General features: G+C 61.4%; 61 protein-coding genes (1 of these 61 running past the window's edge). 14 read left to right on the plus strand and 47 right to left on the minus strand.

All coding sequences use genetic code 11. From position 1 onward, the window contains the following. The 8 genes from ACIP8I_RS14785 to ACIP8I_RS14820 form a co-directional block, all read left to right on the plus strand. The coding region (locus ACIP8I_RS14785) for a thiamine pyrophosphate-dependent enzyme (RefSeq protein ID WP_400762039.1) at positions 1–392 on the plus strand (392 nt) is incomplete at its 5' end. Positions 393–568: 176 nt separating this feature from the next. Then, the gene (gene hyi / locus ACIP8I_RS14790; RefSeq protein WP_007961652.1) at positions 569–1351 is read left to right on the plus strand and encodes a hydroxypyruvate isomerase; all 783 of its coding nucleotides are present in this window, start codon (positions 569–571) and stop codon (positions 1349–1351) included. 201 nt (positions 1352–1552) lie between these two features. After that, the gene (locus ACIP8I_RS14795; protein WP_329699247.1) at positions 1553–2446 is read left to right on the plus strand and encodes a 2-hydroxy-3-oxopropionate reductase; all 894 of its coding nucleotides are present in this window, start codon (positions 1553–1555) and stop codon (positions 2444–2446) included. Positions 2447–2616: 170 nt separating this feature from the next. Beyond that, on the plus strand, positions 2617–3891 hold the full coding sequence (locus tag ACIP8I_RS14800) for a glycerate kinase (RefSeq protein ID WP_145592999.1): 1275 nt from the start codon (positions 2617–2619) through the stop codon (positions 3889–3891). Further along, positions 3888–5303, plus strand: a complete 1416-nt coding sequence (pyk, locus tag ACIP8I_RS14805) for a pyruvate kinase (protein WP_095667159.1) — start codon at positions 3888–3890, stop codon at positions 5301–5303. The genes ACIP8I_RS14800 and pyk overlap by 4 nt, the downstream gene beginning before the upstream one ends. 212 nt (positions 5304–5515) lie before the next feature. Continuing rightward, a complete protein-coding gene (locus tag ACIP8I_RS14810) occupies positions 5516–6430 on the plus strand; it encodes an urea transporter (protein ID WP_400762042.1) in 915 nt (304 codons plus the stop codon). Positions 6431–6451: 21 nt separating this feature from the next. Continuing rightward, positions 6452–7276 (plus strand): ion transporter, encoded by an 825-nt coding sequence (locus ACIP8I_RS14815; protein WP_047292605.1) that lies wholly within the window; start codon positions 6452–6454, stop codon positions 7274–7276. Positions 7277–7457: 181 nt separating this feature from the next. Next, a complete protein-coding gene (locus ACIP8I_RS14820; protein WP_007961659.1) occupies positions 7458–8453 on the plus strand; it encodes a sulfate ABC transporter substrate-binding protein in 996 nt (331 codons plus the stop codon). Between the two features lie 238 nt (positions 8454–8691). Here the strand turns inward: ACIP8I_RS14820 and ACIP8I_RS14825 are convergent, their stop codons facing one another. After that, the gene (locus ACIP8I_RS14825; RefSeq protein WP_400762045.1) at positions 8692–9312 is read right to left on the minus strand and encodes a hypothetical protein; all 621 of its coding nucleotides are present in this window, start codon (positions 9310–9312) and stop codon (positions 8692–8694) included. 243 nt (positions 9313–9555) lie between these two features. Here ACIP8I_RS14825 and ACIP8I_RS14830 point away from each other — a divergent pair, with 243 nt between their 5' ends. Further along, a complete protein-coding gene (locus ACIP8I_RS14830; protein ID WP_400762046.1) occupies positions 9556–10743 on the plus strand; it encodes an MFS transporter in 1188 nt (395 codons plus the stop codon). 63 nt (positions 10744–10806) lie between these two features. Here the strand turns inward: ACIP8I_RS14830 and ACIP8I_RS14835 are convergent, their stop codons facing one another. Together ACIP8I_RS14835 and ACIP8I_RS14840 are read right to left on the minus strand one after the other, a co-directional pair. Then, on the minus strand, positions 10807–11211 hold the full coding sequence (locus tag ACIP8I_RS14835) for a type II toxin-antitoxin system HicB family antitoxin (protein ID WP_007961664.1): 405 nt from the start codon (positions 11209–11211) through the stop codon (positions 10807–10809). Then, positions 11211–11423, minus strand: a complete 213-nt coding sequence (locus tag ACIP8I_RS14840) for a type II toxin-antitoxin system HicA family toxin (RefSeq protein ID WP_007961665.1) — start codon at positions 11421–11423, stop codon at positions 11211–11213. The genes ACIP8I_RS14835 and ACIP8I_RS14840 overlap by 1 nt, the downstream gene beginning before the upstream one ends. A gap of 283 nt (positions 11424–11706) precedes the next feature. Between ACIP8I_RS14840 and ACIP8I_RS14845 the strand changes: the two genes are divergently transcribed. Further along, complete coding sequence (locus tag ACIP8I_RS14845; RefSeq protein ID WP_400762049.1) at positions 11707–12594, plus strand: LysR family transcriptional regulator; 888 nt, start codon at positions 11707–11709, stop codon at positions 12592–12594. Between the two features lie 83 nt (positions 12595–12677). Further along, complete coding sequence (locus ACIP8I_RS14850; protein ID WP_400762130.1) at positions 12678–13145, plus strand: helix-turn-helix domain-containing protein; 468 nt, start codon at positions 12678–12680, stop codon at positions 13143–13145. A 105-nt stretch (positions 13146–13250) separates the two neighbouring features. Here ACIP8I_RS14850 and ACIP8I_RS14855 read toward each other — a convergent pair whose 3' ends face one another. The 10 genes from ACIP8I_RS14855 to ccmA form a co-directional block, all read right to left on the minus strand. Next, positions 13251–13655: a hypothetical protein gene (locus ACIP8I_RS14855; RefSeq protein WP_123586083.1), complete on the minus strand. Its 405-nt coding sequence runs from the start codon at positions 13653–13655 to the stop codon at positions 13251–13253. A gap of 24 nt (positions 13656–13679) precedes the next feature. After that, positions 13680–14882: a c-type cytochrome biogenesis protein CcmI gene (ccmI, locus tag ACIP8I_RS14860; RefSeq protein ID WP_400762050.1), complete on the minus strand. Its 1203-nt coding sequence runs from the start codon at positions 14880–14882 to the stop codon at positions 13680–13682. Then, a complete protein-coding gene (locus ACIP8I_RS14865; RefSeq protein ID WP_400762052.1) occupies positions 14879–15349 on the minus strand; it encodes a cytochrome c-type biogenesis protein in 471 nt (156 codons plus the stop codon). The genes ccmI and ACIP8I_RS14865 overlap by 4 nt, the downstream gene beginning before the upstream one ends. Beyond that, positions 15346–15882, minus strand: coding sequence for a DsbE family thiol:disulfide interchange protein (locus ACIP8I_RS14870; protein ID WP_095139393.1), 537 nt, complete (start codon positions 15880–15882; stop codon positions 15346–15348). Before ACIP8I_RS14870 ends, ACIP8I_RS14865 begins: the two co-directional genes overlap by 4 nt. Then, the gene (locus tag ACIP8I_RS14875; RefSeq protein WP_007961671.1) at positions 15879–17867 is read right to left on the minus strand and encodes a heme lyase CcmF/NrfE family subunit; all 1989 of its coding nucleotides are present in this window, start codon (positions 17865–17867) and stop codon (positions 15879–15881) included. Before ACIP8I_RS14875 ends, ACIP8I_RS14870 begins: the two co-directional genes overlap by 4 nt. A gap of 3 nt (positions 17868–17870) precedes the next feature. Then, positions 17871–18326 carry a cytochrome c maturation protein CcmE gene (gene ccmE, locus ACIP8I_RS14880; protein WP_400762054.1) on the minus strand — a complete coding sequence of 152 codons (456 nt, stop codon included), beginning with the start codon at positions 18324–18326 and terminating at the stop codon, positions 17871–17873. After that, entirely contained in the window at positions 18323–18499 is a 177-nt protein-coding gene (ccmD, locus tag ACIP8I_RS14885) for a heme exporter protein CcmD (protein ID WP_003222944.1), read from the minus strand. The genes ccmE and ccmD overlap by 4 nt, the downstream gene beginning before the upstream one ends. After that, positions 18496–19251 carry a heme ABC transporter permease gene (locus ACIP8I_RS14890; protein ID WP_400762056.1) on the minus strand — a complete coding sequence of 252 codons (756 nt, stop codon included), beginning with the start codon at positions 19249–19251 and terminating at the stop codon, positions 18496–18498. The genes ccmD and ACIP8I_RS14890 overlap by 4 nt, the downstream gene beginning before the upstream one ends. 78 nt (positions 19252–19329) lie before the next feature. Then, a complete protein-coding gene (gene ccmB / locus ACIP8I_RS14895; RefSeq protein WP_003222942.1) occupies positions 19330–19998 on the minus strand; it encodes a heme exporter protein CcmB in 669 nt (222 codons plus the stop codon). Next, positions 19995–20630: a cytochrome c biogenesis heme-transporting ATPase CcmA gene (ccmA, locus tag ACIP8I_RS14900; protein ID WP_400762058.1), complete on the minus strand. Its 636-nt coding sequence runs from the start codon at positions 20628–20630 to the stop codon at positions 19995–19997. Before ccmA ends, ccmB begins: the two co-directional genes overlap by 4 nt. A gap of 197 nt (positions 20631–20827) precedes the next feature. On the opposite strand from ccmA, the gene ACIP8I_RS14905 reads away from it, so the two are divergent. Together ACIP8I_RS14905 and ACIP8I_RS14910 are read left to right on the plus strand one after the other, a co-directional pair. Further along, positions 20828–22408: a flagellar hook-length control protein FliK gene (locus ACIP8I_RS14905; protein ID WP_400762060.1), complete on the plus strand. Its 1581-nt coding sequence runs from the start codon at positions 20828–20830 to the stop codon at positions 22406–22408. Then, complete coding sequence (locus tag ACIP8I_RS14910) at positions 22405–22734, plus strand: EscU/YscU/HrcU family type III secretion system export apparatus switch protein (RefSeq protein WP_095667171.1); 330 nt, start codon at positions 22405–22407, stop codon at positions 22732–22734. Before ACIP8I_RS14905 ends, ACIP8I_RS14910 begins: the two co-directional genes overlap by 4 nt. A gap of 94 nt (positions 22735–22828) precedes the next feature. Here ACIP8I_RS14910 and ACIP8I_RS14915 read toward each other — a convergent pair whose 3' ends face one another. The 15 genes from ACIP8I_RS14915 to ACIP8I_RS14985 form a co-directional block, all read right to left on the minus strand. Further along, the gene (locus ACIP8I_RS14915) at positions 22829–23221 is read right to left on the minus strand and encodes a DUF2802 domain-containing protein (protein ID WP_007961680.1); all 393 of its coding nucleotides are present in this window, start codon (positions 23219–23221) and stop codon (positions 22829–22831) included. Beyond that, positions 23222–23707: a chemotaxis protein CheW gene (locus tag ACIP8I_RS14920; protein ID WP_003222936.1), complete on the minus strand. Its 486-nt coding sequence runs from the start codon at positions 23705–23707 to the stop codon at positions 23222–23224. A gap of 90 nt (positions 23708–23797) precedes the next feature. After that, complete coding sequence (locus ACIP8I_RS14925; RefSeq protein ID WP_400762062.1) at positions 23798–24760, minus strand: chemotaxis protein CheW; 963 nt, start codon at positions 24758–24760, stop codon at positions 23798–23800. Between the two features lie 2 nt (positions 24761–24762). After that, positions 24763–25551 (minus strand): ParA family protein, encoded by a 789-nt coding sequence (locus tag ACIP8I_RS14930; protein ID WP_400762064.1) that lies wholly within the window; start codon positions 25549–25551, stop codon positions 24763–24765. A gap of 43 nt (positions 25552–25594) precedes the next feature. Continuing rightward, positions 25595–26485 carry a flagellar motor protein MotD gene (gene motD, locus ACIP8I_RS14935; RefSeq protein ID WP_007967837.1) on the minus strand — a complete coding sequence of 297 codons (891 nt, stop codon included), beginning with the start codon at positions 26483–26485 and terminating at the stop codon, positions 25595–25597. Positions 26486–26497: 12 nt separating this feature from the next. Beyond that, positions 26498–27238: a flagellar motor protein gene (locus ACIP8I_RS14940; protein ID WP_003222929.1), complete on the minus strand. Its 741-nt coding sequence runs from the start codon at positions 27236–27238 to the stop codon at positions 26498–26500. Further along, a complete protein-coding gene (locus tag ACIP8I_RS14945) occupies positions 27238–28371 on the minus strand; it encodes a chemotaxis response regulator protein-glutamate methylesterase (protein ID WP_400762066.1) in 1134 nt (377 codons plus the stop codon). Before ACIP8I_RS14945 ends, ACIP8I_RS14940 begins: the two co-directional genes overlap by 1 nt. Before the next feature lie 49 nt (positions 28372–28420). Next, positions 28421–30703, minus strand: a complete 2283-nt coding sequence (locus ACIP8I_RS14950; protein ID WP_400762068.1) for a chemotaxis protein CheA — start codon at positions 30701–30703, stop codon at positions 28421–28423. 35 nt (positions 30704–30738) lie between these two features. Beyond that, on the minus strand, positions 30739–31527 hold the full coding sequence (locus ACIP8I_RS14955) for a protein phosphatase CheZ (RefSeq protein WP_027613919.1): 789 nt from the start codon (positions 31525–31527) through the stop codon (positions 30739–30741). Between the two features lie 17 nt (positions 31528–31544). Further along, positions 31545–31916: a chemotaxis response regulator CheY gene (locus tag ACIP8I_RS14960; protein ID WP_024012118.1), complete on the minus strand. Its 372-nt coding sequence runs from the start codon at positions 31914–31916 to the stop codon at positions 31545–31547. Positions 31917–32082: 166 nt separating this feature from the next. After that, positions 32083–32823: an RNA polymerase sigma factor FliA gene (fliA, locus tag ACIP8I_RS14965; RefSeq protein WP_003222919.1), complete on the minus strand. Its 741-nt coding sequence runs from the start codon at positions 32821–32823 to the stop codon at positions 32083–32085. Continuing rightward, complete coding sequence (fleN, locus tag ACIP8I_RS14970) at positions 32820–33650, minus strand: flagellar synthesis regulator FleN (RefSeq protein WP_003222917.1); 831 nt, start codon at positions 33648–33650, stop codon at positions 32820–32822. The genes fliA and fleN overlap by 4 nt, the downstream gene beginning before the upstream one ends. A 113-nt stretch (positions 33651–33763) precedes the next feature. After that, positions 33764–35104, minus strand: a complete 1341-nt coding sequence (gene flhF, locus ACIP8I_RS14975) for a flagellar biosynthesis protein FlhF (protein ID WP_047292565.1) — start codon at positions 35102–35104, stop codon at positions 33764–33766. Between the two features lie 11 nt (positions 35105–35115). Beyond that, entirely contained in the window at positions 35116–37245 is a 2130-nt protein-coding gene (flhA, locus tag ACIP8I_RS14980; RefSeq protein ID WP_027613918.1) for a flagellar biosynthesis protein FlhA, read from the minus strand. A 215-nt stretch (positions 37246–37460) separates the two neighbouring features. Then, positions 37461–38171, minus strand: coding sequence for a hypothetical protein (locus ACIP8I_RS14985; protein WP_400762071.1), 711 nt, complete (start codon positions 38169–38171; stop codon positions 37461–37463). Between the two features lie 803 nt (positions 38172–38974). Here ACIP8I_RS14985 and ACIP8I_RS14990 point away from each other — a divergent pair. Next, positions 38975–39334 carry a DUF6124 family protein gene (locus ACIP8I_RS14990; protein ID WP_400762073.1) on the plus strand — a complete coding sequence of 120 codons (360 nt, stop codon included), beginning with the start codon at positions 38975–38977 and terminating at the stop codon, positions 39332–39334. A gap of 1005 nt (positions 39335–40339) precedes the next feature. Here ACIP8I_RS14990 and flhB read toward each other — a convergent pair. The 19 genes from flhB to ACIP8I_RS15085 form a co-directional block, all read right to left on the minus strand. Continuing rightward, complete coding sequence (gene flhB, locus ACIP8I_RS14995) at positions 40340–41479, minus strand: flagellar biosynthesis protein FlhB (protein ID WP_007966253.1); 1140 nt, start codon at positions 41477–41479, stop codon at positions 40340–40342. Positions 41480–41482: 3 nt separating this feature from the next. Continuing rightward, on the minus strand, positions 41483–42268 hold the full coding sequence (gene fliR / locus ACIP8I_RS15000; protein WP_007966251.1) for a flagellar biosynthetic protein FliR: 786 nt from the start codon (positions 42266–42268) through the stop codon (positions 41483–41485). 3 nt (positions 42269–42271) lie between these two features. Continuing rightward, positions 42272–42541, minus strand: coding sequence for a flagellar biosynthesis protein FliQ (fliQ, locus tag ACIP8I_RS15005; protein ID WP_007920026.1), 270 nt, complete (start codon positions 42539–42541; stop codon positions 42272–42274). Then, a complete protein-coding gene (gene fliP / locus ACIP8I_RS15010) occupies positions 42538–43296 on the minus strand; it encodes a flagellar type III secretion system pore protein FliP (RefSeq protein ID WP_003222895.1) in 759 nt (252 codons plus the stop codon). The genes fliQ and fliP overlap by 4 nt, the downstream gene beginning before the upstream one ends. Further along, positions 43296–43748 carry a flagellar biosynthetic protein FliO gene (fliO, locus tag ACIP8I_RS15015; protein WP_400762076.1) on the minus strand — a complete coding sequence of 151 codons (453 nt, stop codon included), beginning with the start codon at positions 43746–43748 and terminating at the stop codon, positions 43296–43298. Before fliO ends, fliP begins: the two co-directional genes overlap by 1 nt. Next, positions 43749–44207, minus strand: coding sequence for a flagellar motor switch protein FliN (gene fliN / locus ACIP8I_RS15020; RefSeq protein WP_003222891.1), 459 nt, complete (start codon positions 44205–44207; stop codon positions 43749–43751). 56 nt (positions 44208–44263) lie between these two features. Then, on the minus strand, positions 44264–45232 hold the full coding sequence (gene fliM, locus ACIP8I_RS15025; protein ID WP_400762078.1) for a flagellar motor switch protein FliM: 969 nt from the start codon (positions 45230–45232) through the stop codon (positions 44264–44266). 9 nt (positions 45233–45241) lie between these two features. Further along, entirely contained in the window at positions 45242–45745 is a 504-nt protein-coding gene (gene fliL / locus ACIP8I_RS15030; protein WP_007966247.1) for a flagellar basal body-associated protein FliL, read from the minus strand. A 224-nt stretch (positions 45746–45969) separates the two neighbouring features. Beyond that, positions 45970–47364 carry a flagellar hook-length control protein FliK gene (locus tag ACIP8I_RS15035; RefSeq protein ID WP_400762080.1) on the minus strand — a complete coding sequence of 465 codons (1395 nt, stop codon included), beginning with the start codon at positions 47362–47364 and terminating at the stop codon, positions 45970–45972. 106 nt (positions 47365–47470) lie between these two features. After that, positions 47471–47818 (minus strand): Hpt domain-containing protein, encoded by a 348-nt coding sequence (locus ACIP8I_RS15040; RefSeq protein ID WP_367083851.1) that lies wholly within the window; start codon positions 47816–47818, stop codon positions 47471–47473. Between the two features lie 30 nt (positions 47819–47848). Then, positions 47849–49552 carry a SpoIIE family protein phosphatase gene (locus ACIP8I_RS15045; protein WP_400762082.1) on the minus strand — a complete coding sequence of 568 codons (1704 nt, stop codon included), beginning with the start codon at positions 49550–49552 and terminating at the stop codon, positions 47849–47851. Between the two features lie 5 nt (positions 49553–49557). Beyond that, complete coding sequence (locus tag ACIP8I_RS15050; protein ID WP_007966243.1) at positions 49558–49863, minus strand: STAS domain-containing protein; 306 nt, start codon at positions 49861–49863, stop codon at positions 49558–49560. A 156-nt stretch (positions 49864–50019) separates the two neighbouring features. Continuing rightward, the gene (fliJ, locus tag ACIP8I_RS15055) at positions 50020–50469 is read right to left on the minus strand and encodes a flagellar export protein FliJ (protein WP_103483925.1); all 450 of its coding nucleotides are present in this window, start codon (positions 50467–50469) and stop codon (positions 50020–50022) included. 6 nt (positions 50470–50475) lie between these two features. Then, the gene (gene fliI / locus ACIP8I_RS15060) at positions 50476–51834 is read right to left on the minus strand and encodes a flagellar protein export ATPase FliI (RefSeq protein ID WP_007966241.1); all 1359 of its coding nucleotides are present in this window, start codon (positions 51832–51834) and stop codon (positions 50476–50478) included. Next, the gene (gene fliH / locus ACIP8I_RS15065; protein WP_367083846.1) at positions 51824–52630 is read right to left on the minus strand and encodes a flagellar assembly protein FliH; all 807 of its coding nucleotides are present in this window, start codon (positions 52628–52630) and stop codon (positions 51824–51826) included. The genes fliI and fliH overlap by 11 nt, the downstream gene beginning before the upstream one ends. A gap of 4 nt (positions 52631–52634) precedes the next feature. Then, positions 52635–53654, minus strand: coding sequence for a flagellar motor switch protein FliG (gene fliG / locus ACIP8I_RS15070; RefSeq protein WP_007920042.1), 1020 nt, complete (start codon positions 53652–53654; stop codon positions 52635–52637). Beyond that, on the minus strand, positions 53647–55434 hold the full coding sequence (fliF, locus tag ACIP8I_RS15075; protein WP_007966239.1) for a flagellar basal-body MS-ring/collar protein FliF: 1788 nt from the start codon (positions 55432–55434) through the stop codon (positions 53647–53649). The genes fliG and fliF overlap by 8 nt, the downstream gene beginning before the upstream one ends. A 15-nt stretch (positions 55435–55449) precedes the next feature. Next, positions 55450–55779 carry a flagellar hook-basal body complex protein FliE gene (gene fliE / locus ACIP8I_RS15080; RefSeq protein WP_003222869.1) on the minus strand — a complete coding sequence of 110 codons (330 nt, stop codon included), beginning with the start codon at positions 55777–55779 and terminating at the stop codon, positions 55450–55452. Positions 55780–56011: 232 nt separating this feature from the next. Next, a protein-coding gene (locus ACIP8I_RS15085) for a sigma-54-dependent transcriptional regulator (RefSeq protein ID WP_400762086.1) crosses the window boundary here: on the minus strand, positions 56012–56232 show its 3' portion. The gene runs 1171 nt beyond the window's last position; only the last 221 of its 1392 coding nucleotides appear in the window; its start codon lies beyond the right edge, outside the window; it ends in the stop codon at positions 56012–56014.

The following is a 56232-nucleotide window of genomic DNA, read 5'->3' on the forward strand; positions in this document are numbered from 1 at the left end:
TCAAACTGCCTTACATCCACGTCGTGGTGAACAACTCGTACCTGGGGCTGATCCGTCAGGCCCAGCGCGGGTTCGAAATGGACTACTGCGTGCAGCTGTCCTTCGATAACCTGAACGCGCCGGAACTCAACGGTTACGGTGTCGACCACGTCGCAGTCGCCGAAGGCCTTGGCTGCAAGGCACTGCGTGTGTTCGAACCAGCGGACATCGCCCCTGCCCTGCGCAAGGCCGAAGAGCTGATCGAAGAGTTCAAGGTGCCGGTGATCGTCGAAATCATTCTGGAGCGTGTGACCAACATCTCCATGGGGACCGAGATCAACGCCGTCAACGAATTCGAAGACCTGGCGCTGGTCGGCAACGACGCGCCAACGGCAATTTCGCTGCTCGACTAACTGCTGACCGCTCTCCCTGTGGGAGCTAGCCATGTGGCGAGGGAGCTTGCTCCCGCTCGGCTGCGAAGCAGTCGTAACGCTTTTGGGGCCGCTGCGCGCCCCAGCGGGAGCAAGCTCCCTCGCCACACAGGCTCGCTCCTACAAGGGGAACCTCACAAGATTTACGGGAGACCACCATGCCGCGTTTCGCAGCCAACCTGTCCATGCTGTTCACCGAACAGGATTTCCTTGCCCGTTTCGACGCCGCCGCCAAGGCCGGTTTCAGTGGTGTGGAATACCTGTTCCCGTACGACTTCAGCTCTGCCGAAATCAAGGCAAAGCTCGATGCCAACGGTCTGACCCAAGTGCTGTTCAACCTGCCGGCCGGTGACTGGGCCAAAGGCGAGCGCGGTATCGCGTGTCTGCCGGATCGCGTTGAAGAGTTCCGCGCCGGGGTCGATCTGGCGATTGCCTACGCGCAAGTGCTGGGCAACACCCAGGTCAACTGCCTGGCCGGTATTCGTCCGCAGGGCGTGGACGATGCCACCGTGGAAAAGACCTTCGTCGCCAACCTCAAGTACGCGGCCGACAAGCTGCAGGCGGCCGGTATCAAACTGGTGATGGAAGCGATCAACACCCGCGACATCCCGGGTTTCTACCTGAACAACACGGCGCAAGCCCTGTCGATTCGCGAGCAGGTCGGCAGCGCCAATCTGTTCCTGCAATACGACATCTACCACATGCAAATCATGGAAGGCGATCTGGCCCGCACCCTGCAATCGCACCTGGCCGAGATCAACCACGTGCAGCTCGCGGACAACCCGGGGCGCAACGAGCCGGGCACCGGTGAGATCAATTACCGCTTCCTGTTCGAACACCTGGATCGCATTGGTTATCAGGGATGGGTGGGTTGCGAGTACAAGCCACTGACCACTACTGAAGCCGGTCTGGGCTGGCTGAAAACCCACAACGCGATCTGACGAACACTGCAAAACCCTTGTGGCGAGGGAGCTTGCTCCCGCCCGGCTGCGAAGCAGTCGTAAACCCTGCACACCGGTTTTGCCTGATACACCGCGATGGATGGTTTTAGGGGTGCTTCGCCCCCCAGTGGGAGCAAGCTCCCTCGCCACAAGGTGTGCCAGGCCCATTATCTGGCTACATAAAAACAAGAGGATTTTCTCATGGCTAAAATCGGATTTATCGGCACCGGCATCATGGGCCACCCAATGGCTTCGAACCTGCAGAAAGCCGGTCACAGCCTGTTCCTGTCGGCGCACCACGACGCCGCTCCAGCCGATCTGGTGGCCGCTGGCGCCGTCGCCCTGGCCAACCCGCGCGAAGTGGCGCAGGAAGCTGAATTCATCATCGTCATGGTGCCGGATACCCCGCAGGTCGACGACGTGCTGTTCCGCGCTGACGGCGTTGCCGCCGGCCTTGGCAAAGGCAAAGTGGTGATCGACATGAGTTCGATCTCGCCGACCGCCACCAAGGCCTTCGCCAAGAAGATCAACGAGAAAGGCGCGCAATACCTTGACGCCCCGGTATCCGGCGGTGAAGTCGGCGCCAAGGCGGCGACCCTGAGCATCATGGTCGGTGGCGACGCCGATGCCTTCGAACGCGCCCTGCCGCTGTTCCAGGCCATGGGCAAGAACATCACCCTGGTCGGTGGCAATGGCGACGGTCAGACCGCCAAAGTGGCGAACCAGATCATCGTTGCCCTGAACATTCAGGCCGTGGCGGAAGCCCTGCTGTTCGCCTCGAAAAACGGTGCTGATCCGGCCAAAGTGCGTGAAGCACTGATGGGCGGTTTCGCTTCGTCGAAGATCCTCGAAGTGCACGGCGAGCGCATGATCAAGGGCACCTTCGACCCAGGCTTCCGCATCAGCCTGCACCAGAAGGACCTGAACCTGGCCCTGCAAGGCGCCAAGGAGCTGAACATCAACCTGCCGAACACCGCCAACGCCCAGCAAGTGTTCAGCACCTGCGCGGCCATCGGTGGCAGCAACTGGGACCACTCGGCGCTGATCAAGGGCCTGGAACACATGGCCAACTTCTCGATTCGCGACAAAAAATAATCTGCGCTTCTGGCTCGCTCCCTGTGGGAGCGGGCTTGCCCGCGATGGCATCGACTCGGTCCGTCTGAATGACCGCGGCGCCTGAATCGCTGGCAAGCCAGCTCCCACAAGGATCGCGTTGCTGCACCGTTGTCGTTCCATCCCAATAACAAGAATTCCGGGAGCCCGCCATGTCGGTCGATCCGCAACAACTGCTGCGCGAGCTGTTTGCCACAGCCATCGACGCGGCCCATCCGAACCAAGTCCTCGAAGCCCATCTGCCTGCCGATCGCACGGGTCGGGTGATCGTCATCGGTGCCGGCAAGGCCGCCGCTGCCATGGCGCAAGTGGTCGAGCGCAGCTGGCAGGGTGAAGTCTCCGGTCTGGTGGTGACCCGTTACGGTCACGGCGCCCCGTGTGAAAAAATCGAAGTGGTCGAAGCCGCGCACCCGGTGCCGGACGCTGCCGGTCTGGCCGTGGCCAAACGCGTGCTGGAACTGGTCAGCAACCTGAGCGAAGACGACCGCGTGATTTTCCTGCTGTCCGGTGGCGGCTCTGCCCTGCTCGCGCTGCCGGCCGAAGGCATCACCCTCGCTGACAAGCAGTCGATCAACAAAGCTCTGCTCAAATCCGGCGCGACCATCGGCGAGATGAACTGCGTGCGCAAGCACCTCTCGGCGATCAAAGGCGGACGCCTGGGCAAGGCCTGCTGGCCTGCCACGGTTTACACCTACGCGATTTCCGATGTGCCGGGCGACCTCGCCACGGTCATCGCCTCCGGTCCGACCGTGGCCGACCCAAGCACCTCCGCCGAAGCCCTGGCGATCCTCAAGCGCTACGGCATCGAAGTCCCGGCCTCGGTGCGCACCTGGCTGCAAAGCCCGGAATCGGAAACCGTCAAACCCGGCGATCCAAGCCTGGCCCGCAGCCACTTCCAGCTGATCGCCCGCCCGCAGCAATCGCTGGATGCCGCGGCGGTGAAATGCCGTCAGGCCGGTTTCAGCACGCTGATCCTCGGCGACCTCGAAGGTGAATCCCGCGAAGTGGCGAAAGTCCACGCCGGCATCGCCCGGCAGATCATCAACCACGGGCAGCCACTGGCAGCGCCGTGCGTGATTCTCTCCGGCGGCGAAACCACCGTGACCGTGCGCGGCAATGGCCGTGGCGGACGCAACGCCGAATTCCTCCTCAGCCTCACCGACAGCCTCAAGGGCCAGCCCGGCGTCTACGCGCTGGCCGGCGACACCGACGGCATCGACGGCTCGGAAGACAACGCCGGCGCGATCATGACCCCGGACAGCTACGCCCGCGCCGCCGCCCTCGGTTTGAGCGCCAGCGACGAGCTGGATAACAACAACGGTTACGGCTACTTCGAGGCGCTCGACGCGCTGATCGTCACCGAGCCGACCCGCACCAACGTCAACGACTTCCGCGCCATCCTGATCCTTGAGAACTGCAAATCATGACGCCTGATAAAAAGGTCAAAATCCTCGCCACCCTCGGGCCTGCCGTCGATGGCATCGAAGACATCCGTGAACTGGTCGAGGCCGGGGTCAACATCTTCCGCCTGAACTTCAGCCACGGCGATCACGCCGACCACGCCAAGCGCTATCAGTGGATCCGCGAGGTCGAGCGCCAGCTCAACTATCCGCTCGGGATCCTGATGGACTTGCAGGGGCCCAAACTGCGCGTCGGCAAGTTCGCCGACGGCAAGGTGCAGCTGCATCGCGGTCAGGCGTTTCGCCTCGATCTGGACGCCACACCGGGTGATGAACGCCGAGTGAATCTGCCGCATCCGGAGATCATCGCCGCGCTCGAAGCGGGCATGGATCTGCTGCTGGATGACGGCAAACTGCGCCTGCGCGTAGTCAGCAAATACACCGACGCGATCGACACCACCGTGCTCGCCGGCGGTGAACTGTCGGACCGCAAAGGCGTCAACGTGCCGCAAGCGGTGCTCGACCTCAGCCCACTGACGGCCAAGGATCGCCGCGACCTGAGCTTCGGTCTGGAGCTGGGTGTGGATTGGGTGGCGCTGTCGTTCGTGCAGCGCCCGCAAGACATTCTTGAAGCCCGCGAACTGATCGGCGACAAAGCCTTTCTGATGGCGAAAATCGAGAAGCCGTCGGCGGTTGAGCAACTGCGCGAAATCGCCCAGTTGAGCGACGCGATCATGGTCGCTCGCGGCGATCTCGGTGTGGAAGTGCCGGCGGAAAGCGTGCCGCAAATTCAGAAGAACATCATCAGCACCTGCCGCGAACTGGGTAAACCGGTGGTGGTGGCGACGCAGATGCTCGAATCGATGCGTTTCTCCCCGGCACCGACCCGCGCCGAAGTCACCGACGTCGCCAACGCCGTGGCCGAAGGCGCGGATGCGGTGATGCTCTCGGCCGAAACCGCGTCCGGTGAATACCCGCTGGAAGCGGTGCAGATGATGAGCAAGATCATCCGCCAGGTGGAAAACGGCCCCGACTATCAGACTCAGCTCGACGTCAGCCGACCGAAAGCCGAGGCGACCGTATCCGATGCGATCAGTTGCGCGATCCGCCGCATCAGCAATGTGCTGCCGGTGGCGGTGCTGGTCAACTACAGCGAGTCGGGCGCTTCGACATTGCGCGCGGCACGGGAACGGCCGAAAGCACCGATCCTCAACCTGACGCCGAACCTGCAGACCGCGCGGCGTTTGAGCGTGGCGTGGGGCATTCATTCGGTGGTCAACGATCGCCTGCGTCAGGTCGATGAAGTGTGTTCGACCGCGCTGGAAATCGCTCAGGCGCAAGGCATGGCCGAGCGTGGCGATACGTTGCTGATCACTGCCGGTGTGCCGTTCGGGCAGCCGGGGTCGACTAATTCGCTGCGGATCGAAACATTGATCTGACCCATATTTTTGATGTGAATACAAAACCTGTGGTGAGGGAGCTTGCTCCCGCTCGGCTGCGCAGCAGTCGTCGCTTTTAGGGCATGACGGTTTTCACAGAAGAGCCGCATTAACCCATTTTGGGGCCGCTTCGCGACCCAGCGGGAGCAAGCTCCCTCGCCACGGTTATTGGCAAGACCCTTTGATTGTCCAACTGCCCAGATTTTTTCAACATGCCTGCCAATCATTTCAACACCCACTGCCCCGACTGGGCCGAGGCTTTGCTCAACGGTTTCAGTCAGATATTCCTCCAGCGCCATCCGCTGTGCGGCCTATTGTGCCTGCTGGCGATCCTGCTCACCGCGCCGGTACTGTTTGCCGGCGCGTTGCTCGGTGCCGTCGCCGGATTGCTCACCGCGCAACGGCGCAACTATGCCAAGGCGGATCGTCAGGCCGGGTTGTTCAGCTACAACGGCGTGCTGCTCGGCCTGTTGTTGAGCCTGTATTTCCCCTGGTCACCGATGCTGCCGCCGCTGATTCTGGCAGCCGGTGGTCTCAGTGCGATGGTCACTCAGCAGTGGCTCAAGCATGTGTATCGCAGCCGTTCCATACCGGCTTACACCTCGCCGTTCGTGGCCATCAGCTGGATCCTGTTGCTGTTCGCCGAACCGTCCGCGCCGATGGCGCACATCGAGATGAACACGCTGAACCTGCTCGCCGCTGAACTGCGTGGGTTGGGCCAAGTGATGTTCCTCGGTCATCCGCTGGCCGGCGCATTGATCGGCATTGGCCTGTTGGTCGCTGATCGCCGGGCGTTCTGCTGGGCATTGCTCGCGTCGGCTATCGGCCTGGCGTCGAGCCTGCTGCACCACGAAAGCAGCACCGCGTTGCTGGGGCTGGGCAGTTACAACGCGGTGCTCGCCGCCCTCGCCTTCAGTGCGCAGCGCCAACAACCGTGGCTGCCGCTGGTGGGCATCGTCCTTGCGCTGCTGGTCACGCCGCTGTTTGCTGCCATTGGCCTGGCGACGCTGACCGCGCCGTTCATCCTCGCCGGCTGGCTGATCCGCGCCGGGATCCAGATGCTCGGCAAAGCGGCCGTCGACGCCACGCCTTGCGCACAGGGGGACAATCAACCTAGGCTGCGCTGATCTTCAATTCAGGCGTTATCCATGGACAGCAGCAACAGTTGGCGCGAACGGCTTTACGTGATGATTTTCCAGAGCGACACCCTCGCCGGGCGGCGCTTCGACGGCACCTTGCTGTTGATCATCCTCGCCAGCCTGGTGGTGGTGATGCTCGACAGCATCGACAGCATTCACCAGAACTATGCCGATGTGCTGGCCTACATCGAGTGGGGCTTCACCGTGATCTTTCTCGGTGAATACATCCTGCGCCTGTACTGCTCACCGAAACCGTTGCGCTACGCCTTCAGTTTCTACGGACTGGTGGATCTGCTGGCGATCGTGCCCGGAATTCTGGCGCTGTATTACAGCGATGCGCAGTACCTGCTGATCATCCGCATCATCCGCATGCTGCGGATCTTCCGCGTGCTCAAGCTCAGCCCGTACCTCAAGCAAGCCAACTACCTGATGTCGGCGCTGCGCGGCAGCAAGCAGAAGATCGTGGTGTTTCTGGTCAGCGTCTGCACCCTGGTGACGGTGTTCGGCACCCTGATGTACGTGATCGAAGGCCCGGAACATGGCTTCACCAGCATCCCCAAAGGCATCTATTGGGCTATCGTGACCCTGACCACCGTCGGCTTCGGCGACATCGTGCCCAAGACCCCGTTGGGCCAGGTGATTTCCTCGCTGGTGATGATCACCGGTTACTCGATCATCGCCGTGCCCACCGGGATTTTCACTGCAGAACTGGCCAACGCCATGCGCGGCGAACAACTGCAGCACGACTGCCCGGTGTGCAAGAAAAACAGCCATGAACATGGCGCGGCGTTCTGCTCACGATGCGGTAATGCGCTGTTCAAGAAATTGGAATAAGCACAGAGCTTTTTAATCTTTAAACGACTATGCGTGCCCCGTTATAGTCAGTGGCAATTAAACATCACCCCCTGTAGGAGCTGCCGCAGGCTGCGATCTTTTGATCCTGATCTTCTAAAAACAAGATCAAAAGATCGCAGCCTTCGGCAGCTCCTACACAAAACAAAACAAGGAATGCGCAGTGAAAAAACTCTTTGGCGCCTCACTTCTCGCCGCCGGTCTCGCCTTTGGCAGCGTGGCTCAAGCCGCACCGACCCTGCTCAACGTCTCCTACGACGTGATGCGCGATTTCTACAAGGACTACAACACTGCGTTCCAGAAACACTGGCAGGCCGAGCACAACGAAAACATCACGGTGCAGATGTCCTTCGGCGGTTCGAGCAAGCAGGCGCGATCGGTGATCGATGGTCTGCCGGCTGACGTCATCACCATGAACATGGCAACCGACATCAACGCCCTCGCCGACAACGGCAAACTGGTGCCGGAAAACTGGGTCACCCGCCTGCCGAACAACAGCGCGCCGTTCACCTCGGCCACGGTGTTCATCGTGCGCAAAGGCAACCCGAAAGCCCTGAAAGACTGGCCCGACCTGCTCAAGGACGGCGTGCAGGTGATCGTGCCGAACCCGAAAACTTCGGGCAATGGCCGCTACACCTACCTCTCGGCTTGGGGCTACGTGCTGAAGAACGGCGGTGACGAGAACAAGGCCAAGGACTTCGTCGGCAAACTGTTCAAGCAAGCGCCGGTGCTCGATACCGGTGGCCGCGCCGCGACCACCACGTTCATGACCAACCAGATCGGCGACGTGCTGGTGACCTTCGAGAACGAGGCCGAGATGATCGCTCGCGAATTCGGTCGCGATCAGTTCGAAGTGATCTACCCAAGCGTCTCCGCCGAAGCCGAGCCACCGGTGTCGGTGGTCGACAAAGTAGTCGACAAGAAAGGCACCCGCGCTGCCGCCGATGAATACCTGAAGTACCTGTGGTCGCCGGAAGGCCAGGAAATCGCCGCCGCCAACTACCTGCGCCCACGGGATCCGGCGGTGCTGGCGAAGTACACCGACCGCTTCCCGAAAGTCGACTTTCTGTCGGTGGAAAAGACCTTCGGCGACTGGCGCTCGGTGCAGAAGACTCACTTCAATGATGGCGGGATCTTTGATCAGATCTACAGCCAGTAAGATTTGGCGGACATGAAAAAGGCGACCCTCAGTGGTCGCCTTTTTCATGGCAGTTTTGCCCTCACCCCAGCCCTCTCCCGGAGGGAGAGGGGGCCGACCGAGGTGTCTGGCGAGTTACATCGACCTGAAAGACCTTATAGATTATGGATTCGGCAACGCAGTTTCAGGTCGGCGTATTGCTTCAGCATCCCCCAATCAGTCCCCTCTCCCTCCGGGAGAGGGTTAGGGTGAGGGGCTTTTACATCGGCGGCGTGACGCCATCCTTGCCAGCGGAAATCGATTGCGCCGTTAATGTGCCGTCGGCGTCCTGGGTGACGAAGCTGACAATTTTCACCCCGACCTTCAGCAAACTCCGATCCCCCGGCGTCAGATTGACGATCGGTACATCCTCCGGCACCAGGATCTTCTGCTGCCCGCCCTTGTAGTTGACGGTCAGCACCCGTCCATTGCTCACCACCAGATCGCCGACGCTGCCATTGGTCATGCTGCTGCCCTTGGCCAGATCAAAGGGCCGATGGCCGTCACCGCTGCCGGCCAGTTCCGGCGGGAATACGTGCACTTCCATTGCCTTGAGGGTGCCATCTTCCTGCGGCATGGCGGCCGAACCGATGTAGCTGCCGGGCTTGATGTCCTCGATATTGGCCAGGGTGACGGCGCGAACCTTGGTGTCCGGGTTCAACCGGATCACCACGTTCTCGCCGCTGTTGACGTGGACTTTCAGCGAGTCGGCGCTGACCCCGGTGATCTCGCCGCGCACGCCGAGCCGCGTACCCGGGGCATCAGCGGCCTGCACCGCATTGGCACTGAGCAGGCCGATCAAGGCAATCGTGGTGGTGTGACGCAGCAGCTGGCGCAACATGGCAATCCTCCGGTGATGAACAGTAAAAGCGCAGCGGTAAACATAAGCACGCTATCGAAGAAGATGTAAGTGAATGTATCATCTGCCCTCCCCGGCCGGACGCAAGGTTCGCCGATGGACGACACCGCCGCTGAAGCCAATTATTCCGCAACGGAATAACTGCTATCGATACAAGGCTTCTACCGCCGCTCCGGTGCGTCCCTTAGCCTCACCGCATTCCCTTTCGCTGGATCGAGAAACCTTATGAACGCCACAACTCACGCAATGACCCGAGGCATGGTGCTGCTGTTCGCCTTCTGCTGCGGCGCGATCGTCGCCAACATTTACTACGCGCAGCCGATCATCGGCCTGATCGCGCCGGACATCGGTCTCTCCGACACCATGGCTAGTTTTATCGTCTCGCTGACGCAGATCGGTTATGCGCTGGGCCTGTTCTTCCTGGTGCCGCTGGGCGACCTGCTGGAAAACCGCCGGCTGATGATCATCACCACTGTAGTGGCGATTGCCAGCCTGCTCGGTGCAGCGTTCACCAGCCAGCCGAATGTGTTTTTGCTGATCTCGTTGCTGGTGGGCTTCAGTTCGGTGTCGGTGCAGATCCTGATTCCGCTGGCCGCGCATCTGGCGCCGGAAGAATCCCGTGGCCGGGTGGTCGGCGGGATCATGGGCGGCCTGCTGCTGGGCATCCTGCTGGCGCGGCCGGTGTCGAGCGTAGTGGCTGACCATTTCGGCTGGCGTGCGATGTTCATGATTGCTGCGGCGTTGATGGCGGCGATCAGCGTGGTGCTGGCGTTGACCGTGCCCAAGCGTCAACCGGATCACAGCGCTACATACGGCCAACTGATCGGCTCGCTGTGGACGCTGCTGCGCCAGCAACCGGTGCTGCGTCAGCGAGCGTTTTATCAGGGCTGCATGTTCGCCACCTTCAGTCTGTTCTGGACCGCGGTGCCGCTGGAACTGGCGCGCAACCATGGCCTGTCGCAAAGCGAGATCGCGATCTTCGCCCTGGTCGGCGCCATCGGTGCCATCGCCGCGCCGATCAGCGGCCGCCTGGCTGACGCCGGCCACACCCGCATCGCTTCACTGCTGGCCATGCTGTTCGCCAGCCTGAGCTTCCTGCCGGCCTTCATTCACCCGGCCTACAGCGTGATCGGCCTGGCCGTGACCGGCGTGGTACTGGACTTCTGCGTACAGATGAACATGGTCCTCGGCCAGCGCGCGGTCTACTCGCTGGACGCCAAAAGCCGTGGTCGCCTGAATGCGCTGTACATGACCAGCATCTTCATCGGCGGCGCCTTCGGCTCGTCGGTCGCCAGTGCGGTGTATGAGCATGGCGGCTGGTTGTGGATCGTGATTGTCGGTAGCGCGTTCCCGCTGCTGGCGCTGTTGCGATTCTTGAGTGTTTCGCAGCGTGGCTCATTGGCAACGGCGTAAGACGTCAAAAGCATCGCGCTCGCTCCCACAGGTTGCTCGCTGGGCCTATGGGAGCGATGACGCTTAATAGCGAACCAGTTTTTCCATCGCCGCATCCGCCAGAAACGAAGAGCGGCTTTTGACATTGTGTTCACGCACATAGCGATCGATGCGCTGGATCACGTAGCCTGGCAACGTCACGTTGACCTTCTCGGTTTTGCCCATGTACGGCGAGATATCCAGCTCGAGCATCCCCCAGCCCATGTCGGCAAACTCCGGATTATTGCGATGCGCCGCTGCCGACGTCGGCATCGGAATCGATTCCCCGTCCGCCGCCATCTCCTGCAACATGAGATGGGCGACTTCAACGGCTGCGTTGTAGGCATCCTCAAAGGTATCCCCGGCTGTGACGGCGCCGGGAATGTCAGGTATCTGAATACCGATGGCGGTGTTGTCGTCACCCCATTCGATGCAGATCGGATATTGCATTATGGATCTCCCTTGTTGCTGGCTGGCGGGTGGTACAACCCGGCACGCCTCCTGATGCTTTTGACCGTCCCCAACGGTAAATCCTTTTTCGGGTGGGGAACGGGAATGGTGTAAGGGTTGTAACGGTGAGTGAAGATGTGATGACTGCCGGTGACTCGATCCAGCGTCCAGCCTGCTTCCTCCAGCTCCTTGATCAATAGCCTGCTTTGCACCTGGCGCCTCCTTGCTCCGGCCGAATTAAAGTAACTCTAGAGTTATCTTTACTCAAGCACATAAATCTGCAGGACGACGTTCGGTTGTTTTACCGCATGTGATTGAATGGACGCGGATTACACTCAGCACCCTGTTCCCTGTTCCCTGTTCCCTGTGGGAGCGAGCTTGCTCGCGAAGGCGCCTGATCAGTTAATACATCTGCTGAATGTCAGACCGTATTCGCGAGCAAGCTCGCTCCCACAGGGCTCCTCTGAATGCTTCAAGATTGCACAAGGACTCGAGATGGACCGCCTCGCCGCCATGGAAACCTTCGTCTGCGTGGTCGAAACCGGCTCGTTTTCCGCCGCCGCCCGACGCCTGAATATCGGCCAGCCCGCCGTGTCGAAAACCATCGCTCAACTGGAGAAACGCCTGGCGGTCAGCCTGCTGCTGCGCTCGACCCGTGGCCTGACGCCAACCGAGGCGGGGCTGGCGTTTTTCGAGCGGGCCAGACGCGCCATCGATGAAGCCAACGAAGCCGATAACGCCGCCCGTGGCAGCGCCGGCGGATTGCGCGGCAACTTGCGGATCAGCGCTGCGGTGACTTTCGGTCGCCTGCACGTCGTGCCGCAGTTGGGCCCGTTTCTCGATCAGCATCCGCAATTGAACATCGATCTGATGCTCGACGACCGCAACATCAATCTGGTGGAAGAAGGCATCGACGTCGCCCTGCGCATGGGTCCGCTCAGCGACTCCAGCCTCACCGCGCGCAAGATCGCCGACTGCCGCCGCGTGGTCCTCGGCACCCCGGCGTACTTTGCTCGCCACGGCGAACCCAGCCGCCCTGCCGATCTGGATCAGCACCAAGGCATCGTCTACAACCTCAGCGGTGGCGCGACCTGGACGTTCATCCGAGGTAACGAACAACAGACGCAAACCCTGACCGGCCGCCTGCGGGTCAGCGCCGCCGAGGGTTTGCGCGCGGCCGTGTTTGCCGATCAGGGCCTGACCATCGCCTCGCAATGGATGTTCGCCCCAGAACTGGCGAGTGGTGCGGTCAGGGCGGTGATGGGTGATTGGGCGTTGCCGGATCAGGACTTGTGGGCAGTGTTTCCGACGGGGCGGATGGTCAGTGCGAAGGCGCGGGCGTTTGTGGAGTACATGGAAAATCTGCTGAAACACCTGACCTGAATCGAATCTGTTTCGTTTATTGCGATTTTCGTTTAATTCGAATAACGTTTCTGCATCCTCTATTCAGAATGCTGGAATTCATTATGTCGATTGTCCTTCACCCCTCTCTCAACCTCCCTGTGGAGCGCGAAGTCAAAGCCGCAATCGAAGGCAGACGCGCGCTCAACGCCTACCTCGCGACCCGATTCGAAACCCAGCACATTCAGATTTTCGACGAGCAGAACCAGGCACATCAGGTCGAGTTACCCACCTCTGCACTGCGGTTGCTGGTGGACATTCTGGCGGAGCTGGCTGAAGGCAATGCCGTCCAAGTCGTACCGGTGCATGCCGAGCTGACCACTCAGGAAGCTGCAGACATGCTCAATGTCTCACGCCCGCACCTGATAAAACTGCTGGAAAGCGGCGAGTTGTCCTACCACAAAACCGGCAAGCACCGACGTGTGCGTTTCGCCGATTTGATGGACTATAAAACCCGGCGCGACACCGCCAGCGAGCAGGCAATGGCGCTTCTCGCGGAGCAGGCACAGGCGTTAAGGACAGGATACGAGTGAGGCATTCACCAGTTCGGGCGCTAAGCGCCTATCGTGCGATTCTCTGAATAATCATTTTGTGAACCCAGACAAAAAAACGGCGATCCAGAGATCGCCGCTTTTTCATCACTGCCCGAACTGCTTGCCCAACCCCGGTGGCACGCCGTGGATGTCGGTGTCTTCCCATGGGCCGTTGGGGCTGACGGAGCGGGTCCAGCCGTTGTTCCAGCGGAAGTAGGTGCGCTGGCGGTAGAAGGTGTTGGGCTGGTCGTCGAGGACGTAGACGCCGAGTTTCTGGTCCCAGTGGCTGTTGCCGCCCGGTGGCGGGGCGAAGCTGGCCGAGGTGCGTGGGACTGGCTTGGACGGTTTGGCCGGAATGCTTTTGCCCGGGGTCGGCGAGGTCGACGGGGTCGGGCTCGGTTGTGACGGCGGGATCGGCGGCAGGCTGGTGGTCGGTTCCGGTCGGTGCACCGCACAGGCGCTCATGCCCAGGGCCATGGTGATGACTGCGATTCGGGCGAGACTGTGCATGGCGGTGCGTTCCTGTTGTTCCGGTTATTGGTCCGGGCTGTCGATGGTCAGTGTTTGCGGCGCGGTGGTGCTGCTGGCCAGCGGGCCGCTGCGACCTACCCACTCCCCGGCGGTCGGTTGACCGGCACGGGAGATGCGCGCAACCAGTTGGACTTCAGGAAAGTTCGACAGTTTCAACTGCGGCATCATGGCGTCGGCATCGCCCAGTTCGACGGTCACCGGCAGATCGGCCACGGTCAGGCGCTTGGCCGCCAGCGGCGCCGGCGGGCCGGAAACGGCGCGGGCGAAGATGAACACGCTGTCGCCCGGTTGCACCTTGCCCTTGAGTTCACTGGCCAGATCCACGCGCACCTTGAGCAGCGCGGCAGCCTTGGCGGCCGGGCTCGCAGCGACCTTGCCACCACTGGCTTCAAGCCGTTCGGTGGCACGATTGATGCCGCCCTGCAGGGCTTCGCGGGATTTGTCGTCCTCTGGCAATTGCGCCAGCAAACGGTTCCAGTAATCGATGGCTTGCTGGTAACGCTCGCCTTCGAACGCGGCGATGCCGAGCAGGCCAAGGCTGGTGACTTCTTTCGGATCGGCTTTCAGCGCTTCGTCGGTCAGGGCCTGGATCTTGTCCGACCACTTCTTGCCATCGGCAAAATACTGCGCCTGTGCCCACTGGCCGAGCAGCTCCGGCTGGCGCCCGGCCAGGTTGGCGGCGCGTTCGAACATCTTCGCCGCGTCCGCCGGGCGATCCTGGGCCATGTAGGTGCGCCCGAGGAAGTACAGGCCTTCCGCCGAATCCGGTTGCGCGGCAACGGCGCGCTCCAGACGCCGGGTCATCTCTTCCATCGACTGCGGCGCCTGGGCAAATTCGCGGGTCAGTTCAACTTTGTCCGCCGCACCGAAATGCAGATACAGCCCCAGGCCCAACACCGGCACCAGCACCGCGGCCAACAACGGCAACGGCTTGCCCAGCTTCGACACACGCGGTGCGGCAACGCCTTCGGTATCGGCGAGCAGCTCACGCGCCGCTTCCGCGCGACCGCTGTCCATTTGCGCCGCATCGAGTACACCTTCGGCCTGCTGCGCTTGCAGTTCGGCGACGCGCTCCTGATACAGCGCCACGTTCAGGGCAGTACGATCCTCTTCACGCTGGGCGCGACGGCCACGCAAAACCGGGATCAGCAGAAAACTCAGGGCGACCAGAAGCAACAGCCCTGCGGCAAGCCAGAAATCAATCATTCTTGGTTTTTATCCAACAGTTGGTCGAGGCGCTGACGCTCTTCGGTGGACAGCGATGGTGGGGGCTCGGTGCGCTGTGCGCGACGCCGGCGAACGATCACTGCGATCACCACCAGACCGCCGAACAACAGGCCGGCCGGGCCGAACCACAGCAGTGCGGTCTTGGCATTGAGCGCCGGTTTGTAGCGGACGAAATCACCGTAGCGATCGACCATGAAATCGATGATCTGCTGATTGTCCTTGCCCTCGCCGAGCATGCGGAAAATCTCTTTGCGCAGGTCGGCGGCAATCGGTGCGTTGGAGTCGGCGATGTCCTGGTTCTGGCACTTGGGGCAACGCAGTTCCTTGGTCAACTCGCGAAAACGCTCGCGATCACCTTCCTTGGCGAACTCGTAAGTGTCGATGGCGGCATGCGCCACGCCGGCCAGACTCAGGCCCAAGACCACGGCAGCGATAAAGCGCTTCATGGCTTGGCCTCGTCGACCAGTGCCTGATATTTGGCTGCGAGTTTTTCGCGCCAGACCTGCTCGTCGATAACCCCAACGTACTTGTCGCGGATGATGCCCTTGGCGTCGATGAAGAAGGTTTCCGGCGCGCCGTACACGCCGAGGTTCAGGCCCAGCGAACCTTCATCGTCACGGATATCCAGCAGGTACGGATTGTGGAATTCGGCCAGCCACTTCAACGCATCGGCGTTGGTGTCCTTGTAGTTGATGCCGTAGATCACCACGCCACGCTCGGCCAGTTTGTTCAGCACCGGGTGCTCGACCCGGCAGGAAATGCACCAGGTGCCCCAGACGTTGACCAGCGCCGGTTTGCCGAGAATGTCAGCCTTGGTCAGGGTCTTGTCGCCCTGCACGTTCGGCAGAGTGAACTCCGGGAAGGGCTTGTTGATCATCGCCGACGGCAGCTCCGCCGGATCGAGGTACAGCCCGCGATAAAGAAACACCGCCACCAGCAGGAAAATCGCCAGGGGTACCAGCATCAACCAACGTCTCATGCAGCCGCTCCTTGCAGGCCGAGGGCTTCACGCACCTTGGCTTTGACCTTGACTCGATAACGCCGATCCAGCGCCGCCAGCAATCCGCCCAGACCGGTCAGCAGCCCGCCGAACCAGATCCAGCGCACGAACGGCTTGACGTGAACCCGCACCGCCCAAGCGCCATTTTCCAGCGGTTCGCCCAGTGCGACGTAGAGATCGCGGGTGAAACCGGCGTCGATCCCGGCCTCGGTCATCATCGAACTCTGCACGGTGTACAGGCGTTTTTCCGGGTGCAGCACGCTGACTTCCTTGCCGTCACGGATCACCCGAATAGTGCCCTTATCGGAGGTGAAGTTCGGCCCTTCGAAGTGCTTGGCGCCCTCGAAGATGAAGTGATAACCGGCCAGATCCATCGACTCGCCCGGCGCCAGACGCAGGTCGCGCTCGGCACTGTTCTGACTCGACAGCACCACACCGAGGGCGCACACGGCGATGCCCAAGTGAGCGATCTGCATGCCCCAGTAGCTGCGGGTCAGGGTTGGCAGACCTTTGATCAGGCCCTTGTGGCGAGTCTTGTCGAAGATGTCGCGCACACCGGCGAGCAGCACCCACGCGGCGAGCAGGAACGTCGCGATCACCGCCCAGTTGAAATCGCCGTAAGCGACACCGGCCACCACCGCCAACGCGACGCTGCCGAGCAGCACGGGAGTCAGCATGTTCGCCAGCCATTTCACCGGGGTGTCCTTCCAGCGGACGATTACGCCGACCGCCATCACCAGCATCAGCAACGCCATCAACGGGATGAACAGCGCGTTGAAATACGGCGGACCTACCGACAGCTTGGCGCCGCTGATCGCATCAAGAATCAGCGGATACAGGGTGCCGAGCAGAATCATCGACGCCGCCACCACCAGCACCAGGTTGTTGCCCAGCAGCAGGGTTTCCCGCGACCACAGGTTGAAGCCGACCTGGCTTTTGACCACCGGCGCACGCAACGCAAACAGCGTCAGCGAACCGCCGACCACGAACAGCAGGAAGATCAGAATGAACACGCCGCGCTCAGGGTCGGACGCGAACGCATGCACCGAAGTCAACACGCCGGAGCGTACGAGGAACGTCCCGAGCAGGCTCAACGAAAATGCAGCAATCGCCAGCAACACCGTCCAGCTCTTGAACACCCCACGTTTTTCCGTGACCGCCAGCGAGTGAATCAGCGCGGTGCCGACCAGCCATGGCATGAACGAGGCGTTTTCCACCGGGTCCCAGAACCACCAGCCGCCCCAGCCGAGCTCGTAGTACGCCCACCACGAACCGAGGGTGATGCCAATGCCGAGGAAGGCCCACGCGACAATCGTCCACGGCCGCGACCAGCGTGCCCAGGCGGCGTCGAGACGACCACCGAGCAGTGCGGCAATGGCGAAGGCGAATGCCACCGAGAAACCCACATAACCCATATAGAGCATCGGTGGATGCACGATCAGGCCGATGTCTTGCAGCAGCGGATTGAGGTCACGACCATCCGCGGGAATCTGCGGCAGGATCCGCGAGAACGGGTTGGAAGTGAGGATCAGGAACAACAGGAAACCGGTGCTGATCATGCCCATCACCGCCAGTACGCGAGCGAGCATGACTTGCGGCAACTGCCGGGAGAACACCGACACGGCGAAGGTCCAGCCACCGAGGATCAACGCCCACAGCAGCAGCGAACCTTCGTGGGCGCCCCACACCGCGCTGAACTTGTAGTACCACGGCAAGGCGCTGTTGGAGTTCATCGCCACGTACCCGACCGAGAAATCGTCGGTCATGAACGCGTAGGTCAGGCAACCGAAGGCAAACAGCAGGAACGCAAACTGACCCCACGCCGCCGGCTGGGCCAAGCCCATCCACATGCGGTCGCCGCGCCACGCGCCGAGCAACGGCACCACGGCCTGCACCAGCGCAAAACACAGCGCCAGAATCATCGCCAGATGACCGAGTTCAGGAATAAACAGTGCAGACGTCATCGATCAACCCTCCTTCGCTTGGGTGGGTGCCGATTGACCACTGTCTTTCAGCGCTTTGGTCACTTCCGGCGGCATGTACTTCTCGTCGTGCTTGGCCAGCACTTCGTCGGCCACCACTACGCCGTCAGCGTTGAGTTTGCCCAGGGCGACGATGCCCTGCCCTTCGCGGAACAGATCCGGGAGGATCCCGCGGTAGGTGATGGTCACGGCTTTGTTGAAATCGGTGACGACGAATTTGACGTCCAGTGAGTCCGGCGAGCGCTGCAGCGAGCCCTTCTCGACCATGCCGCCGGCGCGGATGCGCGTGTCGTGCGGCGCTTCGCCGTTGGCGATCTGGGTCGGCGTGTAAAACAGGTTGATGTTTTCCTGCAGGGCGCTGAGGGCCAGGCCGACGGCGGCGCCGACCCCGATCAGGATCGCCAGAATGAGGGTCAGACGTTTTTTGCGCAGCGGATTCACTTGCCGTTCTCCCGGCGCAGACGACGCGCCTCTTGTTGCAGATAGCGCTTGCGGGCCGCGATCGGTGCGACCACGTTGAGGATCAGCACCGCCAGACAGATGCCGTAGGCCGACCAGACGTACAGGCCGTGGTGGCCCATGGCGAGGAAGTCGCCGAATGAAGCGAAACTCATCGCGCGGCCTCCAGACTGTTCTGCACTTCTTCTTTGACCCAACTGGCGCGGGCTTCGCGCTTGAGCACTTCAAGGCGCATGCGCAGCAACAGCACGGCGCCGAAGAAGCAGTAGAACCCCAGCACCGTCAGCAGCAGCGGCAGCCACATTTCAGCGGGCATCGCCGGTTTTTCCGTGAGGGTGAAGGTTGCGCCCTGGTGCAGGGTGTTCCACCATTCCACCGAGTACTTGATGATCGGAATGTTGATCACCCCGACAATCGCCAGCACGGCGCAGGCCTTGGCGGCGCTGTCGCGGTTGCTGATGGCGTTGCCCAGCGCAATCACCCCGAAATACAGGAACAGCAAAATCAGCATCGAAGTCAGCCGCGCATCCCAGACCCACCACGAACCCCAGGTCGGCTTGCCCCAGATCGCCCCGGTGACCAGCGCCACGGCGGTCATCCATGCGCCGATCGGCGCCGCGCATTGCAGGGCGACGTCAGCCAGTTTCATCTTCCACACCAGCCCGACCACGCCGCACACCGCCAGCATCACGTAGATCGACTGCGCGAGCATCGCCGCCGGCACGTGGATGTAAATGATGCGAAAGCTGTTGCCCTGCTGATAATCCGGCGGCGCGAAGGCCAGGCCCCAGACCACGCCAATGCTGATCAGCAGCAACGCGGCGACGCTCAGCCACGGCAGAAACCTGCTGCTGATGCCGTAGAACCACTTGGGCGAGCCGAGCTTGTGAAACCAGGTCCAGTTCATACTGTTTCCATCACGGGTGCCGCTCATCGGTGTGAGCAGTCTCAGGGTCTTTGCTGGTTAAATTTTAACCAGACCTCATTATTCGCCGACGCTGATCTTCAGGCCAGCAGCTATTGCAAAAGGTGTCAGGGTGATCGCCAGGGCGGTCAGGCTACCCAGCCACAGCAGATACCCGGTCGCCGGCATGCCTTGCAAGGCGGCCTGCAAGGCGCCACTGCCCAGGATCAACACCGGGATGTACAACGGCAGAATCAGCAGCGCCAGCAACAGGCCGCCGCGTTTCAAACCAACCGTCAGCGCCGCGCCCACCGCGCCGAGCAAACTCAGCACCGGTGTACCCAGCAGCAACGACAACAGCAATACCGGCAGGCAGGCGACCGGCAAACCGAGCATCAGCGCCAACAGAGGCGAGAGCAAGACCAGCGCCAGTCCCGAGAACAGCCAGTGTGCCAGCACCTTGGCCAGCACCAGAAGTGGCAGCGGGTGCGGCGAAAGGACCCACTGTTCCAGGGAGCCATCTTCGAAATCACTGCGAAACAATCCGTCCAGCGACAGCAGGACCGACAACAGCGCGGCCACCCAGACTAACCCCGGGGACAGGTTTTGCAAGACTTGAGTTTCCGGGCCGACGGCCAGCGGGAACAACGCGATGACGATGGCAAAGAAAATCAGCGGATTGGCCAGCTCCGCCGGACGGCGAAACAGCAGGCGGGACTCACGGGCGACCAGCAGGCCGAACACACTCATACTGCCCAGTTCCCCAGATCGATATCGCGATAACCGGCCGGCATCCGGCTCAGCGTGTGGTGCGTGGTCAGCACCACCAGACCGCCGCGCTCGCAGTGTCCGGCCAGGTGTTCTTCAAGCTGCGCCACGCCCTGTTTGTCGAGCGCGGTGAACGGCTCGTCGAGAATCCACAGCGGCGGGCTGTCCAGATACAGCCGCGCCAGCGCCACGCGGCGTTGCTGACCGGCGGACAGGGTGTGGCAGGGAACATCCTCAAAACCGCGCAATCCTACGGCTGCCAGCGCCTGCCAGATCGCCTCGCGCCCGGCCGGCCGATGCAGAGCGCAGAGCCAGGACAGGTTCTCTTCCGGGGTCAGCAGGTCCTTGATCCCGGCGGCGTGGCCGATCCACAGCAGGTTGCGCGCCAGTTCGCTCGGCTGGGCCGTCAAAGGCTGACCGTTGAGCAGCACCTGACCGCTGGTCGGCTGCATCAACCCGGACAACAGGCGCAGCAGACTGGTTTTGCCGCTGCCGTTGGGGCCGCTGATCTGCACCATATCGCCACTGGCCAGTCTCAATTCGAGTTTTTCGAAGAGCAGCCGCAGGTCTCGCTCACAGGCAAGGGCAACGGTTTGCAGGACAGGACTGGTCAAGGGATCACGGGCCTTATACGGTTCAAGTCGGCTCTGGCGCGGCCGTTAAAGAGATGCAGGATAAATGCAATGACGGTGCGAACCAGAGAGCTGGATCAAACAATTGCTATGTTTTCTGAACGAAGCGCAAGACGCGCGGCATTATACATGCCGTGCCTTACTCCCAAGAGCGCAATTTCCTCAGGTTGTGTCCGCGTATGACAGGCGAAATGAACATCCTCCCGCTCCCGCCCACCACCCCGGCGAACACGCGTCCGCTGGCGATGAGCGGTGAGTTGCTCAAGCTGCTGACCCCGGTCGAAGGCTTGATTGGCGCCGGGCAAAGTGCTCAGGCCGAGGTGTTGTCGCTCAAGCAGGCGGATCAGACCTTTCAACTGCTGCTCAAGGTCACCGTCGACGGCGGTCGGCAGACCACCGTGCAAGCCAGCAGCAACCTGCCGCTGCCGACCGGCACCAACCTGGCCGTCACTCAGCCGTCGGCGGGCAATCTGGCGATCACCGTGCAACAGGCGATTGCCAGCAGCGTCGCCGCCCTCACCCGCATCGATACGGCGCAGTTGCCGGTCGGCACGCTGCTGCAAGGCAAGGTGCTGACCTCGCAGACACTGCCGCAAGTGCCGGGGCAGCCGACGGTGTACCGTTCGCTGGTCAGTCTGCTCAACACCGCACAAAGTGGCGCCACACTGGACATCGACAGCCCGACGCCGCTGCGCATCGGCACCCTGCTTTCGGCACTGGTCGAAGACTCGCAAACCCTCAAGTTCGTGCCGCTGAGCAGCCGTCAGGAGCAATTGGCGGTGAGCCAGCAACTGCTCGGCCAGCAGACTCGCCAAGGTTCGCTGGACGGTTTGCTCAATGCTCTGCAAAACCTGCCGAGCGACGACGATCAGACCTCACAGGATCTGCGCGCTGCCGTCACGCGCCTGCTCGCCAACCTGCCGGATGTGCAGCAGATGAGCAGCGCCAAAGGCGTGGCGCTGGCCCTGGCCAACAGCGGCGCCTTCCTCGAAGCCAAATTGCTGACCGGACAGAATCCGGCGCTGGCCCCGGACATGAAAGCCGATCTGCTCAAACTGATCGCACAGCTGTCGCCGGGTGCGCCGGGCAATGCCAGTTTCAACGCGATCATCGCCGCCAACACCCTGGCACAGGCGCTGCCGAGTTTCGTGCGCAACGCCCTCGGCACCCTCGGTCAGGTCAGCGCCAAACCCGTGCCGAGCAGTTTCCCCCTGCCCGACCGTCTGCTGCAAAGCCTCGACGGCGAAGGCGATCTGGAGCATCTGCTGCGTCTCGCGGCGGCGGCCGTGTCGCGCCTGCAAAGCCATCAACTGTCGAGCCTGGAGCAGACCGGGGTCACCGATGACGGCCGTCTGCTCAGCACCTGGCAGCTGGAAATCCCCATGCGCAACCTGCAGGACATCGTGCCGTTGCAGGTCAAGTTCCAGCGCGAAGAAGCGCCGGAAAGAGAAGCGCAACCCAACGAACGCCGTGACGAGCGCGAACCCAGACAGCAGCTGTGGCGCGTCGACCTGGCCTTCGACATGGAGCCGTTGGGGCCGATGCAGATTCAGGCGCAGCTGATTGCCGGCAGCCTGTCGAGCCAGCTCTGGGCCGAACGCCCGTACACCGCCGACCTGATCGAAACCAATCTGTTCGCGCTGCGCCAGCGCCTGCTCGATCGCGGGCTGAACGTCGGCGATCTCGACTGCCACCTCGGCACCCCGCCGCAAGGCAACCAAACCCGCCTCGAACATCGCTGGGTCGACGAAACCGCATGAACGATTCCACTGCTCCACGCCAGGCCATCGCCCTCAAATACGACGGCAACCACGCCCCGACTCTCACCGCCAAGGGCGACGAGGAACTGGCCGAAGAAATCCTGCGGATCGCCCGCGACTGTGAAGTGCCGATCTATGAGAACGCCGAGCTGGTGCGGCTGTTGGCGCGGATGGAACTGGGCGACAGCATCCCCGAGGAGCTGTATCGCACAATCGCCGAGATCATCGCGTTTGCGTGGAATCTGAAGGGGAAATTCCCCGAGGGGCAGGATCCGGATGCGCCGATGGTCGAGAAGGACATCACCGCACGTGGGGATGATTACTAAGCCTTGAAAGCAAAAGATCGCAGCCTGCGGCAGCTCCTACAGGGAAACGCGAATCCCGATGTAGGAGCTGCCGCAGGCTGCGATCTTTTGATCTTCAGCTTCTGTGCAATTTGCGCATCAACTCCGCCTCAGCCTGGGTCAAGCCGCAGGACTGAGTCAGCTCATCAACGCTCGCGCCCATCCCCACCAGTTTCGCCGCCTGGGCGAACGACAGGCTCGACGGGTCGCGCTGTTCCAGCGCGACAATCTTGTCCGGCAACGGACCGACGACCGAACGCAGCTCGTGCAGGGCTTCGCCCATGCGCACGTTGCCGTTCTGATAGTCGTCGACGCGCTTGGCCAGGTCCTTGATGCGCTGATCACGCAGCGCATCGCCCTGAGCCTGTTGCGCCGCGATCACCCGCTGCGCCTTGATGTACGCCAGAAACATCGCCAGCGTGCCTGCCCAGAAGAGGAACAGGACAATGACCGCAACCTCGAGAATCAATCAGATGCTCTCCAGTTCCGACCATTCTTCTTCGCTCATCATCTTGTCCAGCTCGACCAGGATCAGCAACTCGTTGTTCTTGTTGCACACGCCCTGGATGAACTTGGCCGACTCTTCGTTACCGACGTTCGGCGCGGTCTCGATTTCCGACTGACGCAGGTAAACCACTTCAGCCACGCTGTCGACCATGATCCCGACCACTTGCTTGTCGGCTTCGATGATGACGATACGGGTGTTGTCGCTGATCTCGCCGCTGTTCAGGCCGAAGCGCTGACGGGTGTCGATCACGGTAACCACGTTACCGCGCAGGTTGATGATGCCCAGCACGTAGCTTGGCGCACCCGGTACCGGCGCGATTTCGGTGTAACGCAGGACTTCCTGAACGCGCATCACGTTGATGCCGTAGGTTTCGTTGTCCAGCTTGAAGGTCACCCATTGCAGGATCGGATCTTCAGAACCCTTTGCATTCGTCGCCTGACTACTCATACCCTGACCCCTCGAAAAAACCGCACTGGGCGGTGTGTGTTCTGTGTGGAGGCATTGAAAAATGCCTTCGCCTGACTGTTATGTCGGCTGCTATGTCGATTTATGTAGCGGCTTGTGGCCGCCCAAGTGCTTTGCCCCGCCGCTGGCGATCAACTCGGCCAGCGCGGCTACATCAAGTAATGCACACATGTGCTCGATCACCGTGCCGGCGAGCCATGGCCGCTGACCCCGGTGACTTCTCCATTTGATTTCATTCGGGTCCAGTCGCAACGAACGGCTGACCTGATGCACCGCCAGGCCCCATTCGTAACCTTGTACCGAAATCACGTACTGCAGGCCCTGACGGAAGTCATCGCGATAGCGATCCGGCATGACCCAACGCGCGGTGTCCAACACTTTCAGATTGCCGGCCTGGCTCGGCAGAATCCCGAGGAACCATTCCGGCTGACCGAACAGCGGCGTCAACTCGTGGCCGGCCAGCGAATAGATCGAACCGAGGCACACCAGCGGCACCGCCAGCGTCAGCCCGGCAACATCGAACAACAGGCATTCGAAGGCTTCGGCAGCCCAGGCCGGACGGCCATCGGTTTCCACCGGTGGCGGCGTGTTGCTCGGCGGCAAATGCACTTCCACCACTGGCGGCACCCGCGTCTGCTCGACGGGTGCGGGCGCAACCGGCGCCGGTTCGACCACGACCGGTTCCGGCGCGGTTTTCAGCAATTGGGTTTGCAACAGCGGTGCGAGTGTCGACACCGGCGCACGCAGCGGCTCGGCTTCTTCGATCAATGCCACCGGTGCTTTGGCAACGGGCGCCACGGCAGGCGCGGCAACCGGGGCGGCAGGCTTGGCGGCTTTCTGCGCATCACGCGCCTGCTCTTCCAGCACCGCAGCCTGGAACTCGTCCAGCGTCGCAGCACTTTCGACCACCTCGACCGGCGCCTCGACCTGCACTTCCACTGGCGGCAACTCGTCAGGGATTTCCTGCAGCAAGCTGTCCAAATAGGACTGCAACGCCAGTTGCGGACGCGACGTCAGTTTGATCGGCCGATTCATGCTCAGGCCACCTGCGGAACAAGTTGTTGCGCCAGCAGATGCTTGAGCAGCGCGCGATAAGCCAGCACGCCACGGCTCTTGCCATCGAATTGCGAAGGCGTGACCCCGGCCCGGCTGGCGTCGCGCAGACGGGTATCGACCGGGATGTAACCCTGCCAGATCTCTTCGGGGAATTTGTCACGCAGCACGCGCAAGGTGCCCAGCGACGCCTGGGTGCGGCGGTCGAACAGGGTCGGTACGATGCTGAACGGCAGCGCCTGATTGCGCGAGCGGTTGATCATCGCCAGGGTGTTGACCATGCGCTCCAGACCTTTGACGGCCAGGTGCTCGGTCTGCACCGGGATCACCAGTTGCTGGCTCGCGGCCAGGGCGTTGACCATCAGCACGCCGAGCAACGGCGGGCTGTCGATGATTGCGTAGTCGAAGTCCTGCCACAGCTGCGCCAGACTCTTGGCGATCACCAGGCCCAGACCACTCTGCCCCGGCGACTGGCGCTCGAGGGTGGCCAGCGCGGTGCTGGACGGCAACAGGGAAATGCGTTCGTCGCTGGTCGACAGCAGCAACTGGCCGGGCAAGCCTTGTGGCACCGTGCCCTTGTGCAGAAACAGGTCGTAGTTGCTGTGTTCCAGGCTGTCGGGGTCGTAGCCGAAATAGCTGGTCATCGAGCCGTGCGGGTCGAGATCGACCACAACCACGCGCTTGCCCGCCTCCGCCAGCAATCCGGCTAAAGCGATGGAAGATGTGGTTTTACCGACACCACCCTTTTGATTGGCGACTGCCCAGACTCTCATTCGGTTCGTTCCTCCCGGTCGAGATGCTCGACCGAGACATAGCTCAGCGTATTAATGCGGGCGACGGAGAATTGACGGCACTCTCGCGTCCCGGCGTCTTGACCGGGGACGGTGCAGTTTGTGTGCCAGCGCGCTTCAATGCCGCGTCCGGTTGTGCATTGGCGGTACCGGTGCCGGTCAGACTGCGGCGCACATCGAGATTGCGCGACACCACCAGCACCACACGACGGTTTTTCGCCCGGCCTTCGGCAGTGGCGTTGTTGGCCACCGGCTGAAACTCGCCATACCCCACCGAAGCCAGACGGCCAGGATTCACGCCCTGCATCGCCAGCATGCGGACGATGCTCGCCGAACGCGCCGAGGACAGTTCCCAGTTGGTCGGGTATTGCGCGGTGCGGATCGGCTGATCGTCGGTGAAGCCTTCGACGTGGATCGGGTTGTCGAACGGTTTGAGGATCGCCGCGACCTTGTCGATGATGTTGAACGCGATATCACTCGGCATCGCGTCGCCGCTGCCGAACAACAGGCTGGAGTTGAGTTCGATCTCGACCCACAACTCGTTGCCGCGCACGGTCATCTGGTTGGAGCTGATCAAGTCGCCGAACGCGGCACTGATGTCATCGGCAATGCTTTTCAGCGGATCGCTGGCCCCGGCGATACCGGCGTCAACCTGCTCGCTGTCCTTGACCAGCGGCTTGGCCGGGGTCACGGTTTTTGGGCGTTCCTCACCGATCGGAATCGGCTTGAGCGAGCGATCGGAGTCGGTGAAAACCCCGATCAGCGCTTCGGAAATGACTTTGTATTTGCCTTCGTTGATCGACGAGATGGAATACATCACCACGAAGAACGCGAACAACAACGTGATGAAGTCAGCGTACGACACGAGCCAACGCTCGTGATTGACGTGTTCTTCCTGATGTCTGCGACGAGCCATGAGGTTATTCCCTTAATCCATGAAGCCTTGCAGCTTCAACTCGATGGAGCGTGGGTTTTCACCTTCGGCGATCGACAAAATACCTTCCAGCAACATTTCGCGATAACGCGACTGCCGCAACGCGATTGACTTGAGCTTGGCCGCCACCGGCAGCAACACCAGGTTGGCACTGGCCACGCCGTAGATGGTCGCGACGAATGCCACGGCAATGCCGCTGCCCAATTGCGTCGGATCAGCGAGGTTGCCCATCACATGAATCAGGCCCATGACCGCACCGATGATGCCGATGGTCGGCGCGTAGCCGCCCATGCTTTCGAAGACTTTGGCCGCTTCGATGTCGCGGGCTTCCTGGGTGTAGAAATCCACTTCGAGGATGCTGCGGATCGCTTCCGGCTCGGCGCCGTCGACCAGCAGTTGCAGGCCCTTGCGCGAGTAGTTGTCCGGTTCGGCATCGGCCACGCCTTCCAGGCCGAGCAGGCCTTCCTTGCGTGCGGTGAGACTCCAGTTAACCACCCGGTCGATGCCGCCGGCCAGGTCCACGCGCGGTGGAAACAGGATCCAGGCGAGAATCTGCATGGCGCGCTTGAAGGCGCTCATCGGCGATTGCAGCAGCGCGGCACCGATGGTGCCACCGAGCACGATCAGCGCCGCCGGGCCGTTGGCCAGCGCGCCGAGGTGACCGCCTTCAAGGTAGTTGCCGCCGATGATGGCGACGAACGCCATGATGATCCCGATAAGGCTTAGAACATCCATCAGATACACGCCTCGACGATGTGCTTGCCGATGTCGTCCAGGCCGTAGACCGCGTCAGCCAGATCGGCTTTGACGATGGCCATCGGCATGCCGTAGATCACGCAGCTTGCTTCGTCCTGCGCCCATACCGAGCTGCCGCCCTGCTTGAGCAGACGCGCGCCTTCGCGGCCATCGGCGCCCATGCCGGTGAGGACCACCGCCAGAACTTTGTCACCGTAAGACTTGGCTGCAGAACCGAAGGTGATGTCCACGCACGGTTTGTAATTCAGACGCTCGTCGCCCGGGAGGATTTTCACCGCGCCACGGCCGTCGATCATCATCTGCTTGCCACCCGGGGCCAGCAGCGCCAGGCCCGGACGCAGGATGTCGCCATCCTCGGCTTCCTTGACGCTGATGCGGCACAGCTTGTCCAGGCGCTCGGCAAACGCCTTGGTGAACGCCGCCGGCATGTGCTGGATCAGCACGATCGGCGCCGGGAAGTTCGCCGGCAATTGGGTCAGCACCCGTTGCAGGGCAACCGGGCCGCCGGTCGAAGTGCCGATGGCAACCAGTTTGTAGGCTTTGCGTTTCGGTGCCGGCGACGAAGCGCTGGCAGCCGGCGCGCGAGCGGGTGCTGGAGCCGGCGCCGGACGCGTCGGAGCAGCGCTGTGGCCGCTGAAGCTCGATGCCGCCGGTGCTGGCGCAGGCGTCGGTGCCGCGGCCGGAGCCGGTGCACTGTAGGCACTGAAGCGACGATTGCTGCGCGAGATGCTGTGGACCTTCTCGCACAGCAGTTGCTTGACCTTCTCGGGGTTGCGCGAGATGTCTTCGAAATTCTTCGGCAGGAAATCCACCGCACCGGCATCCAGCGCATCCAGGGTGACCCGGGCGCCTTCGTGGGTCAGCGAGGAGAACATCAACACCGGGGTCGGGCAGCGCTGCATGATGTGCCGCACCGCCGTGATGCCATCCATCATCGGCATCTCGTAGTCCATGGTGATCACGTCCGGCTTGAGGGCCAGGGCCTGATCGATCGCCTCTTTACCGTTGGTGGCCGTACCGACCACCTGGATGCTCGGATCCGCTGAAAGAATTTCCGAGACGCGGCGGCGGAAAAAACCCGAATCGTCCACCACCAGGACTTTGACTGCCATAAACACTCCATTAGGTGCAGCGGGACGTCGTCGCCCCGCTGCCCCGGATTCAAATACGCTTCGTCGCGTAACGCTTGAGCATGCTTGGAACATCGAGAATCAGCGCGATGCGGCCGTCACCGGTGATGGTGGCGCCGGACATGCCCGGAGTGCCCTGCAGCATTTTGCCCAATGGCTTGATGACCACTTCTTCCTGGCCGACCAGTTGATCGACGACGAAGCCGATCCGCTGGGTGCCCACCGAAAGGATCACCACATGGCCTTCGCGCTGCTCTTCGTGAGCGGCGGAGCTGACAAGCCAGCGCTTGAGGTATAACAATGGCAGCGCCTTGTCCCGCACGATCACCACTTCCTGACCGTCCACCACGTTGGTGGTCGACAGGTCGAGGTGGAAGATTTCGTTGACGTTGACCAGCGGGAAGGCAAACGCCTGATTGCCGAGCATCACCATCAGGGTCGGCATGATCGCCAGCGTCAGCGCCACCTTGATGACGATCTTCGAGCCCTGGCCCTTGGTCGAGTAGATGTTGATCGAACCGTTGAGCTGGGAAATCTTGGTCTTCACCACGTCCATGCCGACACCGCGGCCGGACACGTCGGAGATCTCGGTCTTGGTCGAGAAACCCGGGGCGAAAATCAGGTTGTAGCACTCGGTATCGCTCAGGCGATCGGCCGCGTCCTTGTCCATCACACCGCGTTTTACCGCGATCGAACGCAGCACGTTCGGGTCCATGCCCTTGCCGTCGTCGGAGATCGACAACAGGATGTGATCGCCTTCCTGCTCGGCGGCCAGTACCACGCGACCGCCACGGGCCTTGCTCGAAGCTTCGCGTTCTTCCGGCGACTCGATACCGTGGTCAACCGCGTTGCGCACCAAGTGGACCAGCGGGTCGGCCAGGGCCTCGACAAGGTTTTTGTCGAGGTCGGTTTCTTCACCCACCAGTTCCAGGTTGATCTCTTTCTTGAGCTGACGCGCGAGGTCGCGAACCAGACGCGGGAAGCGCCCGAAGACCTTCTTGATCGGCTGCATCCGGGTCTTCATCACTGCGGTCTGCAAGTCAGCCGTGACCACGTCGAGGTTCGACACGGCCTTGGACATGGCTTCATCGCCGCTGTTGAGACCCAGGCGCACCAGGCGGTTACGCACCAGCACCAGTTCGCCGACCATGTTCATGATTTCGTCGAGACGCGCGGTATCGACCCGCACGGTGGTCTCGGCTTCGCTCGCCGGTTTTTCCGGTGGCGGCGCCGCGGCAGCGCGGGCCGGGGCTGGTGCAGCCGCGGCAGCCGGTTTTGGCGCTTCGGCTTTCGGTTCAGGCTTGGGTGCTGCCTTCGGCGCAGCAGCCGGAGCGGCGGCGGCCTTGGCGGCAGGCGCAGCCAAGGCCGATGCGGTGCCCGCAGCAGCGGCGCCAACGTCGGTGAACTTGCCTTTGCCGTGCAGCTCGTCGAGCAGCGATTCGAACTCATGATCGCTGATCAGATCGCTGCCGGCAGCGGCGGCCGCCGGTGCGGCAGGCGCAACCGGTGCCGAGGCGATCGCCGACTCCAGCGCTTCCACGGCAAAGTTGCCCTTGCCATGCAACTGATCGAGCAGTGCTTCGAATTCGTCGTCGGTGATGTCCGAGCTATCGCCCGCCGCCGGTGCCGCCGCAGCGGCCGCCGTCGGTGCCACGGCGTCCGGCGCGAACTGGCCTTTGCCGTGCAACTGATCGAGCAAGGACTCGAATTCAGCGTCGGTGATTTCATCGCTGGCGGCCGCATCGGCAACCGGCGCAGATGCCACAGCAATCGGCGCTTCGGCTTCGGCCTTGACGGCGTTCAGCGAATCGAGCAGCTGTTCGAATTCGTTATCGGTGATGTCGCCCGAATCGCTCGAATCGCCTTCGACGACCAGCTCTTCGATCATCTCGGCCACCGGCGAAGCCGGGGCTTCGTCAGCCGATTGCGGTTCGGCCAGACGCGCCAGCGCGGCCAGCAGTTCCGGGGTAGCGGCAGTGATCGGTGCACGTTCACGGACTTCGCTGAACATGCTGTTCACCGCGTCCAGTGCTTCAAGCACCACGTCCATCAGTTCTGCATCAACGCGACGCTCACCCTTGCGCAGGATGTCGAACACGTTTTCGGCGATGTGACAGCACTCCACCAGCTCATTGAGCTGAAGGAAGCCGGCGCCCCCTTTTACAGTGTGGAAACCGCGAAAAATTGCGTTGAGCAGATCTGCGTCATCCGGGCGGCTTTCCAGCTCGACCAGTTGCTCGGACAGTTGCTCAAGAATCTCGCCGGCCTCAACCAGGAAATCCTGAAGGATCTCTTCATCGGCGCCGAAGCTCATTAATGGGGTGCTCCTACAGGTCTAAAAACCTAAACTCAAAATCCAAGGCTGGATAACAAATCGTCCACATCGTCCTGACCGGACACAACGTCTTCTCGTTTATCGGCATGAATCTGCGGACCTTCACCCTGCGAGAGATGTTTTTGTGGATCTTTTTCTGCAAGCATCGCGGCGCGGTCGTGTTCGATGCCCGCAAAGCGGTCCACCTGACTGGCCATGAGGACGAGTTTGAGCAAATTGCTTTCGACTTCGGTGACCAGCTGGGTCACACGCTTGATCACTTGACCGGTGAGGTCCTGATAATCCTGAGCCAGCAGGATGTCGTTCAGATTGCTCGACACCGCACGGTTGTCCGTGCTGCTGCGTGACAGAAAACCGTCGACCCGGCGCGCCAGCTCGCGGAACTCTTCAGCCCCGACCTCGCGACGCATGAAGCGGCCCCAATCGGTGCTCAGCGCCTGGGCTTCTTCAGCCAGGCCATTGACCACCGGCGTGGCGCTTTCCACCAGATCCATGGTGCGGTTGGCCGCGGCTTCGGTCAGCTTGACCACATAGCCCAAGCGTTCGGTGGCGTCGGTGATTTGCGACACTTCCTCGGCCTGCGGCATGTGCGGATCGATCTGGAAATTGACGATCGCACTGTGCAGTTCGCGTGTGAGCTTGCCCACTTCCTGATACAGGCCGCGGTCACGGGTCTGATTGAGCTCATGGATCAGTTGCACAGCGTCGCCGAACCTGCCTTTTTCAAGGCTCTCGACCAGTTCGACCGCGTGTTTTTTCAGGGTCGACTCGAAATCGCCCTGTGAAGATTCGTTATGCTCCATAGCTCCCCCGCGCGTCATCAGCCGATGCGTTCGAAAATCTTCTCGATTTTGTCTTTCAACGCCTGAGCCGTGAAAGGTTTGACCACGTAGCCGTTCACACCAGCCTGAGCGGCCTCGATGATTTGCTCGCGCTTGGCTTCAGCGGTCACCATCAGCACCGGCAGATGCTTGAGTTTTTCATCGGCACGCACGTGGCGCAGCAAGTCGATACCGGTCATGCCCGGCATGTTCCAGTCCGTTACCAGAAAGTCGATGCTGCCGCTGTTGAGCACCGGAATGGCGGTCGTGCCATCGTCGGCCTCGACGGTGTTGGTGAACCCGAGATCGCGCAGCAGGTTCTTGATGATCCGCCGCATCGTTGAGAAGTCATCAACGATGAGGATTTTCATGTCTTTGTTCAATTCGACCTCCAAGCAGTCTTAAACGCGCCCAGCACCTGGACGCGCCACTTCAATCAATCGGCGCAGCACTCGAAGACTGTCTGGAGCACAACAGAGCAAGACCGGTGCCGTTCATCACCGCACCAGCCTCGTTCGCAGTGTCCCCACACTGCCTTCAGCGCGCTCGCCACTCCCCCAAACGCCCCCGCAAACGGGCCGCGCACTGGCTGTGTAACTGGCTGACCCGCGATTCACTGACGCCAAGGACTTCACCGATTTCCTTGAGGTTCAGTTCTTCGTCGTAATACAGCGCCAACACCAGTCGCTCACGCTCCGGCAAATTGGCAATCGCGTCCGCCAGCGCCGCCTGGAAGCGTTCATCTTCCAGATCGCGTGACGGCTCAAGATGAGCACTGGCGCCATCCTCGTGCAGCCCTTCGTGTTCGCCGTCCTGCAACAGGTCGTCGAAACTGAACAGCCGGCTGCCCAGGGTGTCATTCAAAATCCCGTAGTAATCGTCGAGACTCAATTGGAGTTCGGCCGCAACCTCGTGATCTTTAGCGTCACGGCCGGTTTTAGCTTCAATTGCGCGAATTGCGTCGCTGACCATACGGGTGTTGCGGTGAACCGAGCGCGGAGCCCAGTCCCCTTTGCGTACTTCGTCGAGCATCGCGCCGCGGATCCGGATGCCCGCGTACGTTTCGAAACTGGCGCCTTTGCTGGCGTCGTATTTGGTCGAGACTTCGAGCAGGCCGATCATCCCGGCCTGAATCAGGTCTTCAACCTGCACACTCGCCGGCAAGCGCGCCAGCAGGTGATAGGCAATGCGCTTGACCAGTGGCGCGTAACGCTCGATCAACTCGTACTGCGCGTCACGTGCCGACTTCTTGTAGTAGTTCATACCGCTCGCGGTCATAACACAGGCCCTGCCGTTTGCTGCACGAGGCGCTCGACGAAAAACTCCAGATGGCCGCGCGGGTTGGCAGGCAGCGGCCAGGTATCGACCTTCTGCGCGATCGCCTTGAACGCCAGCGCGCACTTGGAACGCGGGAAGGCTTCATAGACCGCACGCTGCTTCTGCACGGCCTTGCGTACGCTTTCGTCGTACGGCACGGCGCCGACGTATTGTAAGGCGACGTCGAGGAAGCGATCCGTGACCTTGGTCAACTTGGCGAACAGGTTACGCCCTTCCTGCGGGCTCTGCGCCATGTTGGCGAGGACGCGGAAGCGGTTCATGCCGTAGTCGCGGTTGAGCAGTTTGATCAGCGCGTAGGCGTCGGTGATCGAGGTCGGCTCGTCGCAGACCACCAGCAACACTTCCTGGGCGGCGCGGACAAAACTGACTACCGAGTCACCAATACCCGCAGCGGTGTCGATCACCAGCACATCGAGGTTGTCGCCGATGTCGCTGAAGGCCTGAATCAGACCGGCATGTTGCGCCGGGCTCAGGTGCACCATGCTCTGGGTGCCGGAAGCGGCCGGCACGATGCGGATCCCGCCGGGCCCCTGCAACAACACGTCGCGCAGCTCACAGCGGCCTTCGATCACATCGGCCAGAGTACGTTTGGGGGTCAGTCCCAGCAGAACGTCAACGTTCGCCAGCCCCAGGTCAGCGTCCAGCAGCATGACCCGACGGCCAAGCTCTGCCAGCGCCAGAGACAAGTTCACTGACACGTTAGTCTTGCCGACGCCACCTTTGCCGCCGGTCACCGCGATCACCTGTACGGGATGCATGCTGCCCATGTTATTTCTTTACCTTGTCTTGCATAGACGGAGGCCACATTACTGGCTGCGCGTTCACAACCGGAACAATGCATGGCAGACCATCGATGTAGGTACAAAAACTGTTCATTACCTCAGCCAACCTGCTTGGTCGGGCTGTGGTAGATATCAGCGAACATGTCAGCCATGGCTTCTTCGCTGGGTTCTTCCTGCATTTGCACGCTGACAGCGCGGCTGACCAACTGATGACGGCGCGGCAGATGCAGATCATCCGGAATCCGTGGGCCGTCGGTCAGGTACGCGACCGGCAATTCATGACTGATCGCCAGGCTCAACACTTCGCCAAGGCTGGCCGTCTCATCCAGTTTAGTCAGGATGCAGCCGGCTAGCCCGCAACGCTTGTAACTGTGATAAGCGGCGGTTAGAACCTGTTTCTGGCTGGTGGTTGCCAGCACCAGATAATTTTTTGAACGGATACCACGCCCGGCCAGACTTTCCAGTTGCATGCGCAGGGCCGGATCACTGGCCTGCAGGCCGGCGGTATCGATCAGCACCACGCGTTTGCGCAGCAGCGGGTCGAGCGCCTGCACCAGCGACTGGCCCGGATCGACGTGGGTCACCGGCACGTTGAGAATCCGCCCCAGCGTCTTCAGCTGTTCCTGCGCACCGATGCGGAAGCTGTCCATGCTCACCAGCGCGACATTCTGCGCGCCGTACTTGAGCACGTAACGCGCAGCGAGTTTGGCCAGGGTGGTGGTCTTGCCCATGCCGGCCGGGCCGACCATGGCAATCACCCCGCCCTCTTCCAGCGGCTCGACTTCCGGTACGGCAATCATCCGCGCCAGATGCGCGAGCAGCATGCGCCAGGCCTGACGCGGTTCTTCGATGTCAGTGATCATCGCCAGCAGGTCGCGCGACAACGGCCCGGACAGACCGATGCGTTGCAGACGGCGATACAGATTGGCTTGGGCCGGACGGCTGCCTTGCAGCTGATTCCAGGCCAGCGTGCCGAGCTGCACTTCCATCAGCTCGCGCAGACTGTTCAATTCGAAACGCATCGAATCCAAAGCACGCGGATCGACACCAGCGGACGCCGGTGCAGGTGCCGGAGCCGGACGTGCCGGGGCGGCATAAGTCGGTTCGCTCAACGGTTCGGCAGCGGTCAGCGGCAGGCCGGCCGTCAACGGCAGCCCGGCAAAGATCTGGCGATTGCTGTTGCCGTCGGCTTCGCCACGCAGGCTCAGCTCGGCCTGAGCGGTCACGATGCGCGACTGGGTCTTGCGCAGCTCGTCCTCGAGTTCCATGTTCGGAACCCGTGGCGCCAGCGCCGACAACTTGTAATCCAGTGCCGCCGTCAGCTCGACACCGCCGGCAATACGGCGGTTGCCAATGATGGCGGCATCAGCGCCCAGCTCATCACGAACCAGCTTCATGGCCTGACGCATATCGGCGGCAAAGAAACGCTTAACTTGCATAAACCACTACCTCAGCCGTTGGGCCCTACTGTCGCAACGATGGTCACTTGCTTGTTGTCCGGTATTTCCTGGTAGGCCAGCACGTGCAGCCCTGGAACTGCGAGGCGACCGAAGCGCGAGAGCATCGCGCGGATCGGGCCTGCTACCAACAGGATCACCGGCTGACCTTGCATTTCCTGACGCTGCGCCGCTTCGATGAGCGAACGCTGCAGCTTCTCGGCCATGCTTGGCTCCAGCAGAACGCCCTCTTCAGAGCCTTGTCCTGCCTTCTGCAGACTATTGAGCAATATTTGTTCCAACCTTGGTTCCAGGGTGATCACGGGCAGCTCGGAGTCAGTGCCTACAATGCTTTGGACGATGGCGCGGGATACGCCGACGCGTACTGCGGCCACCAAGGCGGCGGTATCTTGACTCTTGGCGGCGTTGTTGGCGATAGCCTCGGCAATGCTGCGGATATCGCGCACCGGCACATGTTCGGCCAGCAGCGCCTGCAACACTTTGAGCAACTGCGACAGCGACACCACCCCCGGCACCAGCTCTTCAGCCAGTTTCGGCGAGCTTTTGGCCAGCAATTGCATGAGTTGCTGCACTTCCTCGTGGCCGATCAGCTCGCTGGAGTGCTTGTACAGAATCTGGTTCAAGTGCGTCGCGACCACGGTACTGGCGTCGACCACGGTGTAACCGAGCGATTGCGCCTGCGCACGCTGGCTGACTTCGATCCACACCGCCTCCAGGCCGAAAGCCGGATCTTTGGCGGTAATGCCGTTGAGCGTGCCGTAGACCTGCCCCGGGTTGATCGCCAGTTCGCGATCCGGGTAGATCTCGGCTTCGGCCAGGATCACCCCCATCAGGGTCAGGCGATAAGCGCTCGGCGCCAGATCGAGGTTGTCGCGAATGTGCACGGTGGGCATCAGGAAGCCCAGATCCTGCGAGAGCTTCTTGCGCACGCCCTTGATCCGCGCCAGCAATTGCCCGCCCTGATTGCGATCCACCAACGGGATCAGACGGTAACCGACTTCCAGACCGATCATGTCGATCGGGGTCACGTCATCCCAGCCCAGTTCCTTGGTTTCCATAGCGCGGGCCGGCGACGGCAGCAATTCCTGCTGACGCTGAACCTCTTGCAGCGCCTGCACCTTGGCGACGTTCTGCTTTTTCCAGAACAGGTACGCGCCACCGGCAGCCAGCGCAGCCATGCTCAGGAACGAGAAGTGCGGCATGCCCGGGACAAGGCCCATGACCGCCATCAAACCAGCGGCCACCGCCAGGGCTTTGGGCGAGGCGAACATCTGCCGGTTGATCTGTTTGCCCATGTCTTCCGAACCGGAAGCACGGGTCACCATGATCGCTGCCGCTGTCGATAACAACAGTGATGGCAATTGCGCCACCAAACCGTCACCGATGGTCAGCAAGGCGTACACCTTGCCCGCGTCGGCGAAGGTCATGTTGTGCTGGAAGATACCGACGGCCATACCGCCGATGAGGTTGATGAACAGAATCAGCAGGCCGGCGATGGCGTCACCACGGACGAACTTGCTGGCACCGTCCATCGAACCGTAGAACTCGGCCTCTTGGGCGACTTCCTGACGGCGAGCCTTGGCCTGGTTCTGGTCGATCAGACCGGCGTTGAGGTCGGCGTCGATCGCCATTTGTTTGCCGGGCATCGCATCGAGGGTGAAGCGTGCGCTCACCTCGGAAATCCGCCCGGCACCCTTGGTCACCACGACGAAGTTGATGATCATCAGGATCGCGAAGACCACGATACCGACCACGTAGTTACCGCCGATCACCACTTCACCGAAGGCCTGGATCACCTTGCCGGCAGCGGCGTGGCCGTCCTGACCGTGGAGCATCACCACCCGCGTCGAGGCCACGTTCAACGCCAGCCGCAGCAGCGTCGCCACCAGCAGAATGGTCGGGAACACCGCGAAATCCAGCGGCCGCAGCGCATACACGCAGACCAGCAGGACGACAATCGACAGGGCGATGTTGAAGGTGAAGAACACGTCCAGCAGGAACGGCGGCACCGGCAACATCATCATCGCCAGCATGACCAGCAGCAACAACGGCACGCCCAGATTGCCTCGACTGAGGTCGGCAACATTCGAGCGAGCAGTGTTGAATAACTGAGAGCGATCCACCGGTTTTCCCCGTTCCTTTAAAGCAAACTTTTGACGCCCAAAGCAGGCGCACGGCGGCTACTGCAAGAAGCCTTCCAACTTTTACGCAGGCAAAAAAAGATCGCAGCTTGCGGCGCCTTCCACAGAGAAATACGCTCTCCTGTAGAAGCTGCCGAGACTGCGACCTTTTGATTGAGTCGCCAGGCAAATTCCCGGAAACAGCCGGGCCAGACGGCTCACCCCGCCTTAAGAATCTGCTCGGGTGAAATACGACCGAAATTGAGTTCTTTGCCGTTCATGTATAGCGCATCCCGCCTGATCATCTCCTCGCCCACTGGCACGAGGTCCGCTTGGGCATATCCCAGGATTACGACAGAAGCGGGCGCCCTCCATTCATCCAGAAGACGATTCAGCCCCACCCCTCCCTGAAACGTGTGCCCCCGCATTAAATTGAGCGCCCACTGGAATTGAATAATCGGCAAATCAGCGATCTGGATCTCGCGCTCTGTCGATGGCGGAAAACAGAAATCCTGGCGCGCCGTCACTTGCAATTTACCCTCCACCATAGCGAATTCAGGTTTGCCGTAACGCCGCCACAACACGCCCTCACCCCAGATATCAAGGTAGTTGGCCGCACTGGTAAATACGTCGAATAAAGCCTCTTTGGAGCCGATGTTACCTGCCGAACCTGCGAAATAATTGTAACTGTAGTGATAGGCCAACCCCATCAGCTCTGGCCGGATAGCGTTGACCTCGGATCGGAGATACTCGGGAATGTGGGCATTGGCCATTTGCACGAAATGGGTGAAGTCCAGCGACATTTCAAAAGTGACCGTATAACCGATGGTCGAGCCAACGACCTCATCGTGACGCCTCTCCAGCACGCCCTCAACAAATGCCATCTCCATGTCCCGAAGCTTCTGATAAGCAGGTATATCCTCGTTCATGACTACTTCCTCTGAGTCTTGCGCAAGTAACCGCTCACTGCTGCTCGCACGCATCCGAAGCAGCGACCGCAAAGTGATTGAAGGGAAAATCCCTGCTCATGAAATCGTCATGGAGTGAGGCTGTCTACTGGCAGAAATAACAGGTAGAGAGCCTTTTCCGACCAATGGCAGGCTGCCCATGAACGAAGCTCAGGCAAGCCCCATAGCGGAGTGAAGGCATCAGGAATCGCGCCGCAGATCTGGCAAAACCGGCAGATCATCCTTGAGCGGATCCGGGCGCTTAGCCGCAACCTATCGGGACAATTCGGGCGCCTGGACTGACGCTTTCGCGAGCAGGCTCGCTCCCACAGTGGAAATGCATTCCAAATCCGGGAGTGGAATACATTCCTAATGTGGGAGCGAGCCTGCTTGCGAAGGGGTCAGTGCAGTCAGCGCAAATTGCTCTTTAAACTATGGTGTTTAAAAGACACTTCAAGACACGCCTTCCAGGCTACACATCCTTGCGCCATTGCCTACAGCTACGCCAGAATCCGCCGGCTTGTGCGCTTTGGGGTCGGGTTCTATTGTGGGTCGGTCGCTGACGAATCAGCGATCGGGTTTAGCGACACGGACCATCTCAGTGCATCAGCGTTCGTTGCTTCGTTGCGGGACTCTTCGCCCGCAATTATGTTATGGCGGCTGTATGCGGGAGACCTTTGGGTCTACCGGGGTGCCTGAGACCGGTTCGCTAACCTGCGTACAGCTGCCACCTTCACTTGTTTAGCGACAGGGGAAGAGTGGCTCCATAACTCAGGAGCTTCACAATGATCAAACCAACACCAAATCCACCCGAAACCGACGCCACCTCCCCCTACGAATCCCTCGATTCAAAAAAGCTCCACGAAGCGGCCGATCGTGCCCTCGACCATTACCTCTGCTCCCCCGGCGCCACGCCCATTCAACGTAAAACCCGCTCGATGTACGCCGTAACCGCAGACTTCAAAAACGAGGAACTGCTGGCCGATGCCTGCGAAACACTCGCCTCAGCCAGAACCATCGCCAATGACTTCGCCCATCTCATACCCGCATCGCAGCGCAGGACGCTGCTGGGCATCGCGCAATTGATCATGCTTGGGGAACTGGCGGTGAATCGGGCGCTGGATAATCTGGAGTTGCCGGGCTGAGAAGTCAGACGAGAAACTGTGGCGAGGGAGCTTGCTCCCGCTCGGCTGCGCAGCAGCCGTAAACCCTGAACTCGCGGTATTTCTGAAAGATCGCAGTGACAGGATTTGGGTCTGCTGCGCAGCCCAGCGGGAGCAAGCTCCCTCGCCACAATGATTGCATCAGAAGTCGAAGCTTCATTGGGCCGGGTGGGGAGCTGGCGGTGAATCGTGCGCTGGATAATCTGCAGTTGCCGGGCTGAGAAGTCAGACGAGAAACTGTGGCGAGGGAGCTCGCTCCCGCTCGGCTGCGCAGCAGCCGTAAACCCTGAACTCGCGGTATTTCTGAAAGATCGCAGTGACAGGTTTTAGGGCCGCTGCGCAGCCCAGCGGGAGCAAGCTCCCTCGCCACAATGATTGCATCAGAAGTCGAAGCTTCATTGGGTCAGGTGGGGAGCTGGCGGTGAATCGCGCGCTGAATGATCTGGAATTGCCGGGCCAAGAAGGCACGCAAGAACCTGTGGCGAGGGAGCTTGTCGAATCGTCGCACCGTCCCGCTCGGCTGCGCAGCAGTCGTAAACCCTGCGCTAGCGGTATTCCTGGAAGATCGAAGTCTTAGGTTTTAGGGCCGCTGCGCAGCCCATCGGGGCGGTGCGACGTCTCGCTGAATCCCCTCACCACAATGACTGCGGCAGGAGTCGAAGTTTCATTGGGTCAGGTGGGGAGCTGGCGGTGAATCGGGCGCTGGATGATCCGCAGTAGCCGAACTAAGAGGTCAGGCAAGCCCTGTGGCGAGGGAGCTTGTCGAATCGTCGCATCGTCCCGCTCGGCTGCGCAGCAGTCGTACCTGAGCTCGCGGTATTTCTGAAAGATTGCAGTGACAGGCCTTGGGTCTGCTGCGCAGCCCATCGGGGATAAATCCCCTCACCACACAATGACCGCGGCAGGAGCCAAAATATCATTGGGTCAGGCATAAAAAACCGCCGCTCCGTTTGTTCGGGGCGGCGGTTTTTTTTCATCACAGTGACGTCAGGAATCACGCCGCAAATCGGGCGGAATCGGCAGATCGTCCTTGAGCGGATCCGGGCGTTTGCCCTTGCCGGCGCGGTACTGGCGGATCTGGTAGACGTAGGCCAATACCTGAGCGACCGCGAGGTACAGGCCGCCGGGGATTTCCTGCTCCAGTTCGGTGGAGTAGTAGATCGAGCGCGCCAGCCCCGGCGACTCCAACAGCATGACGTTGTTGGCGACGGCGATTTCGCGGATCTTCAGCGCGAGGAAGTCGCTGCCCTTGGCCAGCAGCACCGGCGCGCCGCCCTTCTCCGAGTCGTACTTGAGCGCGACGGCGTAGTGAGTCGGGTTGGTGATGACCACGTCGGCGTCGGGAATCGCTGCCATCATCCGCCGCTGCGACATCTCGCGCTGGGTCTGGCGGATGCGCTGCTTGACCTCCGGGCGGCCTTCCTGATCCTTGTGCTCGTCGCGCACTTCCTGCTTGGTCATCAGCAGTTTTTTATGGGCTTCCCAGAGCTGCACCGGGACATCGACGGCGGCGATGATGATCAGGCCGCAGGCCAGCCACAATGTGCTCCAGCCGACCAGCGTGACGCTGTGAATGATCGCCATCTCGAGCGGCTCATGAGCGATACGCAACAAATCGTCGACATCGGATGACAACACCACCAGCGCCACAGACAAGGTGATCAGAAACTTCGCCAGCGCCTTGAGCAGTTCGACCACCGCCTTGAACGAAAACATCCGTTTCAGACCCGAGGCCGGGTTCATCCGGCTGAACTTGGGCGCCATGGAGCCGGCCGCAAACAGCCAGCCACCGAGGGAGATCGGCCCGATCAGCGCCGCCAGCAACAGGGTGATCATGATCGGCTGGATTGCCAACAGCGCCATCTGGCCCGACTGCAACAGAAACCTGCCCATGGCCCCTTGATCCATGATCACTTCGCGCGAGAGGGTGAAGTTCAGGCGCATCAGCTCCATCAGGTCTTCGGCCAGCATGCCGCCGAACACCAGCAGCGCACCGGCACCCGCCATCATCACGGCGAGGGTGTTGAGCTCTTTGGAGCGGGCAATCTCACCCTTCTCACGAGAGTCCTTTTTCCGTTTGTCCGTGGGGTCTTCTGTTTTGTCCTGACCGCTTTCGCTCTCAGCCATGACTCAGCGCGCCCGTGCCAGTTCGCGTAACAGCTGCAAGGCCTCGCTGGCCAGCGGCTGATACTGATTGAGGATGTCCGCCAACCCGACCCAGACGATGAACAGGCCCAGCACCAGGGTCAGCGGGAAACCGATGGAGAAGATGTTCAGTTGCGGCGCGGCGCGGGTCATCACGCCGAATGCGATGTTGATCACCAACAGCGCGGTGACCGCCGGCAGCACCAGCAACAACGCGGCCCCCAGCACCCAGCCGAGCTTGCCGGCCAGCTCCCAATACTGCGCCGTCATCAACCCGCCGCCAACCGGCAGCGTGGTGAAACTCTCGGTGAGCACTTCGAAGACCACCAGGTGGCCGTTCATCGACAGGAACAGCAAGGTCACCAGCATGGTGAAGAACTGCCCGATCACCGCCACCGAGACGCCGTTGGCCGGATCGACCATCGAGGCGAAGCCCATGCCCATCTGGATCGCGACAATCTGCCCGGCCACGGCGAACGCCTGAAAAAACAGTTGCAGGGAAAACCCCAGCACCGCACCGACCAGAATCTGCTCGGCAATCAGCAACCAGCCGCTGAGCGCAAGCGGACTGACCTCCGGCATCGGCGGCAACCCCGGGGCAATGCACACGGTAATGGCCACGGCGAAATACAGGCGTATCCGCCGCGACACCAGCGTGGTGCCGAACACCGGCATGACCATCAGCATCGAGGCAACGCGAAACAGTGGCAACATGAACGACGCCACCCAGGTACTGATCTGGGTGTCGGTCAGCTGAAGCAGCGACTGCATGGCTTAGCCGATGACCATCGGAATGTTTTTGTACAGCTGAATGATGTATTCCATGAACGTCTGCACGATCCACGGACCGGCGACGATCAGCGTCACCAGCATCACCAGCAAACGCGGCAGGAAGCTCAGGGTCTGTTCGTTGATCTGCGTCGCCGCCTGAAACATCGCCACCAGCAGGCCGACCAACAGGCTCGGCACCACCAGGATCGCGACCATCAAGGTGGTCAGCCACAGCGCTTCACGAAAGATATCGACCGCGACTTCCGGCGTCATGGCGAGACACCTCCGAAGCTACTGGCCAGGGTGCCGATGATCAGCGCCCAGCCATCCACCAGTACGAACAGCATGATCTTGAACGGCAGCGAAATGATCAGCGGCGAGAGCATCATCATCCCCATCGCCATCAGCACACTGGCCACGACCAGGTCGATGATCAGGAACGGAATGAAGATCATGAAGCCGATCTGGAACGCGGTTTTAAGCTCGGAAGTGACAAACGCCGGCACCAGAATCGTCAGCGGCGCCTGATCCGGGGTGGCGATGTCGGTGCGCTTGGACAGGCGCATGAACAGCTCCAGATCGCTGGTGCGGGTCTGGGCGAGCATGAAGTCCTTGATCGGCACCTGGGCCTTTTCCACCGCTTGCTGCGCGGTGAGTTTTTCCGCCAGGTACGGCTGCAGCGCATCGTTGTTCACCCGATCGAACACCGGGGCCATGATGAACATGGTGAGGAACAGCGCCATGCCGGTGAGGATCTGGTTCGACGGTGTCTGCTGCAGGCCGAGGGCCTGACGCAGGATCGAGAAGACGATGATGATTCGGGTGAAACTGGTCATCAGAATCACGGCCGCCGGAATGAAGCTCAGGGCGGTCATGATCAGCAGGATCTGCAGGCTGACCGAATACTCCTGCGCGCCGTCGGCGTTGGTGCCCAGCGTGATCGCCGGAATCGACAACGGGTCGGCGGCGAATGCCAGCGGCGCGGCCAGCATCAGGGCCAGCGTCAAGACGATGCGTAGCGCACCCATTACTTCTTATCCTTCTGATCCTTGCCGAGAATCTTCAGCAGATGCTGAGCAAATTCCGGGGTCGCTTTTTCGCTGCTGCTCGGCACTGGCACCGGCTCCTTGAGCACGTGCAGCGCGGTGATGGTGCCAGGACTGAGGCCCAACAGAATCTGCTCGTTGCCGACCTGCACCAGCATCAACCGGTCACGCGGGCCGAGCGCGCGGGAGCCGATCAGCTCGATCACCTGGCCCTTACCCGCCGGCCCCGATTGCTGCACCCGGCGCAGCAGCCAGGCGAGGAAGAAGATCAACCCCAGCACGAGCAACAGGCCGAACACCAGTTGTGTCAGTTGTCCGGCCACGCCGCTGTTGACCATCGGCGCGGTGGCAGCAGGCACGGTCGTCGCCGTCGTCGGCTCGGCGGCCAGCACGCTCAATGGCAATGCCAGCAATGCCCAGAGAAACCGTTTCACTCAGCGCAGCTTCTTGATGCGTTCGCTTGGGCTGATCACGTCGGTCAGGCGGATGCCGAACTTCTCGTTGACCACCACCACTTCACCGTGCGCAATCAGCGTGCCGTTGACCAGCACGTCCAGCGGCTCACCGGCCAGACGATCGAGCTCGATCACCGAACCCTGGTTGAGTTGCAGCAGGTTGCGGATGTTGATGTCGGTGCTGCCCACTTCCATCGAGATCGACACCGGGATGTCGAGGATCACGTCCAGGTTCGGACCGTCCAGGGTCACCGGATCGTTGTTCTTCGGCACGCTGCCGAACTCTTCCATCGGCAGACGGTTGGAGCTTGCAGCGCCAGCATCGGCGGCCAGCAGTGCGTCGATGTCAGCCTGGCTGCCATCACCGGTCTCTTCCAGGGCCGCAGCCCATTCGTCGGCCAGTGCCTGATCGTCCTGAGCGTTCATTTCGTCGTTCATCATGTGTCCTCGGCGGGCAACAATTCAGTTAAATGCGTGGGGGTGAGAGCGACGCTTCAGCGCCGCTCGATCGGCTCGATCACCTGCAACGCGAGGTTGCCTTTGTGCGAGCCCATCTTGACCTTGAAGGCCGGTACGCCGTTGGCGCGCATGATCATGTCTTCCGGCATTTCGACCGGGATCACATCCCCCGGCTGCATGTGCAGGATGTCGCGCAGCTTCAACTGGCGGCGGGCCACGGTGGCGCCGATCGGTACGTCGACATCGAGCACGTCCTGACGCAGGGCGTTGACCCAGCGCTCGTCCTGATCGTCGAGGTCCGACTGGAAACCGGCGTCGAGCATTTCGCGCACCGGCTCGATCATCGAGTACGGCATGGTCACGTGCAAGTCACCGCCACCGCCATCGAGTTCGATGTGGAAGGTGGAGACCACGATCGCTTCGCTCGGGCCGACGATGTTGGCCATGGCCGGGTTCACTTCCGAGTTGATGTACTCGAAATTGACTTCCATGATCGCCTGCCAGGCTTCCTTCAGATCGACGAACGCCTGCTCCAGCACCATGCGCACCACACGCAGTTCGGTCGGGGTGAATTCACGCCCTTCGATCTTGGCGTGACGACCGTCGCCGCCGAAGAAGTTGTCCACCAGTTTGAACACCAGTTTGGCGTCGAGGATGAACAGCGCGGTGCCGCGCAACGGTTTGATCTTGACCAGGTTGAGGCTGGTCGGCACGGACAGCGAGTGCACGTATTCGCCGAACTTCATCACCTGCACGCCACCGACGGCAACGTCCGCCGAGCGGCGCAGCATGTTGAACATGCTGATGCGGGTATAACGGGCAAAACGCTCGTTGATCATTTCCAGAGTCGGCATGCGTCCACGGACGATGCGATCCTGGCTGGTCAGGTCGTAGCTTTTGACACTGCCGGGTTCGGCAGCGTTATCGGTCTGTACCAGACCATCGTCGACGCCATGCAACAGCGCGTCGATTTCATCCTGGGACAGCAGATCCTGCACGGCCATGTCGTGTTCCTACTGCAGTACGAAATTAGTGAAAAGCAACTGTTCGATCACCACTTTGCCCAGCTCTTTCTGCGCCACTTCCTGGACGCTGGCGGTAGCCTTCTGGCGCAACATCTCCTGGCCGACCGGGGTCGCCAGAGTGGCGAAATCCTGACCGGAGAAGAGCATCACCAGGTTGTTGCGGATCACCGGCATGTGCACTTTGAGCGCCTCCAGATCGGCCTGGTTACGCGCCAGCATGGTGATGCTCACCTGCATGTAGCGCTGACGGCCGTTCTGGTTGTAGTTGGCGACAAACGCCGGCGCCATCGGCTCGAAAATCGCCGGTTGCTTGCCGACCGGAGTGGCCTCGGCCGCTGCGGCAGGCTTGCTCTGAGCGCTGTGCATGAAGTACCAGGTCGCGCCCACGGACACACCGATCGCCAGCAGCAGAGCCACCACGATCAGGATGATCATCTTGAGTTTGCCTTTGGTCGCGGGGTCTTTTACAGCTGCTGCTTCGCTCTTCGCCATGCCAATAATCCGTCACTAATCGGGTTTTCACAGTCGCACGGCAAGGCAAGAGCAAGTGTTATGCCAGAAGTGTCGGAGCTTTGGAGGAGTGGGAGTATGAATCGATGCAAGCCCTGTGGGAGCTGGCTTGCCAGCGATAGCGATTTGTCTGACACATTGGTTTTGAATGTGCCGCCGCCATCGCTGGCAAGCCAGCTCCCACAGGTTTTTGGGGATACTTTGAATCAGGCGTAATAGTCGACGGCGCTGCTGCCAATGACACTGGTGGTTTGCGCAGCAGCTTCCGCCACTGCCGCTGGCGTCAGCTCTTCCTCCGCCGAATCCAGACGACCGCCAGCAGCGCTGGTGCGGCCGCTCTGGCCCTGCTGCGCCTGTTCCTGACCCTGCTGACCCTGCCAGCCACGGCTCTGGTCGGAGACATTGACGTCGACCTGGCCCATGCCCTGCTGGGTGAACATGTCACGCAAGCGATGCATCTGACCGTCGAGGGCTTCACGCACGCTTGGATGCGCGCTCATGAAGGTCACCTGGGTCTGCTGGTCCGGCACCATGTTCACCCGGATATCCAGACGCCCGAGTTCTGCCGGCTGCAATTGAATATCCGCCGCCTTCAGGTTGGCGCTGGACAGGTACATTACGCGGTTGACGATTTCTTCGGTCCAGCCGCTCTGATGCATGGCGATCGGTTGGTTCACCGGCACCGCGTTCGCGGTTTTCGGGGTGGCCGCCTGCGTCAGCGCTGCCAGACGGTTGGCGAAATCATCGACCCGGGTGTCGCTGGTAGCAGCCTTCAGATCTTTCAGGCCATCGTCGATCAACCCGCTGAAGGCCTTTTCGCCATTCTGACTGGTGCTGTCCTTGTCGGCCTGCACGTCGAGCATGCTGGCCATGCCGGCGGCGAAGTTCTGCGCCGCAGTCAATTCACCGTCGGCCTGGGTCTGGGCCGGCGTAGCTTTGGCTTGTGTCTGGCTGCTGGCGGAAATGTGTCCGCCCTGCTCCATCGCCATGCGCACCGCCGGCAGCGAGTCAAGCGGATCGGCCGCCGGGTCGAAAGCGCTGTCGGTCGATGCCGCCGGATCTTTGACCACGGCTGGCGCGACGGTCGCGGCCACGACCGGTGTTTCAGCCTTGACCGGCTCCGGTGTTGCAGCGACTGGCGCTGCCACCACTGGCGCGGTCACCAGCGGTTGCACGGTTTGCGCCAGTGCCGGATCCAGCGCCGGATCCACCGCAGGGATGTCCGCCACTGGCGTCTGCGCGCTGTCCGCGGCAGCATCGGCGGCGGCCTTGTCAGCGGCTGCCTGATCATCGGAGGTCGTCGGTGCAGTCTTGTCGGCAGGCAAGGCGTTGCCGCTATCGGCAACGGTCTGTTGCGTGGCGGCAGATTTATCCTTGCTGAAATCCTTCTTGTCGCTGTTGTCGGCCACCTTGTCACGCGCCGGTTTCAACGAGGTATCCGCAGTGGCGAGGGTCTTTTTCGAGCCTTGATCAGCGTACACCTGAGCGAAGCTTGAGGCCTTGTCCCCGGTGTCTGCGGCCATGACCGGCGCTTTCGCGGCGGCAGCTTGCGCCTTGGCCTGGGCGGCAGATTGAAGAAGAACATTGGGGGTCGCAGGCATGACACGGTCTCCGCTGCACTGGGATCGTAGGTACAGTTGACCGGGATTATTGCAAGTGTCGGGCCAGTTTTGTCCGGCGCTTGCGAAAAGCGTCGGACGGCAGGATTCAATGCGTCAGGGCGTGCTGGCGTTCGTCTTCGTAGATCGGGCGGACATCGGCGAATTCGCTGCTGATATCGGCCACCAGTTTGACGATTTCCGCAGGGCTTTTGCCTTTGGCATCCGCCTCCAGCTCCTGACAGAGCGTCGCCAGTCGCACGGCGCCCATGTTGCTGGCGCTGCCCTTGAAACTATGGGCGACCTCGGCCAACACCTTGGCGTCTGCGGTCTTTTGCAATTGATGCAAGCGACTTTCAGAATCGGTCAGGAAGGTATCCAGCAAATCCGGATAGCTGTCTTCCATCACTTCGCGCAACGCATCGAGTACTTCGCGATCCACATGTTGGTCAGTCACTTGTTCACTCCTTGATCAAGAATCGGCGGATTATGCCTTAACCTCCCAGAAAAACTCTACGCAAGCACTGCGACCTTCGTCCGACCAACTGGCGTTATGCCCCAATTGCCGGATCAAACTGACGCCGCGCCCCGACAAACGGACATCGTCCAGCGGCCGCTCCATCACCCTCGCCACGTCAAAACCCTTGCCGCTGTCTTCGACGCGAATGACCAGGCAGCCTCCGGCACCTTGCGGCTTCACTTGCAGATGCACGCGCACGTAACCGTCCTGCAAGGCCTCGAGGCGCGCATTACGCTGCTGGTAATAGCTGGCAAACCCGGCGGCATCGCGCTTGAGGCTGGAATCGAGACCCAGCACGCCATGTTCCAGCGCATTGGAATACAACTCGGCGAGCACGCTGTAGATCGCCCCGCCCTGGGTGCGCAAACCGTGTACTTCCTGCAACAACTGCAGCAGATACGGCAAGGGATTGAAACGTTTTAGCGTAGCCCCGCGAAACTCGAAGCTTACCGACCAGTCCAGCGGGCACGATTGGCCACTGTCGGAATATACCGGCGTCGACGGCACTACCTGCGTTGCTTCCAGCAGGCTGATCTCGACCATGCTCACATCGTCGCGGGGCTCGCCGCGAAAGGCGTGCAAGGCCTGCTCGATCTCGGCGAACAGATTGTCCGGCTCACGATTGGCGGCAAACAGTTGCTGCAAACGCTCGACACCAAACAACCGGTCCTCGGCGTCAGTGGTGTCGATCACCCCGTCTGACAACAGGAACACCCGGTCGCCCACAGCCATGGTCTGTACTTCGGTTCGATCATCAAACGCTTGCGGACTGAGCACCCCCAGCGGTAAATGGCGCGCCGCCAGCGGCACGCGTTCGCCGGTGGCGATCCGGTGCAGATAACCGTCAGGCATGCCGCCGTTCCACACCTCTACCGAACGCCGCTGAAAACTCAGACTGAGCATGGTCGCGCAGCAGAACATGTCCACCGGCAGGATGCGCTTGAGCTTGGCGTTCATCTCGCGCAGGGTTTCGGCCAGACCGTAGCCCTTGGCGGTCATGCCGTAAAACACTTCGGCCAGCGGCATTGCTCCCACCGCCGCCGGCAAGCCGTGACCGGTGAAATCACCCAGCAGCACATGCATGTCGCCGGCCGGGGTATAGGCCGCCAGCAGCAGATCGCCGTTGAACAGCGCATAGGGTGATTGCAGGTAGCGAATATTCGGCGCGCTCAGGCAACCCGAATGCGCGACCTTGTCGAACACCGCTTTGGCCACGCGCTGTTCATTAAGCAGGTAATCGTGATGCTTGGCGATCAGGTCACGCTGCTGCAGGACCGTGGCCTGCAAGCGGCGCAAGCGATCCATCGCCTTGATTTTGGCGGCGAGGATCACCTGGTTGTAGGGCTTCGCCAGAAAGTCGTCGCCACCCGCCTCCAGACAACGGGCAAGCGCTTCACTTTCGGTCAGCGAAGTCAGGAAGATGATCGGCACCAGGGTCTCCCCCGCCAGCGCCTTGATCTGCCGCGCCGCTTCGAAGCCGTCCATCACCGGCATCATCGCGTCCATCAGCACCAGATGCGGTGGCTGACGCCGAAATACCTCCAGTGCTTCGGCGCCATTGGCGGCGGTCAGCACTTCATGGCCCTGGCGGCGGACGATGGTCGACAGCAGCAGACGGTCGGCGGCGCTGTCTTCGGCGATCAGGATGGTCAGCGGCTCTTGCGCCTGCATGGCCGTCAACTGATGTCGAACAGTTTGTCGAAGTTGGAGATGGCGAGGATCTTGCGCACGTCGGAGTTGCTGTTGATCACCCGCACGTCCGAGTCGTCGCCGCCGGCGTGATCGCGCAGCAGGAGCAGCATGCCCAGCGCGGAGCTGTCGAGGTAGGTGGCATCTTTCAGATCAACCACGATGGAGTCAGGTTTTCTGTTAAGCCGCTCATAGGACTCGCGAAATTCCTGATGGCGCCCAAAATCGAACCGCCCCCTGACCGAAATCGTCAGTTTTTGACCATCCGGAGAGACTTCTGTAACGACTGACATTGACTGGCTTCCTTGTCATTGACGAACGTGTACAAGGTTTAGCACCTGGACAGGGTTGGGGCAAGGTGCAGAGCAAAGTCAAAAGATCGCAGCGTGCCGCAGCTCCTGCAGGATCGGTGTAGGAGCTGCCGAAGGCTGCGATCTTTTGATCTGGTTTTAAAAAGGATCGTGCCGCGGCAAGCGCTGCGACAACTCGTCCAGCAGCTTCTGCTCGCGCTTGTCTTCGAGGCGTTGCGCCTCTTCGCGGTAGCGCTGCACCAGTTTGCGCAAACCTTCGACCTTGGCGAATGCTTGCTGCCAGGCGTCGCGCGCCTTGATCAGGTTGTTCTGGTGCCAGACCAGGCTTTGCCGCTGCTGGTCGATCGCGGTGTCCAGTTGCGCCAGAAAGCCGTGATAACCCAGCAGCCACTGCCCGGAAACCCCGTCGCTGCCGCGCACGATCCACTGTTCCTGATAATCCAGACGAAAGGCGTCGAGGTCGGCGAGTTTGCTTTCGGCCACTTTGACCTGACCCTGAAAATAACCCAGGCGCTGCACGGCGGTTTTCTCGGCCTGTTCGGCCATTTCCACCACCGGTGCCAGACGCGCAGCTCGGCTCACGGCCATGGCCGGTTACCCGCCCGCCGCAGGCGCGAACAGGGTTTCGAGGTAAGCCTGGCTCTCGCCCATGTTGATCTTGTCGTTCAGGCCCTGTCGCTGGTAGCGGGTCAGTTGCGGTTGCAGCGAGATCGCCAGATCGGTCTCGCGGTCGCCACCGGCGACGTAAGCGCCGACACTGATCAGGTCGCGGCTCTGCTGATAGCGCGACCACAGCTGCTTGAAGTACTGCGCGCGCTGCATGTGTTCCGCCGAGACCACGGCCGGCATCACCCGGCTGATCGACGCTTCGATGTCGATGGCCGGGTAGTGACCTTCCTCGGCCAGACGCCGGGACAACACGATGTGGCCGTCGAGCACGCCCCGCGCCGAGTCGGCAATCGGGTCCTGCTGGTCATCGCCTTCGGACAACACGGTGTAGAACGCGGTGATCGAACCCCCGCCCTTCTCCGCATTACCGGCGCGCTCCACCAGTTTCGGCAGTTTGGCGAACACCGAGGGCGGATAACCCTTGGTCGCTGGCGGCTCACCGATAGCCAAGGCGATTTCCCGCTGGGCCTGGGCGAAACGGGTCAGCGAATCCATCAGCAACAGGACGTTCTTGCCCTTGTCGCGGAAATACTCGGCGATCCGCGTGCAGTACATCGCCGCGCGCAGACGCATCAGCGGCGCATCGTCCGCCGGCGAGGCGACGACCACCGAACGCTTGAGGCCTTCTTCACCGAGGATGTGCTCGATGAACTCTTTAACTTCTCGACCCCGCTCACCGATCAGACCGACGACGATAATGTCGGCCTCGGTGAAGCGGGTCATCATGCCCAGCAGCACCGACTTACCGACACCGGTACCGGCGAACAGACCCAGACGCTGACCGCGCCCGACCGTCAGCAAACCGTTGATGCAACGGATGCCGACGTCCAGCGGTTCGTGGATCGGGTCGCGGTTGAGCGGGTTGATGGTCGGGCCGTCCATTGGTACCCAGTCTTCAGCCTTCATCCCGCCCTTGCCGTCCAGCGCGCGTCCGGCCCCATCGAGTACGCGACCGAGCATGCTCATGCCCATCGGCAAGCGACCGGTTTCCGCCAACGGCACCACACGGGCGCCCGGGGCGATACCGGCGACGCTGCCGACCGGCATCAGAAACACTTTGCTGCCGGAAAAACCCATGACTTCCGCTTCCACCTGAGACGGGTGATAGCTGTCGTCATTGATCACCAGGCAGCGCGTGCCCATGGCGGCGCGCAGGCCTTCGGCTTCGAGGGTGAGGCCGACCATGCGCAGCAGGCGGCCTTCGAGAATCGGCGCGCCGGCGATTTCAGTGGCGTCGGCATAGGTGCTGAGGCGCTTGGCGAAACTGGTGCGTTCAAGGCGCATCGGGGGTGTCCGCGAGTGGCTCTTCAGGGGCAGCCGCCGCTTGGCTTTCTTCAGGAATGTCCAGGCTCAGATCCGGCGCCGCCGGGTGCAGGGCCTGTTCATGCAACTGGTCGAACAGTTTGGCCATGACCTGGGTCACGCGGGTCTCGATGCTGGCGTCGATGCGGCTGTGCTCGGTTTCAACCCGGCACCCGCCCGGCAGCAACGTGTCGTCTTCGACGATGCGCCAGGTTTCTTCATGGCGCTCGCGCAAGGCCTTGGCCTGCTCGAAGTCCTGCGGATTGACGTACAGACGCACGTTGTCCACGCCCAACGGCAACAGCTTGAGCGCGTCGCGCATGACGTGTTCGATCTGACTGGAGTCGATCGCCAGTTCGCGCTTGATTACCTGTCTGGTGATGTGTTGCACGAGGTCGACCAGCGACTTTTCGATCTGCGTGTCTTGCTCGGCAATCGGCTCGAACAGGTGGGTCATCAGTTGCTCGAGGCTGGCGAGTTTCGCCGCCAGCGCCACTTCGGCTTCCTGACGCACCTTCAGCGTGGCGCTGTGAAACCCTTCTTTCTCGCCGATGCCGAAGCCCTCGTTGTAAGCCTCCTGACGGATGCTTTCGAGTTCTTCCAGAGTCAGTGGCTGGACTTCTTCCAGCGGCACTTCTTCCATTTCCGGCGGTTCGGGCTCCGGTTCCGGCTCGGGTTCCGGTTTCGGCGGATCGAAGCTGGGCAGCGCCCAGGATTCAAAACCACGGACATCGCGGGCGCGGATCAGATCCGTCACTGACTCGTCATGCTTATCCATGGGCTTAGATCATTTCCTCGCCGCCCTTGCCACCGAGCACGATCTCGCCGGCCTCGGCCATGCGACGGGCAATGGTGAGGATTTCCTTCTGCGCGGTTTCCACGTCGCTGACGCGCACCGGGCCTTTGGCCTCGAGGTCGTCGCGCAACAGCTCGGCCGCACGCTTGGACATGTTCTTGAAGATCTTCTCCTTGACGCCTTCGTCCGAACCCTTGAGGGCCAGCACCAGCACGTCGGAAGAGACTTCGCGCAACAGCGCCTGAATGCCACGGTCGTCGACGTCGGCCAGGTTGTTGAACACGAACATGAGGTCTTCGATCTGACCGGACAGGTCTTCGTCGACTTCGCGGATCGAGTCCATGAGCTGGCCTTCGATCGAGCTGTCGAGGAAGTTCATGATGTCCGCCGCCCGCTTGATGCCACCCAGGGTGGTGCGCGAGGCATTCGAGTTGCCGGAGAACTGCTTCTCGAGAATCTGGTTCAGTTCTTTCAGCGCAGCCGGTTGCACGGTGTTCAACGACGACACGCGCAGGATGATGTCCAGACGCACCTTGTGGTCGAAGTTGCCGAGCACTTCACCGGCCTGATCCGGATCGAGGTAAGCCACCACGATCGCCTGGATCTGCGGGTGTTCGTAGCGGATCACGTCGGCAACCGCGCGCGGTTCCATCCACTTCAGGCTGTCGAGGCCGCTGGTGTTGCCACCGAGCAGGATGCGGTCGATCAGGCCGTTGGCCTTGTCTTCACCCAGCGCCTGGGTGAGCATTTTGCGCACGTAGTCGTCGGAGCCGACGCCGAGGCTGGTCTGGTCGCCGACGATGTCGACGAACTCGCTCATGACCTGCTCGACCTGCTCGCGATGGACGTTGCCCATCTGGGCCATGGCCACACCGACCCGCTGAACCTCTTTGGGGCCCATGTGGCGCAGCACTTGCGCGGCATCGGTCGAACCCAGGGACAGCAGCAGAATCGCGGCTTTGTCGACCTTGTTCAGTTTGACGGTTGCGGCTCGGTTATCACTCATCTGCGTTAATCCACTCTTTCACGACCTGAGCCACGCGACCCGGATCCTCGGCCACCAAACTCTTGATTGCATTCAGTTGTGCGTCGTAACCCTCGCTCGGGCTAGGCAACAGAATGCTCTGCGGACCACCGAGGCTCACGCGGTCGTTGGCCAGGTCGCCGTCCAGGCCGCCCATGCCACCGAGTTCCACGTCGCTGCCCAGACCGGCCAGCTCCTTGCCTTTGCCGCCGCCGGTGATGTTGTTCAACACCGGACGCAGCACACCAAACACCAGCACCAGGATGAACAGCACACCCAGCACTTGTTTGACGATGTCCCAGAACCATGGCTGGGAGTAGAACGGAATATCGGCGACCACTTCACCGCGCTCGGCGGAGAATGGCATGTTGATCACGCTGACGCTGTCGCCACGGCTGGCATCGAAGCCGACCGCGTCCTGCACCAGACGGGTGAAGCGCGCCAATTCGTCGGCGCTCCACGGCGCGCGGGTGGTTTCACCGTTGGCCGCATTGACCTTGACCTGATCGTCGACCACCACCGACACCGACAGACGATTCAGGCGACCCTGCTGCTGTTTGGTGTGGCTGATGGAACGGTCGAGCTCGAAGTTCTTGGTGGATTGTTGACGCTTGTCCGCCGGATACGGCGCGAGCATCGGCTGGCCGGTGGCCGGGTCCATGATCTGCTGACCGTTGGCATCCACCAGTGGCTGACCGGGTTGAATCATCCCGGTAGAAGCTTGCGCACCACCGGTGGTCTGCGGGGCCGAAGCCGGCGCTGGCGGCTGGTTGCTCAGGGCACCCGGTACACCTTGCGGGCCATTGCTGGCGGTGCGTTGTTCGTTGACCGACTGCTCGCTGCGCAACGCCGGTTGGTCCGGGTTGAACTGCTCGGCGGTCGATTCGACGGCACTGAAATCGATGTCGGCCGAGACTTCAGCCTTGTAGCGATCGTTGCCCAGTACCGGCTGCAGAATGTTGTGTACGCGCTGGGTGAGCATGCTCTCCATGCGGCGGCTGTAATCGAACTGCTTGCCGGCCATGGTCATTTCGGAGTTTTCCGCCTGATCGGAGAGCAGATTGCCCTTCTGGTCGACGACGGTGATCTGCGATTTGCTCAGCTCGGGAACGGAGGTCGCCACCAGGTTGATGATCGCCACCACCTGACCCGGCTCCAGCGAACGCCCGGAGTACAGTTCGACCAGCACCGAAGCGCTTGGCTTGCGTTCATCACGCACGAACACCGAGCTCTTCGGAATCGCCAGGTGCACGCGGGCGCCCTTGACGTTGTTCAGGCTGGAGATGGTGCGCGCCAGTTCGCCTTCAAGGCCGCGACGGTAACGGGTCGCTTCCATGAACTGGCTGGTGCCCAGACCCTGTTCCTTGTCGAGGATTTCGAAACCGATGTTGCCGTCGCTGGGAGTGACACCAGCGGCCGCGAGTTTCATCCGCGCACGGGACAGGTCGTCGGCCTTGACCAGCAAGGCGCCGGAGTTCGGCTCGACGGTGTAAGGGATGTCGGCGGAGGCCAGGGTGTCCATGACCTGCTTGGCGTCCATGCCGGCAAGGCTGCCGTACAACGGACGGTAATCCGGCTGCTGCGACCACAGCACCACGGCAAAGCCAATCGCCACGCTCGCAGCCAGGCCGACCAACAGGCCCACCTGACGCAGCATGGTCATCTCGGAGAGGTTTTCCAGGAAGGACAGGCCGAACAGCGGCGGTTTGCCGTCTATCGGGGTGGCCTTGGCCGGAACGTTATCGGCGACTGCTTCTGCCATGACTCAATCTCGTCCTTAAACCGGCATCTGCATGATGTCTTGATAAGCCTGAACCAGCTTGTTGCGCACCTGGGTCAGAGCCTGGAACGACACGCTGGCTTTCTGCGAGGCGATCATCACGTCCGTCAGATCGACGCCGCTCTTGCCGATTTCAAATGCGTTGGCCAACTGAGTTGACGCCTGCTGGGTATCGCTGACTTTGTTGATGGCCTGACCGAGCATGTCGGAAAAGCTGCTGCCTGCCAGTTCAGGGACGGCGGCAGTCGATTTCGGCGTGGCCATGGCGTCCATTTTCATGGCCTTCATGTCCATCATCAACCGATTGAATTCAATACCTTGGCTCATGGTCTACTCTCTTGGGCGGCCCGCAATTTTTTGACACTCACTCGGCGGGTACACAGGTATTAGCAACAACGGTGCCAGCTCCGCGGACTTATTTTATAAAAGCCCGTCCAGGCACCGTGAAATCACTGTGGGAGCGAGCTTGCTCGCGAAGAGGGAGAATCAGTCGACATTTTCGCAACTGCCCCACCGCTTTCGCGAGCAAGCTCGCTCCCACAATTGACTGCGACAACTTTCAGGTAGCGAACAGATACCCTTCGACGTCCATCCCGGCATCACGCATCTGCGCCAGTTTGTAGCGCAGGGTACGCGGGCTGATACCGAGTTTTTCCGCGGCTTCCTTGCGTCGGCCACGCTCGGTGCGCAGGGTGTCGATGATCATCTGGAACTCCCGACGCCGCAGGTCATCGCCCAGTGCACCGGCGGATTCGGCCTCGACTTCAATCTCGCGCACCT

It is taken from the genome of Pseudomonas sp. NPDC088414, from assembly GCF_044753325.1.
Lineage (GTDB): Bacteria > Pseudomonadota > Gammaproteobacteria > Pseudomonadales > Pseudomonadaceae > Aquipseudomonas.

Coding starts and splice junctions, on each gene's coding strand:
- hyi (WP_007961652.1), top strand. CDS start 569: ATGCCGCGTTTCGCAGCCAACCTGTCCATGCTGTTCACCGAACAGGAT.
- ACIP8I_RS14795 (WP_329699247.1), top strand. CDS start 1,553: ATGGCTAAAATCGGATTTATCGGCACCGGCATCATGGGCCACCCAATG.
- ACIP8I_RS14800 (WP_145592999.1), top strand. CDS start 2,617: ATGTCGGTCGATCCGCAACAACTGCTGCGCGAGCTGTTTGCCACAGCC.
- pyk (WP_095667159.1), top strand. CDS start 3,888: ATGACGCCTGATAAAAAGGTCAAAATCCTCGCCACCCTCGGGCCTGCC.
- ACIP8I_RS14810 (WP_400762042.1), top strand. CDS start 5,516: ATGCCTGCCAATCATTTCAACACCCACTGCCCCGACTGGGCCGAGGCT.
- ACIP8I_RS14815 (WP_047292605.1), top strand. CDS start 6,452: ATGGACAGCAGCAACAGTTGGCGCGAACGGCTTTACGTGATGATTTTC.
- ACIP8I_RS14825 (WP_400762045.1), bottom strand. CDS start 9,312: ATGTTGCGCCAGCTGCTGCGTCACACCACCACGATTGCCTTGATCGGC.
- ACIP8I_RS14830 (WP_400762046.1), top strand. CDS start 9,556: ATGAACGCCACAACTCACGCAATGACCCGAGGCATGGTGCTGCTGTTC.
- ACIP8I_RS14835 (WP_007961664.1), bottom strand. CDS start 11,211: ATGCAATATCCGATCTGCATCGAATGGGGTGACGACAACACCGCCATC.
- ACIP8I_RS14845 (WP_400762049.1), top strand. CDS start 11,707: ATGGACCGCCTCGCCGCCATGGAAACCTTCGTCTGCGTGGTCGAAACC.
- ACIP8I_RS14850 (WP_400762130.1), top strand. CDS start 12,678: ATGTCGATTGTCCTTCACCCCTCTCTCAACCTCCCTGTGGAGCGCGAA.
- ACIP8I_RS14855 (WP_123586083.1), bottom strand. CDS start 13,655: ATGCACAGTCTCGCCCGAATCGCAGTCATCACCATGGCCCTGGGCATG.
- ccmI (WP_400762050.1), bottom strand. CDS start 14,882: ATGATTGATTTCTGGCTTGCCGCAGGGCTGTTGCTTCTGGTCGCCCTG.
- ACIP8I_RS14865 (WP_400762052.1), bottom strand. CDS start 15,349: ATGAAGCGCTTTATCGCTGCCGTGGTCTTGGGCCTGAGTCTGGCCGGC.
- ACIP8I_RS14870 (WP_095139393.1), bottom strand. CDS start 15,882: ATGAGACGTTGGTTGATGCTGGTACCCCTGGCGATTTTCCTGCTGGTG.
- ACIP8I_RS14875 (WP_007961671.1), bottom strand. CDS start 17,867: ATGACGTCTGCACTGTTTATTCCTGAACTCGGTCATCTGGCGATGATT.
- ccmD (WP_003222944.1), bottom strand. CDS start 18,499: ATGAGTTTCGCTTCATTCGGCGACTTCCTCGCCATGGGCCACCACGGC.
- ACIP8I_RS14890 (WP_400762056.1), bottom strand. CDS start 19,251: ATGAACTGGACCTGGTTTCACAAGCTCGGCTCGCCCAAGTGGTTCTAC.
- ccmB (WP_003222942.1), bottom strand. CDS start 19,998: ATGAGTGTGTTCGGCCTGCTGGTCGCCCGTGAGTCCCGCCTGCTGTTT.
- ACIP8I_RS14905 (WP_400762060.1), top strand. CDS start 20,828: ATGACAGGCGAAATGAACATCCTCCCGCTCCCGCCCACCACCCCGGCG.
- ACIP8I_RS14910 (WP_095667171.1), top strand. CDS start 22,405: ATGAACGATTCCACTGCTCCACGCCAGGCCATCGCCCTCAAATACGAC.
- ACIP8I_RS14920 (WP_003222936.1), bottom strand. CDS start 23,707: ATGAGTAGTCAGGCGACGAATGCAAAGGGTTCTGAAGATCCGATCCTG.
- ACIP8I_RS14925 (WP_400762062.1), bottom strand. CDS start 24,760: ATGAATCGGCCGATCAAACTGACGTCGCGTCCGCAACTGGCGTTGCAG.
- ACIP8I_RS14930 (WP_400762064.1), bottom strand. CDS start 25,551: ATGAGAGTCTGGGCAGTCGCCAATCAAAAGGGTGGTGTCGGTAAAACC.
- motD (WP_007967837.1), bottom strand. CDS start 26,485: ATGGCTCGTCGCAGACATCAGGAAGAACACGTCAATCACGAGCGTTGG.
- ACIP8I_RS14940 (WP_003222929.1), bottom strand. CDS start 27,238: ATGGATGTTCTAAGCCTTATCGGGATCATCATGGCGTTCGTCGCCATC.
- ACIP8I_RS14945 (WP_400762066.1), bottom strand. CDS start 28,371: ATGGCAGTCAAAGTCCTGGTGGTGGACGATTCGGGTTTTTTCCGCCGC.
- ACIP8I_RS14950 (WP_400762068.1), bottom strand. CDS start 30,703: ATGAGCTTCGGCGCCGATGAAGAGATCCTTCAGGATTTCCTGGTTGAG.
- ACIP8I_RS14955 (WP_027613919.1), bottom strand. CDS start 31,527: ATGGAGCATAACGAATCTTCACAGGGCGATTTCGAGTCGACCCTGAAA.
- ACIP8I_RS14960 (WP_024012118.1), bottom strand. CDS start 31,916: ATGAAAATCCTCATCGTTGATGACTTCTCAACGATGCGGCGGATCATC.
- fliA (WP_003222919.1), bottom strand. CDS start 32,823: ATGACCGCGAGCGGTATGAACTACTACAAGAAGTCGGCACGTGACGCG.
- fleN (WP_003222917.1), bottom strand. CDS start 33,650: ATGGGCAGCATGCATCCCGTACAGGTGATCGCGGTGACCGGCGGCAAA.
- flhF (WP_047292565.1), bottom strand. CDS start 35,104: ATGCAAGTTAAGCGTTTCTTTGCCGCCGATATGCGTCAGGCCATGAAG.
- ACIP8I_RS14985 (WP_400762071.1), bottom strand. CDS start 38,171: ATGAACGAGGATATACCTGCTTATCAGAAGCTTCGGGACATGGAGATG.
- ACIP8I_RS14990 (WP_400762073.1), top strand. CDS start 38,975: ATGATCAAACCAACACCAAATCCACCCGAAACCGACGCCACCTCCCCC.
- flhB (WP_007966253.1), bottom strand. CDS start 41,479: ATGGCTGAGAGCGAAAGCGGTCAGGACAAAACAGAAGACCCCACGGAC.
- fliR (WP_007966251.1), bottom strand. CDS start 42,268: ATGCAGTCGCTGCTTCAGCTGACCGACACCCAGATCAGTACCTGGGTG.
- fliQ (WP_007920026.1), bottom strand. CDS start 42,541: ATGACGCCGGAAGTCGCGGTCGATATCTTTCGTGAAGCGCTGTGGCTG.
- fliP (WP_003222895.1), bottom strand. CDS start 43,296: ATGGGTGCGCTACGCATCGTCTTGACGCTGGCCCTGATGCTGGCCGCG.
- fliN (WP_003222891.1), bottom strand. CDS start 44,207: ATGAACGACGAAATGAACGCTCAGGACGATCAGGCACTGGCCGACGAA.
- fliM (WP_400762078.1), bottom strand. CDS start 45,232: ATGGCCGTGCAGGATCTGCTGTCCCAGGATGAAATCGACGCGCTGTTG.
- fliL (WP_007966247.1), bottom strand. CDS start 45,745: ATGGCGAAGAGCGAAGCAGCAGCTGTAAAAGACCCCGCGACCAAAGGC.
- ACIP8I_RS15035 (WP_400762080.1), bottom strand. CDS start 47,364: ATGCCTGCGACCCCCAATGTTCTTCTTCAATCTGCCGCCCAGGCCAAG.
- ACIP8I_RS15045 (WP_400762082.1), bottom strand. CDS start 49,552: ATGCAGGCGCAAGAGCCGCTGACCATCCTGATCGCCGAAGACAGCGCC.
- ACIP8I_RS15050 (WP_007966243.1), bottom strand. CDS start 49,863: ATGTCAGTCGTTACAGAAGTCTCTCCGGATGGTCAAAAACTGACGATT.
- fliJ (WP_103483925.1), bottom strand. CDS start 50,469: ATGGCCGTGAGCCGAGCTGCGCGTCTGGCACCGGTGGTGGAAATGGCC.
- fliI (WP_007966241.1), bottom strand. CDS start 51,834: ATGCGCCTTGAACGCACCAGTTTCGCCAAGCGCCTCAGCACCTATGCC.
- fliH (WP_367083846.1), bottom strand. CDS start 52,630: ATGGATAAGCATGACGAGTCAGTGACGGATCTGATCCGCGCCCGCGAT.
- fliG (WP_007920042.1), bottom strand. CDS start 53,654: ATGAGTGATAACCGAGCCGCAACCGTCAAACTGAACAAGGTCGACAAA.
- fliF (WP_007966239.1), bottom strand. CDS start 55,434: ATGGCAGAAGCAGTCGCCGATAACGTTCCGGCCAAGGCCACCCCGATA.
- fliE (WP_003222869.1), bottom strand. CDS start 55,779: ATGAGCCAAGGTATTGAATTCAATCGGTTGATGATGGACATGAAGGCC.